Consider the following 57,671-nt stretch of genomic DNA (forward strand, 5'->3'; position numbering starts at 1 on the left):
CACGCCCAAGGCCTGGTCGAACGGCCCTCGTGGGGGTGCCGGTGTCCGGGCGGGCATGGGGAGTCGGCGAGGAAGAGGGTGACCATGCGGTTGATGTAGTGGAACGTCACCACGACGCCGCAGAGTCCCGGCGCCTGGGCGTCTGGGCGTCTGGGCGTCTGGGCGTCCGTGAACGGGAGAGGGGCAGTGCTGAGGGTTGGGCTTTGCGGGCTGTGGAGTCCGGCTGTTCTGGCCCACTCGGCGACCGGGGAGAACGTCATGTCCGGCGGCAACCATCATGCACACCACCGCCCTGGCCATGCGTCCCACCACACCCCGGCCCCCTGACACCAGGCGACTCACTCAGCCTGCTACCCCCCGCACCCCTACCCCCCGAACTCGCATGGGCCCAGGACAACCCACCCATCGCCAAAGCCCTCGCCCTCATCCTCGCCCGGCAGGAATGAACGAGACGGCTGACTTCACCAGCAGTCCCGCCAGGCGCCCGGGATCACACGCGCCCCAGGGTGTGTTTGGGTGTAATGTCGCATTTGGCCGCGCCGACTGTGCCACCCCGCCGGACGACGAAGAAGGCATTCCGTCCTGCGCGCCGCTCGGCCGGCTGAAGGATCACCGAACTCACCTTTCACATCCGCCAGGCGGAAGGGTCTGCCATGAGCAAGGTCACCACGAGCGACGGCACGAGCATCTTCTACAAGGACTGGGGTCCGCGCGACGGCCGGCCGATCGTGTTCCACCACGGCTGGCCGCTCAGCGCCGACGACTGGGACAACCAAATGCTGTTCTTCCTCGCGGAGGGCTATCGCGTGATCGCCCATGACCGTCGAGGACATGGGCGTTCCTCCCAGAGTCCGAGCGGTCACGAGATGGACACCTATGCCGCCGATGTGGCAGCGGTGACCGACGCTCTGGACCTGCGGGAAGCCGTCCACATCGGCCACTCCACCGGCGGTGGCGAGGTCGCCCGGTACGTGGCGCGCGCAAAGCCGGGACGGGTCGCCAAGGCAGTCCTGGTCGGAGCGGTGCCACCGATCATGGTGCGAACGTCGGCCAACCCCGGCGGCCTGCCCATCGAGGTGTTCGACGGCTTCCGCGCGTCCCTCGTCGCCAACCGTGCGCAGTTCTACGTGGACGTTCCCTCAGGGCCGTTCTACGGGTACAACCGGCCCGGCGCCGAGGTATCCCGGGGAGTGATCGACAACTGGTGGCGCCAGGGCATGCGGGGAGCCGCCAACGCCCACTACGAGTGCATCAAGGCGTTCTCCGAGACGGACTTCACCGAGGACCTCAAGGCGATCGACGTCCCCGTCCTGGTGGCGCACGGCACCGACGACCAGATCGTGCCCTACGACGACTCGGCGCCGCTGTCGGTCGAGCTCCTCAAGAACGGCCGGCTCAAGAGCTACGACGGTCTGCCTCACGGCATGCTCACGACGCACCCCGAGGTGCTCAACCCCGACCTGCTGGCGTTCGTCAGGGAGTAGGCAGCGTAGGCAGCGCTCCTTGGACCGTCGGCCCCCGGGCCCGGCCTGACGACCCTGGCCCGTGAGCGGAGAGCTCGCGCAGGGCGTCATGGAACTGCTCGGAGTCCAGGCCGGGCAGGACCCTCACGTCGAGGGCGAGCAGCGCCATGGCGATCGCGAAGATGCCGTCGGACAACGTGATCGCCCTGGTCCCCTTCCCCACGTCCATCCTCGCCGAGTGCGGAGCACGTGAGCCGTGGGCGGTGGTGATGTACGCCGCGACCATCTGCCTCATCGACCTGCTGCAGCTCGCCATGTTCGCGACGCTGAAGGGCCGGCACGGTGTCCACGCCGTGGGCGAGTGGCGGGACACCGCGGCAGACCTGATCGCGACGATCGCGGTGTTCGGAGCCTCCGCACCCATCGCCTTCTTCGCCCCGCAGGCAGCCATGCGGTGCTGGCTCGCCCCTTTCCCCGTCAAGGCCGCCCTCGGCCGGCAGGAACGGCTCCGGAGCGCCCGGCGGGACAGCTGAGACCCTGGGCGACGGGTACCTCGCGCTCGGCGGACGCCCCGTTACGGCGCGTCCACCAGGATCCGTCCGTCGGCCGGGGTACGTGAGGCGAGGCCGTTGGCGTAGAAGGATTCGACGCGGGACTGCTCCGTCGCGTTCGGGACCGAATTCCTGCAGCTGGTCCCGGCGCTCGAGCCCGACATCAGCTGGGAGCACGGGCCGGGCTTGGTGTCCGGCAGGCCCAGGCTGTGGCCGATCTCGTGAGCGGCGATGCGGGTCTTGTCGTGCCCCTGGGTGACCGCCTGGCTGCCCAGTTCCACCCGGGCCTGGCCGCCCGGGCGGACCGGGCCGAGTGTGGCCTGCGGCCAGCCGCTCGTGGCCACGATCTGGATCTCGGCGCGCGCGCCGGGCGCGGCCTCGACCAGCTTGACGTTGTCGACGTTCGCGTTCCACGAGGCGACCCCTGCCGCGATCGCCGCCTCCCAGCCGCCCGCGCGACTGTCGTCGTAGCGGAGTGTCACCACGGCTGCCGCGCCTTCCGTGACGTGTGGAGCCGGCGCGTGCGTGGCGCTCGCCGCCGTGACAGTGGTCAGGGTGATCGCCGCGGCGATGCCGGCCGCCTTCAGCGCTATCGAATTCAGCATTGCTGTCCCTTCACTCATGGGGGGCTCGGCTCCGGGCGGAGCCGAGAGTGCGCGGATCCGGTTGCCCGGCAACCGGCTTGGATACAGGGCCAGTTGCCGAACCTTCGGGAGCCGCAGAACCTATGCCCACTACAAGCCTTTCGCCATGCACCTGTCACTCTGGACAGGCCGGAAACTGCTGGCACGGATCGCAACGCGGCAGCACCTTCCCGTACCGGCCTGTTCACCCCTCACACGGCCATGGCCGGATGGGACCGGTCTCCCACGGGTGAGGAACGGGAACGGTACGCCCGCGGCGCGGCGGCGGCGCCGCGTGCCGACGGGCCGTTCCGTACGCTGGGTGCATGCGCATGCGCCCCACTCTGAGCTGGACCCCCACCGAGGAAGTGTCGCCGGGCACCACCGATCTGGAGCCGGTCGCCGACGCGCTGAGCAGTGGCGACGTGCTGGTGCTGAGCGGGGCGGGCATCTCCACCGAGTCGGGCATCCCCGACTACCGGGGGGAGGGCGGAAGCCTGAGCCGGCACACGCCGATGACGTACCAGGACTTCACCGCCGACGCCCAGGCCCGTCGCAGGTACTGGGCGCGCAGCCATCTCGGCTGGCGCACCTTCGGCAGCGCCCGCCCCAATGCCGGGCACCGGGCCGTGGCCTCGTTCGAACGGCACGGCATGCTCTCGGGCGTGATCACCCAGAACGTCGACGGCCTGCACCAGGCCGCCGGCAGCGAAGAGGTCGTGGAACTGCACGGAAGCCTGGACCGGGTGGTCTGTCTCTCCTGCGACAGCCTCAGCCCGCGCCGCGAGCTCGCCCGGCAGTTGGAGGAGGCCAACGAGGGCTTCGCACCCGTGGCCGCCGCGATCAACCCGGACGGCGACGCCGACCTCACCGACGAGCAGGTCGGGGACTTTCGCGTGGTGCCGTGCACCGTCTGCGGCGGCATTCTCAAACCCGACGTGGTGTTCTTCGGGGAGGCCGTGCCCGCCGAGCGGGTCGAACACTGCCGCGCACTGGTCCGCCAGGCCGCCACGGTGCTCGTCCTGGGCTCCTCACTGACCGTGATGTCCGGGCTCCGGTTCGTCCGCCAGGCGGCCCAGGCCGGACAGCCCGTGCTGATCGTCAACCGGGATGCGACCCGGGGCGACCGCCACGCCGTCACCCGCGTCGCACTCCCGCTGGGGACGGCCCTCACCACCCTGGCCGGCCGGCTGGGCGTCCCCGTCGACGACGGGTCGACCGGAACCGGGTGATGTCGACTGGAACCGGGTGATGTCGGCCAGGATTTACTCCCGATATAGATGCTTTTGAGTTGGTTTCCCGTGCACTCAGTCGGGAACTCGCAGTGAGGCGGAGCGCAAGGTTCCGCCTCGTGCAGCACCCGTCGTTCTGGAGATTTCATGTCAGAGCAGCGCAAGAATCCGTTCGCCACCGTCGATCCGTACACCGGAGAAACCCTCGCGGAGTTCCCGGCCATCGAGGGCGCGGAGGTGGACGCAGTCCTGGAGACCGCGGGCGACGCCTTCGACGCGTGGCGGAAGCGGAGCATCGAGGAACGTGCCGCGCTGGTCGGGCGCGTCGCCGGGCTGATGAAGGAGCGCAAGGAGACCTTGGCGCGCCTGATCACCCTGGAGATGGGCAAGCTGATCTCCGAAGCCCGCGGAGAGGTGGATCTCGCCGCGTCGGTCCTCGCGTACTACGCGGAGCACGGCCCCGCTTTCGCGGCCCGTGAGCCGCTCGACGTCGAGGGGGGCGAGGCGTATCTCGTCAACGAGCCGCTCGGGGTCCTGCTCGGCGTCATGCCCTGGAACTTCCCGCTCTATCAGGTGGTGCGCTTCGCGGGGCCCAACCTGGTGCTGGGCAACACCGTTCTCGTCAAGCACGCCGGGATCTGCCCCCAGTCCGCGCTCGCCCTGGAGGTGCTGTTCCGCGACGTGGGCGCGCCCGAGGGCGTCTACACGAACCTGTTCGTGAGCCACGACGAGATCTCGCGCATCATCGACAGCCCGGTGGTGAAGGGCGCCTCGCTGACCGGCAGCGAGCGGGCCGGGGCCCGGGTAGCCGAACGGGCCGGGCGCAAAGGCATGGTCTGGGTCAACCACCCGACCTCTACCCAGCCCGACCTGCCGTTCGGCGGGATCAGGCGCTCCGGCTACGGACGGGAACTCTCGAAGCTCGGCATGCAGGAGTTCGTCAACCGCAAGCTCGTGCGTGTGCTCCCGCCCGACGCCGAGCTGAGCGGCATCGCGGGCTGAGGAGCTCTCTCGGGGCAGTACCGCGCCCGATCCCCAGGGCCGCCCTCCCGCCCGGCCCGCCGTGCCCGCCGCAGGCGGACCGGCACGGCCACCCGTCCCGTACACCCCTCTCACCGCCTTCCGAGGCGTCGACACCAAGGAGTCACCGTGCCCGCAGTACCAGACATCACCCTCAACAACGGCGTGTCGATCCCCCAGCTCGGCTTCGGTACCTTCCAGATCCCTCCGAAGGAGACCCGCGAGACCACGCTGGCCGCTCTGGAGACCGGATACCGGCACATCGACACGGCGGAGATGTACGGCAACGAGAAGGAGGTCGGTCAGGCGGTCCGCGACTCCGGGCTCGACCGCGCCGACGTCTTCGTGACGAGCAAGCTGAACAACGACGCGCACCAGCACGACGAGGCGCTGCGGGCGTTCGACCGCACCATGGAGGAGCTCGGTCTCGAGTACCTGGACCTCTTCCTCATCCACTGGCCCCTACCGGGTTCGGGGGACTTCGTGGAGACCTGGAAGGCCCTGGAGAAGATCTACCGGTCCGGACGGGCCAAGGCGATCGGGGTCTCCAACTTCCAGCCGAACCACCTGCGCCGGCTCCTGGAGAGCAGCACGGTGGTGCCCGCCGTCAATCAGATCGAGGTGCATCCCTACCTCACCCAGGACGCCGTACGGGCCTTCGGCGCCGAGCACGGCATCGCCACGGAGGCCTGGTCGCCCATCGCCCAGGGCAAGGTCCTCTCGGACCCGGCGATCACCCGCATCGCCGAGCGGGTGGGCCGGTCGGCCGCGCAGGTGACGCTGCGCTGGCACCTCCAGCGCGGGGACATCGTCTTCCCCAAGTCCGTGACGAGGAAGCGGATCGAGGAGAACTTCGCGCTCTTCGACTTCGAGCTCACCGAGGGCGACATCGGTGAGATCTCCGCCCTCAACCGTGACGAGCGCACCGGGCCCGACCCGGACACGTTCAACGGCTGACCCGGGCGTCAGGTGGTTCGCGAGCCCGTCCCCGGGCAACGTTTCCGGGGGCGGGCCTTCGTACGGCCGCCGCGGGCGTGGCCGACTTCGCCCGGTGGCTCGCGACCGAGGACGAGGACGGCATCGCCCGGCTGTGCACCATGGTCGGCGCGCTCGTACCGGCCCGCGCCACCAAGAGCTCCCCGGTCTCCGAGGAGATCCTCACCGCCGCGCGAAGCGCTGACGGACGCCGGTTCGGCTCAGCGCCTCCACCACCCGCCCAACGGCCGTGATCGCACGGGGGGTGCGAATCCGCGGGGCTACGAAGCGAACTTCCGCAGGTCCGCCGCCAGCGAGCTGACGGCCGCGGGATTGCGCGGGCTCTCGACCAGATCCACATAGTCGAGGACGACGATCCGGTCGTTCTTGATCGCGGAGACGTTCGCGAGCGGCTTGTAGGACTTCAGGAACGTGCGCTTCTGCTCGGCGCCGGTGTCCCCGTAGTTGTTGATGACGATGACCTCGGGGTCGCGGTCGACCACCGTCTCCCAGCCCACCGTCGTCCAGCTGTCCTTGAGGTCCTTCATGATGTGGTCGCCGCCGGCCTTGGTGATGATGTCGTGCGGTCCGGCGTACGCGCCCGAGGTCAGCGGCTTGTCCTTCCCGTCGTCGTACAGGAAGACACGCGGGCGGTCACTCCCCTTCGGTGCCTTCGCCTGTGCGTCGGCGACCTGCTTCCGGAAGGACGCGATGAGGGTGTCCGCGCGGTCCTCGACGTCGAAGATCCTTCCGAGGTTCCGCAGGTCGGTGTAGAGCGCTTCGAGGGGCGGCATGACTCCGCGGGCCTTGCCCTGTCCGTTACGACACGATTCGCTCAGCAGGTACGAGTCGACGCCCACGCGCTCCAGCTCGGCGGGGGTGAAGCCCTCGCCCTCGTTGAAGCCGTAGTTCCAGCCGGCGAAGACCAGGTCGGCGCGGGCGTCCAGGACCAGTTCCTTGTTGATGCGCTCCTTGGAGAGCCACGTGGTCTTCTTGTAGCCGTCCTTCCACGGGACGGACGTCATGTCGCCCTTGTCGTCGGGCATCACGTATCCGGCCATGTGGTCCTCGAGTCCGAGGGCGAACATGATCTCGGTGATGCCGACGTCGTTCGTCACGACGCGCCGGGGCGCCTTCTCGTAGCTCTTCTTCTCTCCGCAGTTCTCGACGGTCACCGGGTAGTGCCGGTCCGCCTTCGCGCTGTCGTTCTTCCCGTCCGACTGCGGCGTGACGTCCGCTCCGCAGCCGGTGAGAGCCAGGGCGGCGGCGAGGACGAGGGCTGCGGGACGCAGGGGGTTCGGCATGGTGGCTGGGGCTCCTCAGAGGGTGGCGGGGCGAGGCCGGGGGAGGTCGAAGATCAACTGGAGCGCGCCTGTCTCGGGGTGGGCGACGCGGTGCGCCCGTACGCCGAAGACCTCGGCCAGGAGCTCGGTGGTCAGGACGTCGTACGGGGCTCCGGAGGCGACGATCCGGCCGCCGTCGATGACGTGGATCAGGTCGCAGTGGAGGGCCGCGAGGTTGAGGTCGTGCAGCGCGGTGAACACGGTCAGGCCGCTGCCGCGGACCAGGGCGAGGATTTCCAGCTGGTGGGCGATGTCCAGGTGGTTGGTGGGCTCGTCGAGCACCAGGACCCGGGGCTGCTGGGCGAGAGCGCGGGCTATCAGGACGCGCTGCCTCTCGCCGCCGGAGAGGGTGAGGAAACCGCGTTCGGCCAGGTGGGCCGCGCCGACCCCGTCCAGTGCCTCGACGCAGCGGCCGCGGTCCTCGTCGGTCACCCGGGCCATCGGGCCCTGGTGCGGCAGACGCCCCATCGCCACGATCTCGGCCACGGTGAAGTCGAACTCCGCGACCGCGTCCTGCGGGAGGGCGGCCAGGCGGCGGGCGCCCTCACGGCTGCTCAGGGCGTGGAAGTCGTCACCGCCGATACGGACCGTGCCGGACGAGGGGCGCAGGGCCCGGTAGACGCAGCGCAACAGCGTGGACTTCCCGCTTCCGTTGGGGCCGACCAGGCCGACGAGCTGCCCCTCCCCCGCCCCGAGGGTCGCCTCGTCCACCAGGCGTGCGCCGGCGGTCTCGACGGTCAGCGCGTCGACGTCGATCCGCATCAGATGCCTCCGAAGGTGTAGGACCTGCGGCGCATCAGCAGGATGAAGCAGGGCACGCCGATGACCGCGGTGAGTACGCCGACCGGGAGTTCGGCCGGGGCCAGCACCACGCGGGAGAGGATGTCCACCCAGACCAGCAGCACGGCTCCCGCGAGCGGTGCGACGAGCAGGACCTTCCGGTGGTCGGCGCCGACCAGCATCCGTACGGCATGCGGGACCATCAGGCCGACGAAGCCGATCGCTCCGCTCACCGCGACGACCGCCCCGGTGACGGCCGCCGAGACCAGGAAGAGCTCCTTGCGCAGCCTCCCGGGGTCGACCCCGAGGGCGGCGGCGGTCTCGTCCCCCATGGCGAGGGCGTTGAGGCGCCGGGCCGACCAGCCGAGGTGGGCGAGGCCGACGAGCACCGCTCCGGCGGCGATCGGTACGGAGGCCCAGTTGGCGCCGCTCAGGCTGCCGAGCAGCCACATCATCGCGGAGCGGGCCGCCTCGCCGCGCTCGGCCGCGAACACCATGAAGGTGGTGACGGCCGAGAAGCCGTAGTACATCGCGGTGCCCGTCAGGACGAGCCGCAGCGGGGTCAGTCCGCGTTCGGTGCGGGCGACCGCGTACACGAGCAGCATGGCGAGCAGGGCCGAGGCGAACGCCGCCGTGGACAGGGCCCAGATACCCAGCGCTCCCAGCACCCCGAAGATCAGTACGGCGTTGGCGCCGACCGCCGCGCCCGAGGAGATGCCGAGCACGAACGGGTCCGCGAGGGCGTTGCGGACCATGGCCTGGACGGCGACCCCGACGGCCGACAGCCCGGCACCGACGATCGCGGCCAACACGGCTCGCGACAGGCGCAGTTCCCAGACGATGGTGTACGCCGGCACCTCGCCGGGCCGGATGGCCCCACCGGTCAGGCCCGCCCACAGGTAGCGCAGCACCTCGGCCCAGGAGAGCCCTGAAGCCCCCAGGCCGGCCCCGCAGACGAGGGAGAGGGGAAGGGCGAGGCACAGGCCGACCAGGAGGAGCGGCAGGGGTACGCGCCGGGAGGGCGGCGACCCCCTACCGGCGCGGGACGGGCGCGCGGGCTTGGAGGGTATGCGGTCGACGGAAGTGGCCACAGGCCGGTCGCTTTCGCCTCGGGCCGTACGTCTGCGCAAGGAGGAGCAGCCCCGGACGGCGGACGCCCGCGCAGCGCCCTTCGCAGTCCACGGCGAATTGTCAGGAGCCTTCTCCGCCACGGGTGATCGGGCTTACGGAACTGGGAGTTCCGCCTACCGTTGCGGGTCAGCGCCGGACTTCGACCGGACTTCCCCCGCGGGGAAGTCGCAGCCTATCCGGTGACTGCGCCGGCTCTCGAGGGAGGGCGATCGGCGGCAACGGGGCTCGCTCGGCCGAGGCGGCGGGACCGGCCGGCGCACAGGTCTCCCCCGTCCGCGGATGGAGGGGTACGAGGGGGATGTCGGCGTCCGCGTCGGGGGCGAAGGTACCCGGCTCCATGAGCACCGGAAGCCGAGCCCCGTGCCCGTACACCTGATGGGCATGGACCAGCAGGGCGACCGGGGAGAGCGGGGCGGTCAATCCGGCTCCGCACCCCGCACAGACGACAGCGAACAACTGCCCTCCCCTGAGGCAGGGGGCATGGTCGCGGTCCGCCGGTGACCGGCCGACCCGTTTCCGTACAGCGACGTGCCGGGGCAGCGCGTCAGTCCCGGCGACGCGGCCCGGGGCCGCTGCTCCTTCCGTCGAGCGCCGTACGGCAGGATGAGGCCATGAGCGTAGTCAAGATCAATGTGCTGACCGTCCCCCAGGAACAACGCGAGACGCTGGAGAAGCGCTTCGCCTCCCGGGCCCACGCCGTCGAGAGCTCCGACGGGTTCGAGTGGTTCGAGCTCCTCCGGCCTGTCGAGGGCACGGACGATTACCTCGTCTACACGCGCTGGCGTGACGAGGCGTCCTTCCAGGCCTGGATGGAGGGTCCGATGAAGGCCGCCCACCAGGGCGGGGGCGCCGAGGGCGGCGAGCGTCCGAAGCCGGCGGCCAGTGGATCCACCGTGTGGTCCTTCGAGGTCGTGCAGCAGACCGGGCCGGCCGGCGCGTAGTGAGCTGTCGGGTGTCCTGCCCGGCCGCCGGCTGGGCAGGACACCCGACATCACCGGTCCGCGCGCCGGCCATTCCTGGCGCCGGTACCGGCCTGGTGCCGGTCCTGGCTCGGGCTCTTCCGGCCACCGGCCGCCAGCCGCCTCGCATCCGTCGCTTTCGGCGGCCTGATCCAGCACTGATACACCTCGCGTGTCCCTCCGGCCCCGCCGGAGAACCTGCTACCTGTGTCGCCCCCCGCCGGGATCCGGGTCAGCCTCAGGGCGCACGTGGTCTCCTCCCGCCGGTGGATCCCCCGCGACCGGGGCGTTCTTAAGATCATCATTGGGGGCCGGTGACCGGCCGGGAAATGATCGGTGCGTGCGTCGCCGCGCGTATGGGGAACGGACTGACGGACCGGTGGACAACAACATGACACTGCTGGATGTACTGCTGGGCGCGGTCCGTGAGGCTCCCGGGCAGGTCGTCGTCCATGTCCGTGGCGACGGCAGCGAGTTGACCGTCGCTCTGCCCGAACTCCTCGACGACGCGCTGCACGTTGCCGGCGGTCTGCGGGAGACCGGCGTCGTGCCGGGGACCTGTGTGCCGTTGCTCGCCGATCGCAGCGAGGACTTCCAGCCCATGTTCTGGGGCACGCTCGCCGCCGGTCTCGTCCCCGTACCGCTGGCTCCCGACGCCCGGCGCGTCCTGCCGGTCTGGGAGCACCTGGGCCGGCCGCCCGTCGTCGTGGACGCGGCAACCGCACCGGTGGCCGGTGAACTGGCCGGTGACGTACGCGTTCTCACGCTCGACGTGCTGCGGCAGGGGCCCATGCTGCGGGAACCCGTCGTCGCCGGGCCGGACGAGGTCGCGTTCGTGCAGTTCTCCTCGGGGAGCACAGGTGCGCCCAAGGGTGTCGAGGTGACCCATCGTGCGGTGCTGGCCAATCTGGAGCAGATGCGGAAGGCCTCGGCGCTCGGTGCCGACGACGTCGTGGTCAGCTGGATGCCGTACTTCCATGACATGGGGCTCATCGGTACCCACCTCGCCCCGCTGGCCGCCCGCTCCAAGCAGGTGAAGATCGGTCCGCTGTCGTTCGCCAAGCGGCCCCGGATCTGGTTCGAGGTGGCGGACCGGCACCGGGCCACGGTGCTCTCCGCCGCCAACTTCGCCCTGGCGCTGGCCGTTCGGCGGGTTCCGGACGAGGTCTTCGCGCGGCTGGACCTGTCGGCCGTGCGGCTGATGCTGGTGGGCGCGGAGCCGATCGCGGCCACCGTGTGGCGGGAGTTCGCCCGTAAGACCCGCCCGGCGGGGCTGGATCCGGCGGCGGCCCAGCCGGTCTACGGACTGGCGGAGGCGACGCTGGCGGTGACCTTCCCGCCGCCGGGGGAAGTGGCCGAGCCGCTGGTCCTGGACCGGGTCTCGCTGAGCCGGGGTGTGGCGGTGGACTCGGTGGTGGGCGAGGGAGCCGTCGAGCTGATGGATGTCGGGGTTCCGGTGGCGGGATGCGCCGTACGGATCGTCGACGACGGGGGCGCGGAGCTCGGGGACCGGCGGGTCGGACACATCCTGGTGAGCGGCCCACAGCTGGCCCGCGGCTACCACGGACTTCCCGGCGTGAGCGCCGATGTGTTCTCCGGCGGGTGGCTGCGTAGCGGCGATCTGGGATTCCTGCGGGACGGACGGCTGTGCGTCACGGGGCGGCACAAGGATGTGCTGTTCCTCAACGGCCGGACCTTCCACGCCCCGGACACGGAGGCGGTCGCGGCGGCGACCCCCGGGCTGCCGCCCGGTGCTCCGGCGGTGATCGGCTCGACCGATCCCGTGACCGGCGGGGAACGGGTCGTCGTGTTCGTCCCCTGGGCCCGGCCCCCGGGCGAGGCGGCGGAGGTGCTCGAACGGGTCGCCGCCCGGGTGCGCGAGGCGCTGCTCCACGACGACGTACGGGTGCTGGCGCTGCCTCCGGGGGCCTTTCCCCGTACGACGAGCGGGAAGCTGCAACGGCAGCGGTTGCGGGAGCGGTTCGAGGCGGGCGGATGGAGGCCGGGGGAGGCTGATGCCTCTTCGGCCGGCGCGGGTGCCGGGCCCGGGTCAGCGTCTCGTGTGCCTCCTGTGCCCACCCTGCCGCCCGTACCGGCCGCGCCGCCCCGGTCGCGGGCCGAGGCCGAACAGGCCGTACGGGAGGTGTGGGCGCGTGTGCTGGGCCGGGACGCGGAGTCGATCGGGCTCCACGAGCCGTTCGGGAGCCTCGGGGGGACGTCGCTCAAGGCCATGGAGGTTCTCGTGGCGCTGGAGGACGCGTTCGGTCTGACGTTGCCGCCCGCGGTGATCCGGGACCACGGCACTGTCGCCGCACTCGCCGGTCATCTTCTGGCCACCTCCCTTCCGGGGCGCCCGGTGTCCGGCCCGGCGAGTGAGCCGCTTCCAGCGGCGGCGGACGCGTCCGCGGCCGTCATCGGGATGGCGTGCCGGTTCCCGGGCGCCGACACCCCCGACGCCTTCTGGGACCTGCTCATCGACGGGCACGACGCCGTCACCCCCGTACCGGACGGGCGATGGGACGATTCCCGGGCCCGGTGGGCACCAGCCCGGAAACGCTGGGGCGCTCTGCTCGACGACCCCGCCGCCTTCGACGCCGGCTACTTCGGCATCGGCGAGGACGAGGCCCGCGCGCTCGATCCGCAGGCGCGGCTCTTCCTCGAACTCGCCCATGAGGCCCTCGAACGTGCCGGCTACGCGGGGCCCCGCCGGCGCGGGCGCCGGATCGGGGTCTTCGCGGCCGTCGGGGAGAGCGGCTACCGGGAGGTGCTGGACCGCGCCTCCGCCGACGGGTCTCCCCTGCCCGGCGTGCTCACCGGCAACCTGCCCAGCCTCATCGCCGCCCGCGTCTCGCAGTGCCTCGACCTCGACGGTCCCGCGCTCGCCGTGGACACGGCCTGCTCGTCGGGGCTGGTGGCCCTGCACCTGGCGCGGCGCAGCCTTCTGGACGGGGAGTGCGACCTCGCCGTGGTCGGCGGGGTCAACCTCCACCTGACGTCCACCGGTCACCGTCTGCTGGAGGAGGCGCAGGCCCTCTCCCCCACGGGCCGCAGCCGCGCCTTCAGTGCGGACGCCGACGGCTTCGTGCCCGGTGAGGGCGGCGCGGCGGTCGTCCTGACGCGCCTGGATGCCGCTCGCACCGCCGACGACTCCGTACTCGCGGTGGTCCGGGGCACGGCCGTCAACAACGACGGCCGTTCGATGAGCCTCATGGCCCCCAATCCGCTGCGGCAGCGCGGGGTCATCAGCCGTGCGTACGAGGCGGCCGGTGTCGATCCCGCTTCGGTGACCTATGTGGAGGCCCATGGAACGGGCACGGCCGTGGGGGACCCGATCGAGCTGCGCTCGCTCGCCCACGCGTTTCCCGTACGGGCCGGCGGCGAGCCGCGGTTGCTCGGTTCGGTGAAGACGAACATCGGGCATCTGCTCAACGCTGCCGCGCTGCCGGCCCTGGTGAAGGTCGTGCTGGCGCTGAGCCACCGCAGGCTTCCTCCGTCGTTGCACCATGCGCCTCCCTCCCCGGGCCTCGCGCCCGCCGGTTTCTCCGTGGTGACCGAGGCCCGGGACTGGACCGCTTCCGGGCCGCTCGTGGCGGGCGTCAACGCCTTCGGTTTCGGCGGCACCAACGCGCACGCCGTGCTGGAGGAGGCCCCGCCCCGCGCCCCGTACGAGGGCGCCTCGGCCGGGCCGCGTCTGCTGACGCTGTCGGCCCGCAGCGCGGAGGGGCTGCGGGAGGCGGCGGACAGGTTGGCCGCTCACCTCGACCAGCACCCGGAGCTGGACGAAGGGGATGTGTGCCTGACCGCGAGCACATCCCGGGACGACGGCCCCTACCGGCTCGCCGTCGTCGCGGACGGTGATCTGCGTGCCAGGCTCACGGCACCCGTCCCGCCCGGGGAGGGTGTCGCCCGTTCGCGGCCGCTGCTCGTCTTCCTGTTTCCCGGGCAGGGCGCGCGGTTCCCCGGGCGGGACCGGGCGCTGTACCGTACGGCGCCGGTGTTCCGGGACACCCTCGACGAGGCATCCGCGCTCCTCGGGCCGGTGTGCGGTCGGCCGTTGGTGGACTGGGGGCTGGATCCGGACGCGGGCGCCGAGGCGCAGGCCAGGACGGAGGTGGCGCAGCCGCTGCTCGTCGCCTCCGGTGTCGCGCTCGCCCGGCAGTTGCGGGAGTGGGGCGTGGAGCCCGACGCGGTCGCCGGACACAGTGTCGGGGAGATAGCCGCCGCCTGTGTCAGCGGGGTGCTGACCCTGCGGGACGCCGTACGGTTCGCGGCCGAACGCGGCCGTCTCATGGGCGCGTTCACCGAGCCCGGCGCCATGATCGCCGTACGGGGAAGTGAGGAGGCCGTCGCCGCGGTGGTGGCGGAGGCCGACGGTGACCTCGCCGTGGCCGCGTACAACGGGCCGGGGCTTCAGGTGCTCTCCGGTTCCGTCTTCGCGGTGGAGAAGGCCGTCAGTGACCTCGATGCCCAGGGCATTCCCGTACGTCGTCTGCGGGTCTCCCATGCCTTCCACTCGCCGCTCATGCGCCCGGTCGCCCAGCAGGTCGCCGACGCGGCGCGTGCGCTCACCCTCCATGAAGCGTCCGTCCCTCTGATGAGTACGGTCACCGCCGAGTGGCAGCCGGTTCTTGGGCCGGAGTACCTGCGTGAACACGCCCTGCGGCCGGTGCTGTTCGGGGCCGCCGTGGAGCGCCTGGCCGGGGAGGGGTACGACACGTTCGTGGAGGTCGGGCACGGGGTGACCCTGTCCGGCGCGGCACGCGCGGCGGCGGGCCGGGGCGAGGCCGTGCTGGTCGTCCCCGCTCTCCCTCTCGGTGCCGACGACAGCACGTCGGGCGGTGACGGGCGCCGGGCGCTGCTGGAGACCATCGGGCGGCTGTGGTCGCGTGGTGTGCCGCTGGACCGTGCCGCGCTCGACGCGGACCAGCACCGGGTTCCGCTGCCCACCTACCCCTTCCGGCGCGACCGGTACTGGGCCGATCCGCCGGTGAGCCCGCTCCTGCACCGGGTGGTGTGGGAGGAAGCCGGCTTGCCCGAAGCGCCGGCGGCGGCCGTGCGTTCCGTCCTGTTGACCGGTTCTGACGCCCCGTCCGTCAGTCGGCTGGCCCGACAGCTCTGTGCCGAGGGCATCCGGCTGCACACCGGGGGCGAGGAACCACCGGACGCCGTCGTGCTGGTGGCCGGCCCCGCGCCCGCCGAGGAGGACGCCGACGCGCTCGGCCGGGCGCAGGCGACCGCGCTGGCCGCCTTCTACGAGGCTCTCGCCCGGCTGGACGAGACCCGGGCGAGCCGGATGCTGGTGCTGACGGAGGACGTCCACACCACGGGGGCCGCGACCGAGCGGCCGCGGCCGGCCCACGCGGTGCTGGCCGGACCGCTGCTGGCTCTGCCGCAGGAGACGCCGGGCTGCTCGGCCACCGGGGTGGACCTCTGCTCGCTGGACACACCTGCCCAGCGGCTCGCCGCCGTGCTCGCCGAACTCCGGGCCGGCAGCGCCCCGGGCGGGACCACCACGGTCGCCTGGCGCGCGGGCCGCAGGCTCACCCGGGGGATCGCGCCACTGACGGCGAGGGATGTGGCGGCGTCCCCGTCGCCGCCCGACGGCACCTTCCTCATCACCGGAGGCGGCGGCGGGATCGGGGGTGCGCTCGCCAGGGACCTGGCCGGAAGGGGCCGCCCCACGCTCGTACTCGCCGGGCGCTCCCCCCAGCCGCCCGCTGGGCTCGTCGAGGAGCTCCGGGCCCTGGGCGCCACCGTGCACTACCACGTGGCCGACGTGTCGGTGGAACGGGACGTCGACGCGCTCCTCGCCCGACTCCCCCGTCTGGACGGCCTCTTCCACGCGGCCGGGGTGGTCCGCCCCGGCACACTGCGGAACAGGAGCGCGCGGGAGACGGCCGACGCCCTGGCCGCAAAGACGCGGGGCACTTGGCTGCTCTCGGCGGCCCTGCGACGGCACGGGCTCACCCCGGCGGTCTGTGTCACGTTCTCCTCGGTCTCCGCCCTGCTGCCCGGACTGGCGGGCGCGCTGGGCGACTACGCGGGTGCCAACGCCTTCCTCGACGCGTTCGCCGCGTCGGAGCGGCGGGCTGGCAGGCCCTGGCAGTCCGTGAACCTCGCCGCGTTCGCCGAAACGGGCATGGCCGCCGCCTTCGGCACCGGAGCGGGGCCGGGTTCCGCCACCGTGCGGCGCGTCGGCAGTCGGCCGGTGGCCACCGCGCCCGCGCTGGCGGCGCTCCGGACGGCGTGGGGTGTCGACGCGGCGCAGCTGCTGCTGGCGGATCTGGCGCCGGCCGAGCCCCGCATCGTTGTCTCGGGAACCGTGGCGTCGCTGCCTGTGCCGCGGGCGGCGCCCGGGGCCGTAGCGGATGCCCAGCCTCTCTCCCTGCCGACGGCCGCAGATGTCGTTACGCGTTCCTCGGGTACCGCCGCGCTGTTGCGCCGGCTCCTGGCGGCGGCGTTGCGGCTGCCCCCCGCCGAGATCCCCGACGACGCGCCGTTCCTCTCCCTCGGCCTGGACTCGCTCGCCGCCGTCGACCTCGTCCGGCAGCTGGAGCGGGACCTGGGCGCCTCCCTGCCCGCCACGCTCTTCTTCGAGTACCGGACCGTCCGCGAACTGGCCGCGCACCTCGATGCCCCGGCCGGCCCGCCACCGCCGCCCACGGCAGCCCCCTCCCCCGTCGCGGAGGGGGTGCCCTTCCCACTCACCCCCGTCCAGCTGGCCCTGCACACCAGCGGGCGGCTCCACCCGGACATCCCGGCCCACGGATACGTACGCCAGACGGTCCAGGGGCCCCTGGACAGCGAACTCCTCGGCCGCGCGCTCACCGCGCTCGCCAACCGGCACACCATGCTGCGGGTCCGCGTCGAGGACCGCACGGACGAGAACGGCGCGACCGCACCCCGGCAGTACATCGCGCCACCCACCGCCCTGTCCTCCTGGTACGAGGTGCGGGAGTGCCCCGGGGGTATCGAGGACCTCGAAAGCGCCCTGCGCAACCGGCCGTTCGATCTCTCCGCCGAGCCTCCCGTGCGTGCGGTCCTGGCCCGGGAGAGCCCGGACCTGGCCCATCTGACGCTGGTCATCCACCATGTGGCCGGCGACGGCTACAGCCTCAACGTCCTCGCCGAGGAGCTCTGGTCGCTCTACACCGCCCTCGCCGACGGGGAGGAGCCTGCAACCGAGCCGTCACTGCCCGCTCTCGGCACCGACTTCGCGCGGTACTCCACCGCTGCCGCCGAGGAGCGCTCCTCGGCGGCCGGTGCCCAGGCTCTCGCCGCCGACCTGCGCTACTGGTCGGAGCGGCTGGCCACCCGGGGCGAGGCGCTGCGGCTGCCGTACGACGGCGATCCCGACGCCCTCCCGACCGCTCCCCTGGCGACCCATGGGAGCGCCCTCGACGCGCCGCTGACCACCGCGCTGGAGAAGCGGGCCGCCGAGCACGGCGTGAGCCTGTTCCATCTGCTGCTCGCCACCCAGGTGCGCTGCCTGGGCCGGTGGAGCGGACAGCGCGAGGTCGCGGTGAACGTGGCCCGCGCCCGGCGGGACGCCCGGCTGCCGGGTCTGGACCGGCTCGTGGGGCCGCTCGCCGACACTCTCCCGCTGCTCTGCGAGAGCCACCCGGAGGAGTCGGTGTGGGAGCTGGCGGAGCGGCTCGGGCGGGTCTGGCTGGACAGTGAGCGGCATGCGGGGCCCACCAGCCTCGACCTGGCCCGGCTGCTGCCGGGCCGGCCGGCCGGGGCGGGGCCACGGACGGTGAGCCCGGCCGGGTTCAGCTTCGCCCGCTTCCCGGCCGCTCTCGATGCGCGGTGCCCGGTGACCGTACGGCCGACCGCCGCCGGGACCGGCACCCCGGCGACCCGCCTCAGCCTGCTGTGCTGGCAGGACGGCACGGTCCTGCGCTTCTCCTGGAACTTCCCCGTCCGCCTCTTCGCACCGGAGACGGTGGCGCGTCTGGACCGCGACTTCCACGATGAGCTGGCCGCGCTCGCCGACACCGGGGCCGCACATCCGGAACCGGAGTCCAGGTCGGCCACGATCGTGGAGCGGCTGCTCGACCGGTTCCGGGCCACCCCGGACGCGGTCGCCGTCGACACGGGCGCCGAGACCCTGACGTACGGGGAACTCGACCATGTCTCCCACGCCCTCGCGGCCCGCCTCCTGGCCCACGGTGTCACTCCGGGAAGCCTGGTCGGGCTCCTGACCGAGCCGGGCGCCGACGCCGTCGTCTCGGTCGTCGCCGTCCTGCGCGCCGGTGCGGGCTGGGTGCCGCTGGACTCCGGCCACCCGACCGCGCGCCTCGCGGACCAGCTCGTCCGCTCGGGTGCCCGTACGGTGCTCTGCCACGCCGCCACCCGTGCGGCGGGCGAAGCCCTCGGTGACGTCACCCTGGTCTCCGCCGACATGGCGGAACCTGTTTCGCAGGGGTCTGCCGAAGAGCCGGTCGGCCCCGTCGACGCGGAGGCGATCGCCTACGTGATCTTCACCTCCGGCTCCACCGGGCGGCCCAAGGCCGTGCCCATCACCTACCGTTCGATGGAGAACTACCTCTCCTGGGCCATCGGCACCTTCGGGTACGACGAACACGACCGTCTCGCCCAGACCGCGTCGCTCTGCTTCGACGCCTCCGTCCGCCAGCTCCTCGCCCCGCTGCTCGTCGGAGCGGCCGTGGTGACGGTGGACCGGGACCTCCTGCGCGACCCCGACCTCCTGCTGACCCACGTCGAACACACCCGGATCACCGTGTGGAGCTCCGTACCCACCCTTTGGGAGCAGCTCCTCAGCGCCTCCGAGGAGCGGGTACGGCGCGGCATGCCCCGGCCGGACCTGTCCTCCCTCCGGTGGATCCACGTAGGCGGGGAGGCCCTGTCGCCCGCCCATGTACGCCGCTGGTTCGATCTCTTCGGCAGCGGACAGCGCATCGCCAATCTGTACGGGCCGACCGAAGCGACCATCAACACGACCTGCCACATCATCGGCGCCCGGCCCGGCGACGACGTACGGCATCTGCCCATCGGCCGCCCCGTGGCCGGGACGGACGTCGAGATCGTCGGTCCGGACGGGGATGTGCGGCAGCGCGGCGAGGCCGGCGAGCTCCTCATCGCCGGGATCGGCCTCACCCCCGGGTACCTCGGTGAACCCGCCCTGACCGAAGCCGCGTTCACGAGCCGGCGGGGGCGGCGCTGGTATCGCAGCGGCGACCGGGCACGGTTTGCCGAGGGCGGCACCCTGGAGTTCCTCGGGCGTCTGGACGACCAGGTGAAGGTCCGGGGCAACCGGGTCGAGCCCGGCGAGATCGAGGCCGTGCTCCGAGCCCGTCCGGACATCAGCCAGGCCGTCGTCCTCCTCCAGGACGGCCGCCTCGTGGCGTTCGTGACCCCGAGGGCGGGGGCGCCCGCCGTGGATGCCGTGGCAATCCGGCTCCATCTCGCCGGGACGCTGCCGCCGTACATGGTTCCGTCCCGCATCACCTCTGTCGCCGCGATGCCTCTCACCGGCACGGGCAAGATCGACCGGCGTCGGCTGCTCGCCCTCCCGGCGGATGCGCGGACGGAGGGCGGCGACCAGCCGGCCGAACCCGGGGACGTCCCCCGTACGGCGCCCCTGACACCGACGGAGGTCCGGCTGGCCCGCATCTGGTCCGTGCTGCTCCAGACCGACGACGTGTGCCGTGAGGACGACTTCTTCGCGCTGGGCGGCGACTCCCTGCTCGTGCTGGATGTGTTCGCCCGGCTGGAGAAGGAGGGCGGGCCGCTCCCCCGGCCGACCGTGATCTACCGTCACCGCACCCTGGCCGCCCTCGCCGCCGCGGTGGACACGGCCGCCGCAGGCCCTGCCGATCCGCCCGTCACCGCGGTGGACCCTGCGCTCCGGGACGCGGGAACGGGCGGGGCGGGCCCCCTGCCCTTCCCTCTGACGCCCACCCAGCGGGGTTTCCTGCTGGCCGAGGCCATCGCACCGGGTGGGGCATCGTCCTGGCTCACCCGGCTGCGCCTGCGCGGCCCGCTCGACACAGCCCGGTTCCAGCTGGCGGTGGACGCCCTCGTCGTACGGCATCCCATGCTGCGCACCGTCTTCCCCGCCGGAGCACGCCCGGCCGTACAGCAGGAGCTGCCGCCGTCGCTGCGCCTGCCGGTCGACTTCGAGACCCTCACCGGACCGCACGGCATCGACGACGCGACCGCCGCCGAACGCACCCGTCGCTTCGAACCCTGGGCCTGGCCCCTACTGCGCCTGCGGGTGCTCACCCTCGCCCCCGAGGAGCACGTCCTGCTGGTGCACGCGCACCACGTCATCGGTGACGGCTACAGCGCGGCGCTCCTGATCCGGGAGCTGACGACCGTGTACGACGCGCTGTCCCGTGGCGAAAAGCCGGCCCTGGCCCCGTTGCGCAGCACGTTCCGCGACCACGCCGCCCGTCTCGCCGTACGGGCGGACGCGACCGCCACCAGCGGTGCCGACGCCGTCGCGTCGGCGGCGACGCGGGACGGGAGCCGGTGGGCGCGGCTGAGCGCGCCCTACCGGCCACCGGTACTGAGCGCCGGGGCCGACGGGAGCAGCGGTGAGGCGAACCGTCACAGGCCGTTCCTGACCCACGGGTTCACCCTCGGGGCCGACCAGGCGGAGAAGCTGCGCGGCCTCGCCTCCCGCACCGGCGCCACCCTCTACGCCCCCGTGCTGACCGCCTACTACCGGGCGCTCGTGGCCACGACCGGCCGGGAGGACCTGGTGCTCGGTCTCGCCGTCAGCGGCAGGGACCTCGCCCTGCCGGACGCGCACCGGGTGTTCGGCCCCTACACCGCGGCCCTACCCCTGCGGCCGGCCGGTCCGGACTCCGGGCGTCCTTCGGGCGCGGACTTCGAGGAGGATCTACGGCGGATCGTCGCCGAGGCGACGGCGGCGCAGGTCCATGACGGTCCGGTGCCGTCGCTGCCCGACGGGCTGCCCCTGGCCTCACAGTTCTTCTTCACCTATCTGGACTTCTCCTCTCTCGGGCCGGAGAGCGGGCGAACCCTCACGGTCGGCCGTCAGGACGGCGCCGACGAGTACACCCCGCCTCCGGTCGGTACGGATGTGTTCCTGGCGGCCGGCCTGGACTCCGGGCGACTGCGGCTCACCGTCCGGGCGTCGGCGGCGGCGTTCACGCCGCAGGCGCTGGCCGCGTTCGCGGAGGCGGTACGGGACGCGCTGACGCACGCGGCGGCCGCGCCGGTGCGGGAGCCCGCGTCGGTGCCGAAGCAGCGGCGCGCCGGGAACCGGACCCTGGCCGGCCCGAACCCGAGCGGGTCCGGCCAGGAGCCGCACATGGATGCCGCGCTCATCGGCTACCTGCCGTCCCCGGCCCACCTCGCCCGGCTGGCCCGGCTGCCGGAGGCGGCGCTGCCCCGCGAGGAGCTGCGGACCCTGCTCTTCCCGGACGGCCGCCCGCGGCTCCTCGAAACCCTGAGCACCCCGCTGGGGCGTTCGGGCTTCGTGTGCGTCCCCCTGTTCGCGGACGAACTGGCACCAGGGGCCACCCTGCTCGGGCACACCGCACACGGCGTGGAACTCGCCTCGTCGTCCGGCGCCCGGTCCGTCTCGCTCGCCGGCATGATCCCTTCGCTCACCGGCTACGGGTTCGATGTCCTGCGCGCCATCGGCACCACCGGAGCGGCCACGGCCGTGACCACCGGCCATGCGGCGACCGTCGTCTCCGTCGTCAAGACCGTCCACGCCGCGCTCGACGCCACCGGTCAGGAACTGGGTTCCCTCACCGTCGCGTTCGTGGGGCTGGGCTCCATCGGTTCCTCCGCCCTGGAGCTGCTGCTCGGCCAGGCACAGACCCCGCCAGCCCGGCTCCTGCTGTGCGACGTACCGGGCAGCGGGCCCCGCCTCAAGGAACTGGCCGAACGCCTCCGCGCACGCGGACTCGCCGACGCCGTCGACGTCACCACATCGGACGGGGGGCTGCCCGACACGGTGTACGGGGCACGCCTGATCGTCGCGGCGGTCAGCGGCGGCGGCACGCTCCTGGACGTCGACCGTCTCGAATCCGGTACGACGGTGGTCGACGACTCGTTCCCGCACTGCTTCGACACCGGGCGCGCCATCGACCGGATGGACCGGGCGAGGGACGTCCTGGTCGTGGGCGGCGGGCTGCTGGGCATCGGGACCGTCGAACGGCGGGTGGCCGACGGACTGCCGGCCGCCGCGGTGGCCGGATACCTCGCCCAGCCCTCGATCCCGGGCACCATCGCCTCCTGCCGGCTGGAGTCCCTGCTCCACGCCTCCGGAGCGGAGGTGCCCCTCGTTCGCGGCCCGGTCGGGGCGGCCACCGGCCTGGCCTACTGGGCTGCGGCGGAAGCGGGCGGGACGGAGGCGGCGCCGCTCCATCTGCTCACCCGCACCATCGACGCGGAGGTGGCCCGCCGGATCCGGCAGAGGGCATTCCCGGAATAAACGTAAGAAGTGTCTCTCCGTGCCCCTCCGGACGACAGAAGGATCCGGACGGAGGGGCTCCGGAAAGGGGAAATCGCCCTCCGGCAAGGGAAGTTCACCTTCCGGCATCCCCTGATCCAGGGAAATCCCGGCAGATTCGCCGGTCCGCACCCCCACCGTTTCCCGGAAGCAAACGTGTGGCGCCACGCCCCTGCGGTCTACGCACGTCCATCAGCCGGTAATCGCGCCTTTGAGACATTTCTCTGCCGGCCCGTTGGCTGAATACGGTGCTGCTCCGGGCGCCGCGCTCCGACCTACGCTGCCGAACCGGTGCACATCAGCACCGTTCCCGCTCTCACAACTCCCGGAGCACATATGTCACTTCCCGAGATGGCCACCTCATTCGATCTCGACGCGCTGGACCTCGGTGAGATCACCGTCACCGCGATGCGCGACACGGCGGGGATCGGCGAGTCCACGTACTCGCTGTCGTCCTCCTCCTCGACCTCGTGTCAGGGCTGCAGCGGTTGCAGCGTGCAGCCGCCGCTGCAGCTCGACACCGCGTGACACAGGAACCGTGAGGGCTTCCGCGGCACCGCCCGGCCCCGTTCCGCGGCGCGGTGCCGCGGAGGCCCGCTCGCGTGCGAAACCGGCGCGTCCGAACCACCCGCCGGGCCCTCTCCACCGCCCAGCCGACTGGAACGATGTGAAACCGTCCGTACCGGAACTCCAGATGCCCGTGGCCCCAGCTCATGAGGGGCACACGGTCCCGCTCCCCCGGATCGCCCCCGGCGCGCTGGTCCGTACGACCCTGCTGAGCCTGCCCGCCGAGCCCGCTCCCGCTGCCGCCTTCCGGGCCGCTCTGGCCGAACTGGTGGTGCTGGAGGGCCGGCTCACGGCCCTGGCCCCCGCGCTCGGTGACGCGCTGTACGCGAGCCGGGCGGACCATACGGAGGACTTCCACCGCGAGGTGGTGCTTCCGCTCCGGCGCGCCGTGCACAACGGGCGCGAACCGCGGCCCGCCCTCCTCCGCCGTCTCGACGGCCTGGCCGCCCGGGTGCCCGAACTGCGCGCCTGGCTCGACGCACGCGGGCTCAGGGAGGACGTGCTCACGGTCCTCCGGTCCGGTACGGACCCCGCCCTCGCCGCCGGGCGGTCGGTGCTCGCCGGGTTGTGCCGGGAGCCCTCGTTCCTCCGCGCCGCGTCGTTCACCAGCGCCGACCTGCTGCGGGCGGTGCTGCGGGCCGGGCACGAGCCGGCGGACCGCAGGGCGCGGAAGGAGGAGGCGGGGGTGCTGCGGCACGCGGCGCGGGCGGTCGCCCGCACGACCCCGCTGTCCGCGTTCGCGGCGGTCGGCTGGGGGGTGCTGCCGACCCCGTCGGCCGCGGACCGGGAGGGTGCCGCCTGGAACGGGGCGGATCTGCCGGTCGGTTCGTCCCGCGCTGTGGTCCGCGCCAACCGGACGCTGGTGGACACCCTGTTCGCGGCACTGGCGGCGGACCCACGCCGCCGCTCGACCCTGCCGCACCGCATGTGCAGCAGCCTGCGCGACTCCGACGGGCGGGTCGCCTTCGCCCGCTCCCGTACGGCCTTCACCGCCGCGCGCTTCCTCGCGGTGGAGGACGACGAGGTCACCCTCGGCGCGGCGGAACCACTCCGGCGGCTCGCCGCGCTGTGCGACCCCCCGGCGACGCTCGACGCGCTGGCCGAGATGCTCACGGGGGGAGGGCCCGCCGAACCTCGGCAGATCGCGGCAGCGACCGCCTTCCTCCGGCAGGTCCGCGACGCGGGGCTGCTCGTCCCGGTGGAGCCCTACGCCCCTCAGGACCCCGATCCCCTCCCCCGGCTGGCCGGCTGGTTACGGGACGCCGGCGCACCGCACGACCGCGAGCTGGCCCTCCGCATCGACGGCCTCTCCGCGGCGACCGGTGAGTTCGGCACTGCGGAACCCGGCCGCCGCGCCGCCCTGCTCGCCGCCCTCAGGGACCGCTGGGTGACACTCCTCGCCGACGTGGGCCACCCGGTGGACCCCGGCCCCGCCCGCCTCACCGTCCTCAGCGAGGACATCGTCATGCGGCAGCGGGTCCGGCTGGACGGCTTCCTCGGCGCCGCGGACCACCGGGCACTGGGCGAACTGGCCTCCCTGGCCGAGGTGTTCGACCTGGGTCCGGAGGTGCGCCGGCAGGTACGGGACAGTTTCGTCGCCCGGTACGGGCCCGGCGGGGTCTGCCCGCACGTGTGGGACTTCGGCGCCGACGCCGACGAGGCGTGGCAGCGGGCCTCGCGGGCCGCCGCCGGGAGCGCTCCCGGCACGGACTGCGACGGGTCCACCGCCGCCGGCGGCGTCCGGCAACTCGCCGCGCTCCGGGCCGATCTGGTGGAGGCCGCGCACCGGGCACACAGCGGCAGCGGCGGCGGGCCCGGTGACGACGTCGTCCTGCCGGTCGGCCTGGTGGCCGGACTCGGCTCCCGGATGCCGTCGTGGGCGACCCGGCGCCCGGTCTCGTACACCGGGTTCGTCCAGCAGGCGCCCGGCGGCGTGCTGTGCGTGAACCACGTGTACGGGGGGTGGGGGCGGTTCAGCAGCAGGTTCCTCGACTCACTGGACCCCGGGGCCGCTCGGGTGGCGGCCACCGCCGTGTCCGGCACGTTCGGCCCCGGCGCCACGGTGGCTCAGGTGCGCCCGGTCAGCGGCTTCAACGCCAACCTGCATCCCCGGTTCGTACCGGAGGAGATCGGACCGGACCGCTCGTACGCCTCCCTCGGCATGGACGACGTCGAACTCGTCCACGACCCGCGCGGTGATGAGGTACGCGTCCGGGTCAAGGCCACCGGCGCGTGGGCCGATGTGCTCTACGCGGGGGTGTTCGCCCCGCTCCTGCTGCAGCCGAGGCTCGCACCCCTGCTGATGGACCATCCGCACGGCATCACCGATTTCGGCGCCCTCATCCCCCGCCACCTCACCGCCGTGCCGGGCGGAGACCTGGTACGTACCCCGCGCCTGCGCCACCGCCACCTCGTGCTGCGCCGACGCCGGTGGGAGCTGGCGGGGCCCACGGTGGCGGTGCTGCTCGCGGAGCTCGCGGCTGAGGGTGAGGTGCCGGTGGGGACGGTGGCGCGCTGGCGGGCTCTGCTCGGCGTACCCGATCAGCTCTATCTGCATGCCGCGCCTCCGGCCCGGGGCGGGCGGGTGGACGAGGACCTCCTGAGCGCGCTCGACCGTCCTCGGCCTCAGTACGTCGATCTCGGGGACGCGCTGCATCTGCGCTGCCTGGGCAAGTGGCTGGCCCGCCACCCCGGCGGGGCGGTCCTGGAGGAGGCGCTGCCCGCACCGGCCCGGGGCGCGGCGCACGCGGCGGTGGAGCTGGTGGTGGAGACCTACCGTGCCGGGCCGCCCGGGGCCGGTGCCGGTGATGCCGGCGCCCCTGCGGCTGCCGGGCGGGCGAACCGAAGGGACGACCGATGACCGTCGATCAGACGGCGCAGAGCACGGCCACCTCCCAGGAAGGCGAGCCGGCCACGCCGGACGCGCTGGATTTGCTGGGGCGGTGGATGTTACGCCCGGGGGTCTCGGTGACCGTCCTCCCCCACGGCGTACACCTGCGGGGCTGGATCACCAGCGTCACGCTGGAGGGCGGCGCCGGGCTGCCGGTCCTGTGGGGCCGCCTGGCGGAGGCGCTCGCGGGCGACGGGGGTGCGGAGCTGGCGCGGGCGGCCTTGTCGGGTTCGCCGCTGCGGGCCGCCCTGGTCACGGTGATCGGCCAACTGCACGACCACGATCTCCTGGTCGAGCGCCCGGCCGGGGAGAAGGGCGACGCGACCGGACAGTGGCTCGGGGCGGTCGCCGACCGGCCGGCGGAAGCCGCGGGCGCCCTCATCCGCAGCCGGGCGCGGGTCCTCACCGCGCGTCCGGACGGTCCGCTCGCCCGCGCCGCCGCGCGGGCGCTGGACCGGGTCGGAGTCCGGGCGGTGACCGTGGAGACGGCGGACCAGCCGGACGGGCAGGTCCTGCTCGTCGCCGCCGGGCCGGGCGAACCCTCGCCCCTCGCGGCGGAACAGGACGCGCGGGACCGGGCGGTGGTCGTCGGCCTGCGCCCGGGCATCGGGTTCGTCACCCCCGTGGGCAGCGCCAGGCAGGCACGGGCCGACGCCGACGGGCTGGCGCACAGGTTGCGCCGACGGGAGGTTCCCGGCGGGGCCGAGCATCCGGGTCTGCCCGCCCTCCTGGCCTCCTCGGCGGCGCAGCGGCTGGTGTGCGCGGTGGCCGGGCTCCGCGACCCGTCGGCCGAGGCGGGCGATGCCCGGCTGGTCCCCGGGCTGCCGGCGGCCCTGGTCGCGGAGCGGGAGCCGTTGCGGGGTGAGTACCGCACCTGGGCGGGCCCCGTGCTCGTGGACGCCGACCGGGTCCGCACGCGTGCTGACGTACGTACGCTGGCCGAGGCCCTGGCCCGTATCCCGGTGCTCACCGACCGCCTGTCCGGTGTCCTGGATGAGCCGGACCCCGGGGCGCTGCCGCAGCTCCCGGCGGCGTCGGTCCGCTCCTCGGTGGGGGGCGAGGTTCTGGTGTCCGGTTCCGCCCGGGCGGATCTGGCCCGGCTGGAGGCGGTCTGCGAAGCGGCCGAACTCCTTCTGGGGAAGGGCGAATCGGGCCTGGAGGGGGAGGGGGGCCCGGTGGTGGGCGCGGGCGCCGTGCACGCGCGCGGGCGCGCGCTGCGGCGGGCTGGTTCGGCACGGCAGCAGGGGGCACGCTCCGGCGGCACCGCAGCTCCGTTCAGCGGGCTCGGTGGCCGTACCGCGTCCGTGCCCTGGAGCCCGGAGCCCGGACGCCATCCGCAGGCGCTGCACTGGTGGTCCGTCCTGGTCCGGCGGCTCGGGGTCGACGCGGATGTCGCGGTGTCGCACCTCCGCACGGGCCGCGGCGGGGCCGTGTTCCACGCCCATGTCCGGGGCCGTACGACGGCGGGCGGCGCGTCCGGCGTGCTCGGCACGGCCGTCGAGGCGTCGGCGGACGAGGCCGTCGCCTTCGCCGCGCTCTCCGCCGTGGTCAGGGTCCAGGCGGCCGCCGACGCCCCTGATGCCCGGCATCTGGTGACACCCAGCGGTGCGTCGGCCTCGCTCGCCCGGCCGGAGGCGACGGCCCCCTGGGAGGACGCGGGGTGGACGACGGCATGGCTGGCGGAGTCGGCCGCCCGCGAACCGGGACTCCAGGAGGCCCTGACCGCGCTGACCGGGTGGTACCCGCAGCCGTGGGAGCCGCCGGCCGACGCGCACGCCGACGTACACGCCCTGTGGTCGGCGCTGCGGCAGTGCGGCTTCTCCGTGCTGTCCGCACTGCCCGGGCACGGCACGCTCCCCACCCTCACGGAAGGATCCCGGTGACCGCCGCAGACCCGCTCCGGCACGCCCTGGCCGAGGAGATACCCGCCGCCGCCGTGCTCGATGCGGCGGGCGCCCTGCGGCTCACCGAGGGCAGCGCCGTCGTCGTCCTGGACGCCTGGAGCCTGGGGACGGCCAAGGAGCTGTCCCGGCACGCGCTGCTCCATCCGGTGACGCTCGTCCCCGTGCGGGGCGACGGGGCGCTGACGGTGGTGGGGCCGGTCCTGCGGCCCGGCGCACGGGGGTGTCTGTCGTGCGGCGAGTACCGGCGGCTGGCGACGATCGGCGGCCGGGTGCCGTGGCACAGCCCCGGACTGCGGCTGGAGGGCCGGCCGTCGCCCGCCTTCGTGGATGCCGTCGGTGTGTTGGCCACCTCTCTCCAGGAGAGCGACGGGGCGGTCGTCCATGTCGTCCACAACGGCCGGGGCACCTGGTCGACCCACCGCTTCGAGCCCGTCGGTGGGTGCGCGGTCTGCCTGCCGCTGCCGCCCGACGGTGCCGAGGCCGCCGAGGCGGCCTTCGGCCCGGCCGCGCGCCGCGCCCCGAGGCCCCCCGGCGACCCGGTGTCGCTGCGCGAGCCCAACTCCCTTACGGACGTGACGGGTCTGCGGGAGGTGCTGTTCGACGAGCGGTTCGGCCCGGTCCACCAGATCCTACGCACCGAGGAGTCCGTGTACAGCCTGACCAGCGCGTATGTGACCTATGGCCGTCATCTGCGCGACGGCGGCTACGGGCGGGGCACCGACTTCGCGAGCAGCGAGCGCATCGCCCTGTTCGAGGGGGCGGAACGCCTGGCGTCGATGAGCCCCACCGGTCACCGGACCGTCCTGCGCGCCCCGTACGCCGAACTCGGCCCCGAACGGGCGGTGGACCCGGTGCGGCTCGGACTGCCCGACCCCGCCCACCACGGTCACCGCGCCTCGGCGACCGTGCCGTACACGCCGGACCTGGAACTGGACTGGGTGCACGGCTGGTCCCTGACCCACGACCGGACGACGGCGGTACCCGAGCACGTCGCCTACTGGGACGCGAGCCCGGGCCGGCCCCGGGTGGTTTACGAGTGCTCCAACGGGTGTGGGCTGGGCAACAGCCCGGCGGAGGCGGCGCTCTACGGGCTGTTCGAGGTCGCCGAGCGGGACGCGTTCCTGATGGCGTGGTACGCGCGCACCCCGCTGCGCCGGATCACCGTGCCGGCCGAGGATGCGGAGGCGGCGCACCTCGTGGACCGTGCGGCCCTCGCCGGCTACCGGGTGGCGCTGTTCGACGCGACGAACGACTTCCAGGTGCCCGCCGTCGTCGCGGTCGCCCTGCACCGGGGCGAACCGGTGACGGCGCCCGGTGCGTTCGTCGCCGCGGGGAGCCATCACCATCCGCTTACCGCGATCCGCTCCGCGCTCGCCGAGGTGGTGACCAATGTGGTCAACGCCGTCCACCGGCACCGGGCCGAACCGGGGACGTTCGACCGGCGGCGGCTGCTCCCGATGCTGGAGCGGCCCGAGCTGGTCACGACGCTCGCGGACCACGTGGCCGTCAACACCCTTCCCGAGGCCCGCTCACGGCTGGACTTCCTCGACCCGGACGGCCCGGAGACGGACTGGCGGGACATCTGGCCCGCCGCGTCGGCACCGCACCCCCCACCGGATGTCACCGCCCTGCTGGAGCAGATCGTGACCCGGCTGGCCGGGCTCGGTCTGGAGGTCGTCGCCGTACCGCTGAGCGAGTCCGTGGTGCGCGACCGGCTCGGGCTGCACACGGCGAAGGTCGTGGTCCCGGGCTCGCTGCCGATGACGTTCGGTCATGTCAACCGGCGCACGCTCGGGCTCGACCGGCTGCTGGACGTGCCGTTCCGGCTGGGGCGCGTGGAGCGCAGGGCGCGGCACGACGAACTCGTGCTGCATCCGCATCCGTTCCCGTGAGGCGCCCCGCGCCGCTCCGCCGTACGCCCGCCGATCAGAACACCGGAACAGGAAGCCATCCCGTGACCGACGGACCCCCGGACACCTGGTTCAGCCTCCACTGCTTCCTGCGGTCGGCCCCCGAGGACGTCGACGCCTTCCTCACCGGGGACGTGGCCCCGCTCCTCGACGGGCTCGTCGCCGAGGCGGGGCCACCGGCTGGTTCTTCATCCGCTACGACAAGGGCGGGCACCATCTGCGCCTCCGGGTGCGCGGGGCGTCGCAGGCGCGGGCCGGGTTGCTGCCGAAGGTTCTCGCGCGCCGGGCCGAGCGGCTGCCGGTCGCCGATCCCTTACGCGGACAGGCCGTGGGCGGGCAGGCTGAGCACGCCGAGGTCCGCTCGGTGCCGTACGTCCCCGAGACGGAGCGCTACGGAGGGCCCGAGGCGCTGCCGGTGGCGGAAGAGGCGTTCGTCCTGTCGAGCCGGGTGGCCGTGCGGGCCGTCCGGGACGCCCCGCGCGGCAGTGCCCGGCTCGCCCTGGCCATCGATCTCGCGCATGCCACCGCTCTCGCCTGCGGCATGGACCGGCTTGCGGCGGCGCAGTGGCTGCGACGGCACGCGGCTAGCTGGCGGTGGGCGAGGGACGTCCCCCTGCTCGGCCCCCGGCACGTCCACGCCAAGGTCAACAGCGTCTACGCCCTGCAACGCGACGTTCTGGCGGGCCGGGCGCGGGCCCTGCGGCAGGCGCTGGAGGAGGGCACGGCCCCCGGCGCGCCGGCCGACTGGTACGAGGGTGTCCGCCAGGCCGACGAAGCGCTGCGCTCCGCTTCCCCGCAGCTGGGACGCCCGTATGTCTGGGCGTCCCAGCTGCACATGCTCTTCAACCGGCTGGGCCTGGCCCCCGACGAGGAGCGGGCGGTGTGCAGCCTGGCCGCACGCACACTGCTGGACCGGGGTGAGGCGGCCTCGTACTTCCCGGACGACCACACCTCGCCCGACCGGCAGTACCTGGAGCGGAGCAAGTTCCACCTCGGGCGGGAGCAGGACTCGGCGCCGCGTGACGTCCCGGCCCTCCCGGCCGTAGCGTCCGGCTCGCCGCCCGGCTCCTCGCGCGGCGCCGAACTCCCGCTCCCCGCGGGCCCGTTTCCGGAAACGGAGCTGCGGACCGTGATGAACAACCGTGTCTCCCGGCGGGGTGCGCTGACGGGGCCGCTGGACGCGGCGTCGCTCGGCACGCTGCTGTGGGGCGCGCACGCGTCCGGGCACGAGTCGGTGCACCGGTTCGCCGACGGCGGTGAACGGCTCATGCGCCACCGGCCGTATCCGAGCGCGGGCGCCCTCTACACCGCCGGCCTCCGGCTGATCGCGCTGGACGTCCAAGGGCTGGCACCGGGCACCTACCAGTGCCTGCCGGACCGCCGGGCGCTGCGGTACATCGGCCCGGCGCCCGCCCTGGACGACGTCAGGTCGTTGTCCTCGTACCTCGCGCGCGCCGACGACGACCCCGACGGCATCGTTCCCGACGCGCTCCCGGTGGTCCTGGGCCTCTACGTCGACCTGGGGCGGCTCAGGGAGCGTTACGGTCTGCGCGCGCTGCGGCTGGGGCTCCTGGAGGCGGGCCACCTGGCGCAGTCGCTCCTCCTGACCGCCACCGCGCTGCGACTGGGCACGACGCCGCTCGGCGGGTTCCGGGACGATCTGGCGCATGAGGTCTTCGGCCTCGACGACCTGGACCAGCCGCTCCAGTACGTCCTGCCGGTCGGCCGCCACCCGGCCGTACCGGTGACGGAGGATCCGCGCCCCGGCGGCTAGGCGAAGGCGCCGAGGGCGACCTTCGCGGCCCCGGCGATCAGGGCGTCCTGGGGTTCGGCGTCCTTGGTGTCGCGCCGGGAGAGAACGGCGAGGGCGATCGGGGCGGCGCCGCCCGGGGGCCACACGATGGCGATGTCGTTGCGGGTCCCGTAGCCGCCTGTGCCGGTCTTGTCGCCGACCTCCCAGCCGCGGGGCGTGCCCGCGCGGATGGTGTGGTCGCCGGTGGTGTTGCGCTTCAGCCAGTCGGTGAGCACGGCCCGCTTCTCGGCGGGGAGGGCGGACCCGAGGACGTACGCCCGCAGATCGGTGGCCAGGGCGCGGGGTGTGCTGGTGTCCCGGGGGTCGCCGGGGGTCGCGTCGCTGAGGGCGACTTCGTAGCGGTCGCAGCGGGTGACGCGGTCCCCGAGCCCGCGCAGGGCGTCCTGGAGGCCCCGGGGGCCGCCCAGTTCGCGGAAGAGGAGGTTGGCGGCGGCGTTGTCGCTGTACCGGACGGCCGCGTCGCACAGTGCCCGCAGCGTCATGCCGGTGGCGACGTGCTGTTCGGCGATGGGCGAATAGCTGACGAGGTCCCTTCTGCCGTAGCGGACGAGGCGCTCCATCTGCGGGAGGGTCTTCTTCGCCAGTACGGCCCCGGCGAGGAGGGCCTTGCAGGTGGAGGCGTAGGCGAACCGTTCGTCGGGGCGGTGGGTGATGGTCCGTCCGTCGACCGTGTCGACCGCGTACACGCCCAGCCGGGCGTCGAACGTCCGCTCCAGTTCGGCGAAGGCGCGGTCCGTACGGGGCAGGGCCGAGGCCGCAGGGCCGGGGCCGGAAGGGCTCGGTCCGCTCCTCCCGTCGGTGGCGGTGTCCGGTCCGGCCGTCGAACAGCCGGTGAGCGGGAGCAGGGCGGCACCGGCCAGCGCGGCGAGTGCGGAACGGCGTGAGACATGGGCGTGCGTACGGGAGGGCACGGCGGAAGACCTCTCTCTCGGCGGTGGTCGTGAAGCGCGGCCGCCCGGTCGCGGCCGGGCTCCGGCGCGAGGTGCGGGCCGCGTCGTCGGCCTCAGCGGAGTCAAACCCGCGGTCGGTCCGCATGTCGAATACGATCTCGGCATCAGAGTGATTCACCCGCCATATCGCCGCATGCCAGGGAGATGGAGTGCTGACGGAACGGCACCTGGAAATCTTCGTCGCGTTGGCGGAGGAGGAGCATTTCGGTGCCGCCGCCCAACGGGTCGGGATCACGCAGCCGCCTCTCTCCCAAGGACTGCGCCGGCTGGAGGCGCTGCTCGGTGTCCGACTGTTCGAGCGGGAGCGCGGGGTGTTCCTCACCGAGGAGGGCACCCTGCTGCTGCCGCACGCCCGCAGAGCTCTGGCCGCCCTGGCGGAGCTCCGTGAGACCGGTGCCCGTGAACACGCGGACGGCCGCCGTCTGCGGCTGGGGCTGGCCCCCGAGGTGCCGGCGCCGCTGGCGGCCGATGTGGCGGCGGCCCCGGTCCGGGCGGGTGACCGGGCCCGCATCAGCACGGTGACGGCTCCCACCGCGACCCTGCTCTCCGATGTCGCGTCGGGTCGCCTCGACCTCGCCGTGGTCCGGCACCCCTCCGTCCTGCACGGCCTCGCCGCCGGGCAGGTGATCCTGCTGCCGACCTGGATCCTCGCCCCGGCCCGTCCGGCGGAGTCCGGTGGTACGCCTGCGGGTGCGTCGCCACGGCGGCTGCCCGTCGCGGTACGCCCCCGGGGCGAGGCGCCCGCCGCCCATGACCTGTTCGTCGACACGCTGGCGAGCCGGGGCCGCCGGGTGGAGACGGTGGTGGTCACCGACGAGCGGGCCGGGCTGGCGCTGGTGGCGGCGGGCCAGGCCGTCCTGGTCACAGCGGACGAAGCGCTGACGGCCTCCCGGGTCGAGCGGCGGCGGGCGACGGACCCTCCGCTCCCCCTGCGGCTGCGGGTGGTCTGGAACCCCCGGCGTTCCGGTTCCGGGGATCCGGCCGGGACGGCTCAGCTGCTGGAGGACGTCCTCGCCCGTAGGGCGGCACGGTGAAGGGCCCCCGGCGCGGCGGCGGGGTGGAGCGGACCATCCGCTCCCTGTTCGACGACGCCGGCGTCCGGGGCTGGCTGCATGTGGCGGAACTGGACCGCCCCTCGGCCCGCGTGGTCGTCGACCCGGACGAGCAGGTGCCGATGGGCTCTGTCTACAAGGTCGCGCTCATGGCAGCCTTCTGCAGGCTGGCCGACGCGGGGCGGGTCGACCCACGCCGCCGGCTCACCCTGGAGGCCGCCGACCGGGTTCCCGGCCCCACGGGCCTGTCCATCCTGCGCGACCCGGTCACGATGTCGCTGCGTGACCTGGTGGTGCAGATGATGAGCGTCTCCGACAACACGGCGGCCCACGCCGTGCTGCGTACGGTCGGCGCCGAGGCCGTCGACGCGGTGTGCGCCGATCTCGGTCTGCCGCACACCCGGATCCACGGAGGGGTCGTCGGTACGTTCGACCGGCTGCTCGCCGATACGGGCGCCGGGTCCCTGGACGCGGCCATGGCCCATGTCGCGGACAACGACACCGTCGTACCACCGGACGTATACGACCCCGCCTACAAGGCGTCCTCCACACCGGCCGAGACCGCGCGGCTGCTCCGTGCCATCTGGACGGACGAGGCCGCGTCCCCCGAGGGCTGCTCCTTCATGCGCGCGGCGATGCTCACCCAGCCGTGGACGCACCGCCTGGCCTCCGGATTCCCGTACGACGAGGTGACCGTCTACGGCAAGACCGGCACGTTCGGCTCGATGCGCCACGAGGCGGGGGTGGTGGAACTGGGGGACGGCAGCGTCTACACGGCCGTGGTCTTCACCCAGGCCGCCCGCGCCGACCGGAAGCTCCCGCGAGCGGACGCCGTGATCGGCGCGGTGGCCAGGGCCGCGGTGGAGGATCTCCGCGCGGGCCAGGGTGTCTGACCGGCCGCTGGGGGTGGCGGGCCGCATCCTGGGCGCAGGACATTTGCACGATGGAGGAGGCACCTGTGGCCCTGACCCGTGGCGAGCGTGAACAGTTCCTGGCCGAACCGCATATCGCCGCGCTGGCCGTGGACGCGGCGGAGGAGGGGCGCGCCCCGCTCACCGTGCCCATCTGGTACCAGTACGCACCCGGCGGCGACATCTGGATCATGACGGGGCGCGACTCCCGCAAGGGCCGGCTGATCGCCGGGGCGGGCCGGTTCTCCCTGATGGCCGACCGGGTAGAACCGACCGTCCGCTATGTGTCCGTCGAGGGCCCCGTCGTCGCGACGCTCCCCGCCGAACGTGAGCAACTGGTGGAGCTCTCGTCCCGCTATCTGCCCGCGGAGAAGGTCGACGGCTACGTCGACTCCGCCTGGAGGGAACACGGCGAGCAGGTGGTCATCCACATGCGGCCCCAGCGCTGGCTGAGTGCGGACCTCGGCGGGTTCTGAGCCGTCGGCGGGCCCGGCGGCACGGACAGGGCCCGCCCCCCTCGGGGGGCGGGCCCTGTCCGTGCCGGATGATCAGCGGCGGCCCTGCAGGTACTGGGCGTAGAAGTAACCGTGCTCGGCCGCGATGTGCTCCCGGCTCTCCGTGGCGTGGGTGATCCCGTACGGGCCACCGAGGTTGGTGTACTCGGCGGTCCCGCGGTGCCCTTCGACGGCCCCGTAGCCGGCACCGGCCTTGCCACCCTCCCTCTCGTCGGCAACGGCGGGCGTGGCCGCCATGAGGCCGGCCGCGGCGACGGTCGCAAGAGTGACGGCGATACGACGAAGCATGGGTGCTCCCTTTCAGCAACTGCGTAACGGATGGTGCGGAGCCCAAACCATTACGCAGGAGGGTCGCGGCGACAGGGCGGACACGCACATGCCATGGGCAATACACCTGGACGGCCGCACTCCCCCTCCCGGCACCGAGCGGGCCTCCTCGCCACGGAAAAATCCCCGGTCCGCAATTGCGTACCAGGGATTTTCCCTCGTATATTTGATTCTTCTGTGCTCATGCAGAAAGGCCCCACACGGAGGCCTTATAAGAAGAACCATATCCGCCAGGGAGCCGTTTTGTCAAACCGGGAAGCCGTCGAATTGCGGGAAGAGCAGGAATTCGTCGACCGCGTTCATACGCGCGTCGACGAGCTGCGCGGGGCCACGGTCCGGCACGTCGAGGAGGCGCTGACGCCGGTCGGGACCGGACTGCAGGCCAAGCTCGAACGTGATGTGCTGGTCACGGAGCGGTCGGGGCTTCTCGCCGCGCTCAACGCGGTGGACGGCTCACTGTGTTTCGGGCGCATCGATCTTTCCGACGGCGCCGCGCACCATATCGGGCGCATCGGGATCCGTGAGGACGACACCGAGCGCACGCCTCTTCTGATCGACTGGCGAGCACCGGTCGCCCGGCCTTTCTATCTGGCCACCGGGCACGTGCCGATGGGGCTGCGGCGGCGTCGGCACATCACGTCCGAGGGGCGTACGGTCACCGAGCTCCATGACGAGATCCTGGACCTCGGGGACGACGACCGCACGGGTTTCGAGGACCGCAACGGCGACGCCGTTCTGCTGTCCGCGCTCAATTCCGCCCGCACCGGCCGTATGGGTGACATCGTGCGGACCATCCAGGCGGAGCAGGACCGCATCATCCGTGCCCCGCACCGCGGTGTCCTCGTCGTCGAGGGCGGGCCCGGCACCGGCAAGACGGCGGTCGCGCTGCACCGGGCCGCCTTCCTGCTGTACGAGCACCGCGAGGTGCTGGCCAAGCGCGCCGTGCTGATCGTGGGGCCCAACCCGGCCTTCCTGCGGTACATCGCGGAGGTGCTGCCCGCTCTCGGTGAGACCGGCGTCCTGCTCGCCACGCAGGCCGAACTCTTCCCCGGCGTCCATGCCACCGGCACGGACACGCCCCGCACGGCTGCCGTCAAGGGCGGCGCGCAGATGGCGGAGGCGCTCGCCCTCGCCGTACGCGACCGGCAGCAACTGCCCGAGCCCGGTGCACCGTTGGTCATCCCGCACGACGACGGGGACCTTGTCCTGGACTGGGAGATCGCGTACGAGGCCCGGCAGGCGGCCCGGGACACCCTGCTGCCGCACAACCTCGCGCGCCCGCACTTCGCGTTCCGGATCATCGACGCCCTCACCGCGCAGCTCACCGAGCGCATCGGCGCCGACCCGTACGGCGGGCCCAACTTCCTCGGGCCGGACGACATCGCGCAGCTCGGCAAGGCCGTCGCGATGAGCGGGGAGGTCCACGAGGCCATCGAGTCGCTGTGGCCCGAGCTCGCCCCGGAGGATTTCCTCGCCGGATACCTGGCCGAGCCCGTGTACGTGGGCGACGCGGACGCCGACGCCCTGCGGCGGGCGCCCGGCAGCGGGGCGTGGACCCCGGCGGACGTGCCCCTGCTCGACGAGGCGGCCGAGCTGCTCGGGGCCGACGACAGCGCCGTGCGGGCCGCCGCGGAGGCCGAGCGGCAGGAGCGGATCGCCTACGCGCAGGGGCTGCTGGAGCTTTCGCGGGGGTCGGAGACGTACGAGTTCGAGGACGAGGAGTCCGAGGTCCTCGCCGCCCACGACATCATCGACGCCGAGCGCATGGCCGAGCGGCACGAGGAGATCGACCACCGCAGCGCCGCCGAGCGGGCCGCCGCAGACCGCACCTGGGCGTTCGGGCACATCATCGTGGACGAGGCGCAGGAGCTGTCGCCGATGGCATGGCGCCTGCTGATGCGCCGCTCACCGACCCGTTCGCTGACCCTGGTCGGCGACCCGGCCCAGACCTCCGAGGAGGCCGGCGTCGGTTCGTGGGAGAGGATCCTTGAGCCGTACGTCGGGGACCGCTTCGAACATGTGACGCTCGGGGTCAACTACCGTACGCCCGCCGAGATCATGGAGCTGGCCGCCCGCGTCGTACGGGAGCGGAACCCCTCCTTCGTGGCGCCCGGTTCGGTGCGGTCCACCGGCGAGGAACCGTGGGTGCGGGACGCCGGTGAGGACCTGGCGGGCGCCGTGGCGAAGGCCGTCGCGGAGCTGACACCCCAGGAGGGGCGTCTCGCGGTGATCGCTCCGCGCGCACTGCACGAGGAGATCGCCGCGCCGCTGGAGGAGCTCACCGCAGGGGCCGAGCCCGACCTGACACGCCCGGTGGTGCTGCTCGACCCGCGGCAGGCCAAGGGGCTGGAGTTCGACCGTGTGCTGGTCGTGGAGCCCGCCCGGTACGGGACGAGCGACCTGTACGTGGCGCTGACCCGGGCCACCCAGCGGCTGGGCGTCATCCACCGGGAGGCGCTTCCCTCGGCACTGCGCTGATCACTGCCGCCTCTTCCCCGTTCCCCTTCCCGTCCCTCACGCCCCCCGGTCCGCACCGGGGGGCGTTTCCGTGTCCTGTCGCGCACTTCCGCGCTCAGTCTTTGCTTGATAATGCTCGAAACACGAGATTAATATGCAGCTTCGAGCATTGCATAGGGGATGGGGAGACCAGATGACGCATGTGGCACAGGAACTGGCCAGTCAGCCCGACTGCTGGCGGCGGGCGGCGGGGATGGCCGCCGGACTCGCGGGACAGCTCCCCGCGACCGGCGAGCGCATCGCCGTCGTCGGCTGCGGCACCTCGTACTTCATGGCTCAGGCCTACGCGGCCCTCCGGGAGGGCAGTGGCCAGGGCGAGACCGACGCCTTCGCCGCATCGGAGTTCCCCGTCGGCCGCCGCTACGACCGGATCGTGGCACTGAGCCGCTCCGGCACCACGACCGAAGTCCTCGGCCTGCTCACCCGGGCCCAGGGCACGCGACGGAGCGTGATCATCGGGGATCCCGACTCCCCCATGGCGACGATGGCCGACGACACAGTGGTCCTCGGCTTCGCCGACGAGCGGTCCGTCGTGCAGACGCGGTTCGCGACCTCGGCGCTGACCCTGCTCCGCGCCCATCTGGGCCTGCACACCGACGCGGTCGTGGAGGACGCCCAGGTCGCGCTCGCCGAGCCGCTGCCGGCCGGTCTGGTGGAGTGCACCCAGTTCACCTTCCTCGGGCAGGGCTGGAGCGTGGGGCTCGCCAACGAGGGGGCGCTGAAGATGCGTGAGGCGGCGCTGGCCTGGAGCGAGGCGTATCCGGCGATGGAGTACCGGCACGGCCCGATCAGCATCTCCACCCGTTCCACCGCCACCTGGATGCTCGGTGACGCACCGGCCGGGCTGTCCGACGAGGTCCACGCGACCGGCGCGCGGTGGGTGGCAGGCGGGCTCGACCCGCTGGCCGAGCTTGTCCGGGTGCAGCGGCTCGCGCTGGCGATCGCGGAGGCCCGCGGCCTCGATCCGGACCGCCCGCGCCACCTGACGCGCTCGGTCATCCTCAGCACGGCCTGACGGCCCCTCACTCCGGAGTTGCCATGCCCATCGCCGCCACCGGCGAGCTGATCGCCGACGCCGCAGCCCGGCGCGGTGCGGTCGCCGCGTTCAACGTCATCACCCTGGAGCACGCGGAAGCCATCGTGGAGGGAGCGGAGGCCGCGGGTTCGCCGGTGATCCTCCAGATCAGCGAGAACGCGGTGAAGTACCACGGGGGCCGGCTGCGCCCGCTGGCCCGGGCCGCGCACGAGAGCGCCCGGGCGGCCGCGGTTCCGGTCGCCCTCCATCTCGACCACGTCCACTCCCCCGGGCTGCTGCACCAGGCGGCGGAGTGCGGGTTCAGCTCGGCGATGTTCGACGCCGCCCGGCTGCCGTACGCGGAGAACGTGGCGGCCACCCGCGCCGCCGTCGTCTGGGCGCACGGAGCGGGCCTCTGGCTGGAGGCCGAGCTCGGGCAGGTCGGCGGCAAGAACGGGCAGGCTCCGCTGGACGCCCATGCGCCCGGCGCCCGTACGGACCCGGAGGAGGCTCTCGCCTACGTCGCCGCCACCGGGGTCGACGCGCTGGCCGTGGCGGTCGGCACCTCCCACGCCATGACCTCACGGGACGCCCGCATCGACCACGGCCTGCTGGCCCGGCTCCAAGACGCCGTGCCGGTGCCGCTGGTGCTGCACGGTTCGTCCGGTGCCTCCGACGAGGAGCTGGGCCGCGCGGTCGCCGGAGGGATCACCAAGGTCAACATCGGCACCGCGCTGAACATCGCGATGACCGGCGCGATACGGGAACGTCTCGCGCAGGACGAGCGCGGCGTCGATCCCCGTGCCTACCTGGCGCAGGGCCGGGACGCGATGGCCCGGACGGTGAGCCGGCTGATCTCCGTTCTGCCCGCGCCCTCGGCGAGAGCCGCCTAGGCTTCCTTACGGTCCCCAGGCGCGCAGCAGCGCCGTGAGGTCGCCGACCACCCTCCGGCCCGGGGCAGCGTCGACCGGTGCCGCGGAGGGCACGGCCACCACCCGGCAGCCCGCCGCCTCGGCCGCCGCGATGCCGGTGGGGCTGTCCTCGACCACCAGGCAGGCACCGGGCGGGAGGTGGAGGCGTGCCGCCGCTTCGAGGTACGGGTCCGGGTGGGGCTTGGAGCGGTCCGTCTCCCCGTCCGCCACCGTCGTACGGAACACCTCGGCGCCCAGTGTCTTGAGCACCGCGTCCACGACCCGGCGTGGGGAGGCCGAGACGAGGGCCGCCGGGATGTTGCCGTCGGCCAGCCGGTCGAGCAGGTCGGGGGCGCCGGGGCGCAGCTCGATGCCTGCCTCGACCGCTCTGAGGAACGTGTCCTCCAGGGCGGCCTCCAGGACCCGGGCGCTGACGGCCCGTGGGCTGAGCGTCGCCAGGTAGGCCGCCGTGTCGGCGCAGGTGCGGCCGAGGACTCCGGCGCCCTCCTTCTCCGTCAGGGTGTGGCCATGGGCGGCGGCGACCTCACGGGCGGCGGCGAGCCACAGGGGTTCGGTGTCCACCAGGGTGCCGTCCATGTCGAGGAGGACGGCCTGCGGCAGGGTCGGTACGACGGTGCCGTCGAGGGTCCAGTGCGAGTCGGGGGTGCGGTCGAGCGCGGCGTACACCTGGGCCGCGACGTCCTCGTGCCGGACCGGGCGCAGCGGGCGGGCGCCCGCCGGGATGTCCGGGCCGGCGCAGGCCAGCCACGCCGTGCGCTCGGCCTCGCTCGCCCCGCCGTGGCCGCCCTCGTCCCGGTGCCCGTGGTCGGTGACGACGAGGACGGTCCAGGCCTCGTCGGCGTACCTCGGGCGGGTGCGCAGGGCGGTGAGGAGGCGGCCGAGGCGGCGGTCGGCCGAGGCGATGGCCTGCTCGTACTCCGCGCCGCAGCCGAGGTGGTGGGCGGTTTCGTCGGGGGCGCCGAGGTAGACGAAGGAGGCCTCGGGGTCCTCGTGGGTCAGTACGGCGACGGCGTCGCGCACGGTCGCCTCGTCCGCGTCCTCCCAGGCCTGCGGGGTGTCGGCGGCCGGTGCGTGGTGGGTGAGCCGGGCGGGGTGGCGGAACATCGGGCCGCCGTCGGCCACCGTGACCAGGGGTTCCCAGGCCGCCGCGACATAGGTGCGGCGGCCGTCCTGGCGGGCCAGGCGGGTGGTGAAGTCCGGGAAGACGCCGAGGCGGTGGCCGCTGAAGTCGTTGGACCACACGGCGTGTTTGGTGACGCGCACACCGGTGACGATCGTCGCCCAGCACGGGCCGGACATCGTGGGGGTGGGCTCCTCGACCGTCACGGGGGCCAGGAATCCGGCCTCGGCGACCGTGTCGAGGTGCGGGGTGGGGACACGGGCGAGGGTGTCGCGGCGTACGCCGTCGATGCCGACGACGAGCACACGGCGGGCACGGGGCATGAGAGGCCTTTTCGGAGAGTGGCGTCGAGGCGGGGTCAGGCCTGCTGGTGCAGGGTGCGGGGGTCCACCGCGTGGGCGAACGGCAGTCCGTGGGCGTACCGTTCGAGCTCGTCGACCGCCGCGTCGGCCAGCCGGTGGAGCTCGCCGCCCTGGGAGCCGGCGATGTGCGGGGTGAGCAGCACGTTCGGCAGGTCGTACAACGGCGAGTCCGCGGGCAGCACTTCGGGCTCCGTGTGGTCGAGTACGGCGTCGATCCGGCCGGTGACCAGCTCCTTGACCAGTGCGTCGGTGTCGACCAGCGAACCGCGTGCCGTGTTGACGAGGGTCGCTCCGTCCCGCATCAGCGCAAGGCGTCCGGCGTCGAACAGGTGGCGGGTCTGCGGGAGTTCGGGGGCGTGGATGGTGACCACGTCGCTCTGCGCGACGAGCACGTCCAGATAGGTCAGCTCCACGCCGAGAGCCCGCGCGCTCTCCTCGTCCAGATACGGGTCGTGCACGAGGAGACGCAGGTCGAAGGGGCGCAGCAGTTCGGCGACGCGCCGGCCGATACGGGAGGCGCCGACGATCCCCACCGTACGGCGGTAGTTGCCGATGGACGGGAACTCACGCAGCAGGTTGACCCGGCTCTTCGTCTCCCGGTAGACGCGGGCGCTCTCCAGGATGTGCTTGTTGGCGAACAGGATCGCCGCGACCGTGTACTCCGCGACGGGCAGGGCGTTGGCCGTGGCGGCTGTGGAGACGGTGATGCCCCGGTCCCAGACGTCCTGGGTGATGTGGTGCTTGACCGAGCCAGCCGCGTGCACGACGGTCCGCAGGCAGGGCATGGCGCTCAGGGCGTCGGCGGTCAGGGGCGGGCATCCCCAGCCGGTGAGAAGGGCCTCGGCTTCGCGCAACGCGGCGCGCTGGGCCGGGTCGTCGGCGCCGAAGTCGGTGACCAACAGGGCGGGTTGCACGTCCGCGACCCGGGCGAGCCGCTCCAGGGCGACCGGGGGGAGGATCGCGTCGCGGGTCTCCCCGCTCATCGCCAGGACGGTACGGGGGCGGGTGCGGAGCCGGCTGGCGGTGGTGGCGGTGGGGCTCACTTGACGGCTCCTGCGGTGAGGCCCGAGCGCCAGAAGCGCTGCAGGCAGAGGAAGGCGATGATCAGCGGTACGACGGCCACCAGGGAGCCGATGATGACCAGGGGGTACAGCTCCGGCTGCTGGTAGACGTTCTGGTTCCACATGAACAGGCCCAGGTTGACGGGGTAGAGCCGCTCGTCGTTGAGCATCATCAGCGCGCCGTAGAAGTTGTTCCAGTTGGCTGTGAAGGAGAACAGGAAGATGGTCACGAAGCCGGGCGCGAGCATCGGCAGGGCGACCTTGGTGAAGGTCTTGAGCTCCCCCGCCCCGTCGACCCGGGCCGCCTCCAGGACCTCGCCCGGTACGTACCCCTCGGAGAAGACCCGGGCCAGGTAGACGCCGAACGGGTTGACGAGGCTCGGGATGAGCACGGCCCAGTAGGTGTCGACGAGGCCGAGCTCCGAGGCCATCAGGTACAGCGGGAGCTGGACGACGGTGGAGGGGATCAGGACGCCGACGAGGACGACGCCGAACAGCTCCTCCTTGCCCCGGAAGACGTACTTGTCGAAGGCGTAACCGCAGGCGACGGAGACCAGGGTGGAGAGGACGGCCGCGACCAGGGTGTAGAGGAGGCTGTTGAGCAGCCAGCGGCCGTACAGCCCGTCGTTGTACGCGAACAGGGCGTCCAGGTTGGGCAGGAGGTGGAATTCGCCGAGGCTGAACGGGTTGGTCGCGAACAGGTCGCGGTAGTTCTTGGTGGCCGCGATGAGCAGCCAGGTCAGCGGCATGAGGGTGTAGACGGCGACGACGGCCAGTACGGCGTTGACCGCGACCTTCGAGGTGAGACCTTGGGTACGCCGGGGGCGCGGGGGCGGCGACGGCCGGCGTCCGGCCCCGGTGCGGGGCGCGGGGGTGGGCGGTGCGTCGGGGGTGGCTGTCTGGGTGCTCATGAGGCCTTCCACCGGTTGCCGAGCTTGGTGACGACGAAGGACAGCAGGCCGGCGACGAGGGCGAGCAGCAGGGAGCTCGCGGCGGCCAGGCCGTAGTCGTGGCCCTTGAAGGCCGCGGTGTAGATGAACATGGTCGGCGACCAGTCCTCACCCATGGTGTTGGCCCGGAGCTGGACGAGTTTTGGGGCGTCGAAGAGCTGGATGGCGCCGACGCAGGTGAAGAGCAGGGTCAGCACGACGGTCGGCCGGATCATCGGGACCTTGACCTGGAGGGCGGTGCGCAGGGCGCCGGAGCCGTCGACGGTCGCGGCCTCCAGGACCTCGCGCGGGACCGCCTGGAGCCCGGCGTAGAAGATGATCATGTTGTAGCCGGTCCACTGCCAGGCGGAGATGTTGACGACGGAGTAGATCGCCTCGTCCTGGCCGAAGAAGTTCCAGTGCGCGCCCAGCGCGTCGAGTACGTCGGTGATCGGGCTGAGGCCCGGTGTGTAGAGGTAGAGCCAGATGAGCGAGGCGATCAGGCCTGGTACCGCGTGCGGCAGGAAGTAGGCGATCTGGAAGAAGCGGCGGGCCCGGGCCATGGCCGAGTCGACGAGCAGGGCGAGGAGGAGCGCGCCGCCGACCATGGCGGGGATGTACAGCACGCAGTAGAACGCGATGTGGCCGAAGGAGCGGAGGAACGCCTCGTTGCCGAGGGCCTCGGTGAAGTTGCCGAATCCGGCGAAGGCCCGTTCGGTGCCGCCGAATCCGAGGCCGGAGGACTCCTCGCGGAAGAGGCTCATCCAGGCCGCGTAGAACATCGGCAGCACGGTGACGGCGGTGAACAGGGCGAAGAACGGCACCATGAACAGGGCCACGGCCCGGCGCTGTCCGCGCCGCGCGCCCGGGCCACCGGGGCTTTTCGGTGCGGCGGGGCCGTCCGACGGCGGTGCGGCCCGGCGGGGTGGTGGGGTCGTGACCGGCCGGGTGAGGGGGGCTGCCACCTGGTGCTCCTTCGGCAGGATGGGCGGGAGGGGAGATGCGGGCGGCCGGGGCGGGGCGGTGGAGTCGTCTGGCTGCCGGACTCCGTCGCGCCCCGCCGGCCGGGCGCCGGGCTACTGGGCGAGCTTCAGGCCGCGGTCGGTGACCGCGCTCTCGCCCTTCGCCTGTCCGGCGCTCAGCATCCTGGTGTGGTCCCCGCCCGCGGCCATCTGTGCCGAGGTGACCTGCTGCTGCACCGGCCCCCAGGTCCAGCCGGGCACGATGGTGCCGGCGGCCTCACCGGCGAGCTGGTAGACGTCCTGGTCGCCGAAGTAGGAGCTGTCGAACTCCTTGGCCGCGGCGGCCCGCATGGCCTCGTTGGCGGGCAGGGCGCTGCTGGGGGTCTTGAGGGAGGAGAGGCGTGCGGTCATGGCCCGGGGGTCGGTGGTGACCCACTTGATGAACCGGGCCGCCGCTTCGGTGTGCTTGCTGCCCTTGGGGACGATGTAGGAGGTGCCGCCGTACATGCCGGTGCTCGGTGTGCCGTCCCAGGTCGGGAGCGGGGCTATGGCCCACTTGCCCTTGCTGTCGGGGTAGCTGACGGGGAAGTTCCCCGCGCTCCAGGCTGCGCCGATGATGGTGGCGACCTTGCCGGTGGCGCGCTCCTTGGTCTCGCCCTCGCCCCAGAGCGGGGTCTTCGAGGCGAGGCCGTCCTCGAGGAGGCCGTCCCAGTACGCGGCGACCTTCTGCGACGCCGGTTCGTCGATGTTCACCTTCCAGGCGTCGTCCTTGGTGCCGTACCACTGGGCGCCGGCCTGCCAGGCGAGACCGGAGAGCAGGGCGGGGTCGCCGCCGCCGAAGTTGGTGATGGTGAGGTTCGGGTCGCCCTGGTGGATCTTCTCCGCGGCCTTGCGGTACTCCGCCCAGGTCTTGGGGACCTCGACGTCGTACTTCTTGAAGAGGTCCTTGCGGTAGTAGAGCTGGATGGGCGTCACGTCGAAGGGGACGGCCCAGGTGGAGCCGCCGAGGTTGACCAGCGACTGCACAGCCTCGGGGAACTCCTTCTTCACCAGTTCGCCGGAGCTGGGGGTGAGGTCCTCCAGGTTGCCCTCGCTGGCGTACTCGGGGAGGGCGGAGTAGTCCATGGTGGCGATGTCGGGGGCGTTGCCGCCCTTGACCGCGTTGGAGAGCTTGGTGACGCCTTCGGGGCCCGCCGGGACGAGCGAGAACTTCACCTTGATGCCGGAGTGCGTCCTGTTGAACGCCTCGGCCGTCTCCTTGGCGCCCGCGGTGGCCGACCAGAAGGTGAGCGTGACGGGCTTGCCGTCGCCGGGGCCCGAGGCGTCCGAGCCCGAGCCGCCGCCGCAGGCGGTGGTGAGCAGGGCCAGTGAGGCGGCGGACGCCACGAGGGCGAGGCGGGTGGTGGGGTGCGTACAAGGCATGGGCCGGCTCCTACGGGACCTCGAACTGCGGGAGATGAGGCGAACGGCACACATCATTTTGCGCAGAACCGATCACCGTCAAGAGCAAATGACCAATTCAATCGAATCGATCACATGGCGGCGTGCCGACGGATCGCCCGTGCGGCGCGTCGGAGCATGCGAAAAGCCGGACCCGCAGGGCCTGTTGCCCCGGGGTACGGCTGAGCACGTCAGGTCAGGCGCCGGCGGCGGCCGCCCCGCACGAGACCCGGACGCGCAGCGTGGGCAGGATGTCGAGGTGGCGGCGGGCGGCGGGGCTCTCGTCGGCCACGCCCAGCTTGGAGAGCAGGAGCTTCGCCGCCGCCGCGCCGACCGCGTGCTTGTCCGGCGCCACGGCGGTGAGCGGCAGATCTGCCAGGCTCGCCACCTCGTCGTCGTACGCGATCACCGCGAGGTCCTCCGGCACCCGCACGCCCCGGGCCTGGAGGCGCGGGATGAGCACGATCGCGTCCGCGTCGCTGTGCACGATCGCAGCGGTGACGTCGCCGCCCGCCACCCCCTCGCACAGGTACTCCAGCGTCCGCTCGAAACGGTCGGCCTCCGAGCGTGACGGCGCGTCCTGAAGGGGCGAGGCGGTGACCTGGCTCAGCCCGAGGGCCGCCACGGCGGCCGCGTAACCGGCCCTGAGCCGGGGGGCGGTGGGGCTCTCCTGCACGGCGAGCGCGATGGACCGGTGGCCGAGCCCGGCCAGGTGCGCGACCGCCTCCGCGGCGCCGTGGGCGTGGTCCGAGCGCACCCGGTCGAGCCCCGCCACCGGGTGGCCGAGCGGGGCCCAGCGCTCCACCAGGACGACCGGGGTCTCCTGCTCGGCCGCCCACAACCCCTCGCCCGGCTGCGGGTGGCCCCGCTCCCAGCTGGGCGTCAGGAGGAGGCCGTCGGCACCGGTGGAGAGCAGGCGGCGGGCCTGGGCCTCGTCCTCGTCGGGGAGGTACCGGGAGAGCCCGATCGTCAGGCGCGCGCCCGCCGCCTCCACCGCTTCCCGGGCCCCGCGCACGACGTCCGCGTAGTAGTAGTCGGTGGTCGGGACGACCATGCCCACCACGAGCCCCTCGGCGGAGGGCACGGCGGCGGGGGCCGGCCCGGACGCCCCGGAGGGCCGGACCACCGCACCGTGCAGCCGCTCCACCAGCCCCTGGGCCGCGAGCGCCTCGACGTCACGGCGCAGGGTGACGGCTGACATGCCGAGCTCCTCGGCGAGTTCGGCGACGCGGAGGCTGCCTCGTTCGCGGACGAGCTGGAGCACCCGCTCGTGGCGCTGGTCGACGTGGAGTCGCATGGATCCCCTTGGTCTCTGGAGAAGGCTGTGACGGTGATGGTTGCGCTGGCTCACACCCCTCAACCCTATCGATCACATCCGCTCGAAACGATCCCACCGGCGGCCTTGCCTCCACCGTGGGGAAGCAAGTCACTGCGCCCGGTCCGGCGACATACACCCCTTCCGAACCGATCAACTCGATCAATTCGGCCAAAGTTCTTGAGCGGGTTGCCGTACAACTGTTAGAAAGTGCCTGCCCGCTCAGAACAGTCGGATCCAGGGATCTGGTCAGCGCTCGGCGCACCGGTTCCGCCGGAAACGAGACGCCCGACCTGGAGCTCACCCATGACTTCTGCCTGGTCCCGCCGTACGTTCCTCGCCACCTCCGCCGTGCTCACCTCAGCGGGCGGCAGCGCCCTCGTGCTGGCTGCGCCCCGCACTGCAACCGCGGCGGACGACGATCCGTACGCCGCGCTGCGCGCCACCTGGAGCACCCTGATCCTCGGCGAGGGGTTCAGTCCGACCGCCGAACCCTTCAAGACCCGGCTGGCGACGCTGGGCACCCAGGCCCGGCAGTGGCTGGACACCATGGCTCCGGCGAACGGGTCGCTGTGGCCGGACGCGGTCTACGCGGACCCCGACCCGGACACCGACCCGGAGTCGTACGGCTTCTCCGCGAGGATGGCCGACAGCTTCATCCGCCTCAACACGATGGCCCAGGCCTACCGGCAGCAGGGCACCGGCCTGACGGGGAACACCGGCCTGCGCGACGCCGTCGTCACCGGCCTCGAACACCTCAACAGCCAGGTCTACAAGGCCGGGCAGATGAGGTACGGAAACTGGTACAGCTGGCAGATCGGCGCACCCCAGGCCCTGCTGGACGTGTGCGTGCTGATGTACGACGCCCTCACCCCGGCGCAGCTCGGGCGCTACTGCGCCGCCGTCGACCACTTCGTCCCGGACTCCGCCGTGGCCTCGTACACGGGCACGAGCACCGGGGCGAACCGGGTCGATCTGTGCCGGGTGCTGGCCCTGCGCGGGGTCGTCGGCGGGACGGCCGCCAAGATCGCGCTCGCCCGGGACGCCCTCTCCCCCGTCTTCCCGCTGGTCACCAAGGGCGACGGCCTCTACGCCGACGGCTCGTTCATCCAGCACACCACCGTGCCCTACACCGGCAGCTACGGCTCGGTGATGCTCGGCGGGCTCGGGCTGCTGTTCGCGCTGCTCAAGGGGACGACGTGGGAGGTGACCGACCCGAAGCGGCAGGTGGTGTTCGACGCGGTGGAGAACGCCTGGGCGCCGTTCCTCTACAACGGGCTCGTCATGGACTCGGTCGCGGGCCGCGCGATCAGCCGCGGCGAGGTCGACGACCACCGGCGCGGCCACCCGATCCTCGCCTCGATCGTGCTGCTCGGCCGGGGCGCGTCGGCCTTTGAGAACGCCCGGTGGCGGGCGCTCGTCAAGGGCTGGGCCCAGCGCGACTACTACAGCCCGCCGCTGAGCAACCCGTCCCTCAACCTCACTGCCCTCTCCCGCCTCAAGTCCGTACTGGACGACACCTCGCTCACCCCGCTCCCCGAGCCGGAGGGTCACCGCCTCTTCCCCGACATGGCCCGGGCCACCCACCGCCGCCCGGGCTGGGCCGCCGCCCTGAGCATGGCGGACCGGCGGATCACGTACTACGAGACCGGGAACGGCGAGAATCTGCGCGGCTGGCACACCGGGTCCGGGATGCTCTACTGGTGGGGCGACACGTTCGCCAACGGCCAGTACAGCGACGCGTTCTGGCCCACAGTCGACCCGTACAGGCTCCCCGGCGCCACGGCCTCGCGCAAGCCGCTGGCCGACGGGGCGGGCGGCGACTGGGGCGTGGCGCTCCCGGATGTGAACTGGGTCGGCGGGGTCACCGACAAGAAGCGGGCGGCCGTGGGGCAGTACCTCAAGGGTCTGTCCAGCACGCTGCTGGCGAAGAAGTCGTGGTTCTTCCTGGACGACACCGTGGTCTGTCTGGGCGCCGGTATCCGCTGCCAGGACGGCGCGGCGGTGGAGACCACGGTCGACAACCGCAACCTGGGTCCGGTCGGCAACGCCCCCTTCACCGTCGACGGCTCGGTAAACCCGTCACCCGCCCGTGGTCGGCAACCCTGACCGACGCCTCCTGGGCGCATCTCGGCGGGCACGGCGGCTACGTCTTCCCGGGCGAAGCCACCGTCAAGGCGGTGCGCGAGAACCGGTCCGGGCGGTGGCGCGAGATCAACACCAACGGCTCCACGGACACGGTGACGCGCACCTACCTCACCCTCTGGGTCGACCACGGCCAGAACCCGGCGGACTCCTCGTACGCCTACCAACTGCTGCCCGGCGCCTCCGAGCAGCGGACCGCCGCCCGGGCCGCCGACCCCGGCTGGCTGCGGGTGCTCACCAACACCGATGACCAGCAAGGGATTTCGGTGCCCTCGCTCGGACTGACCGCCGTCAACTTCTGGTTCGGCGGAAGCGTCGGGCCGCTCACCGCGGACGCCCCCTGCTCCGTCATGGTCACCGAGCACACGGACGGCACGGCCACCGTCTGCGTCAGCGACCCCATGCGAATGCGGACGAGCCTGACCCTCACCTGGAACAGGGCCGTCGCCTCCGTCTTCTCGAAGCCGTCGACCGTGACGTCGGCGACCACCGAGGCGTCGCTGCGGCTGGTGTTCGGCGATCTCTCCGGTACACGCGGCGCCACGCAGACGGTGAAGGTGCGGTTGGCCTGACGGCCGGAACCGCGGGCTGGGGGTGCTGACCGCCGGTACAACGGAGCGAGGGATGCGGCCAGGACAGATGATCACCGATTGGCCCCCCGTCCTTCGGGAGCGAGCGCGAGACCCTCCGGGCCTTCTCGACCACCACCTGGCGGGCTACCAGCCCCGGTGGGGCGAGGAGGTGTCGCTCCGGATGATCATGGTGCACGTCTTCGTGGAGTACGGCCGCCACAGCGGGCACGCGGACCTGCTGCGCGAAGGGGCGGACGGGACGGTGGGCGCGTGAGGCCGTACGGAGGCGGTCGCGGGCCTGGTCGGCGGGGTGCCGGGCCGCGTCGTCGCCCGGCACCGGGCTCGTAGACTCGCCCGCATGACCCAGCAGCAGATAGCTCCGGCCCTTGTTCCCGCGTTCGCGCCCGACGGCACGCTGCGCGCGTCGATCAACCTCGGCAATCCGATCCTGGCCCAGCGGGGCCCGGCGGGCGTCGCCCCTGTGGGTGTGTCGGTCGACCTCGCGTACGAGTTCGGGCGTCGGCTCGGGGTGCCTGTCGAGCTCGTGGTCTTCGAGAAGGCGGCCGCTTCTGTGGAGGCGGTGAAGGCGGAGAAGGCGGACATCGGCTTCTTCGCCGTGGACCCCGCACGGAGCGAGGGGCTGCTGTTCACCGCTCCCTATGTACTGATCGAGGGCAGCTATCTCGTAGACGAGTCGTCCGCGCTGACCGACAACAGCGAGGTTGACGTCAAGGGGACCCGCATCTCGGTCGGCTCGGGCAGCGCCTACGACCTCTTCCTCACCCGGGCGATCGAGGACGCCGAGATCGTGCGGCTGCGGGGCGCACCTGCGGCGCTCGCCGCGCTGCGGGAGGGTGAGGTCGAAGTAGCAGCCGGGATCCGCCAGTTGCTGGAGGGCGAGGCCCGGCGCGCCCCTGGTGTACGGGTGCTGCCGGGGCGCTTCATGGTGATCCAGCAGGCCATGGGCATCCCGGCCGCCCGGGGTACGGCGGCGCAGGAGGCGCTGGCGTCCTTCGTGGAGGAGATGAAGGCGAGCGGGCTCGTCGCCGACGCGCTGGAGCGGCACGGCATCGAGGGGGCGCTCGTGGCACCGGCCGCACCTCTCCCCGTCTGACCGGCGCCTCGCCTCGGCGCGGGTCAGCTCCTCTCCGGGCCCTCCGCCTCCTCGCCGAGCAGGCGACGGGCCTTCTCCCGCAGGCGCTGCCGGTGCTCGGGGTCGGTCGCCCGGTCGGCGGCGCGGCCCAGTTCCTCGGCGCGTTCACGGGTGCGGCGGGCTCGTTCCAGCGGGGTGTCGGGCAGGTTCATGGGGGTGTCCTCCGTCGTGGTTCCTCCGTCGGCAACGGGGTGTTGCGTGCGCGGTCGGAGCCCCAGCGTCACCGGAGTCGGTCCGGCTCGCATCTCGTGCGGTCACGTACGGTGACACCTGACACGCGAGGGGCACCACCGGGCAGTGGGGCCCCTCGTCTCGCAGCCGGTCAGTCCAGCGGACCACGCAGCGCTGTGGAGTCGCTCCGCCACGCGGCGAGCAGACGCGCGGCGAGACGGTCCTCCAGGAGTCCGGTGGCCTCGATTCCGAAGGCGATGTCGGGTTCCAGGTGCGGCTCGTCGGCGAGCAGCCCCCCGATGACATCGCGGCGTACCACCTGTTCGTGCACCGCGTCGGCCTCCACGTGTTCGTCGTAGAACCGCTGGGCTGCCGGTCCCGCACCGACGCGTCTCAGTGCCGCGGCGAGCCGGCGCGAACCGGGTGAGGAGGTGACCTCGACGGCGGCGAAGTGGCCGACGAGAGCACCCCTGAGGGAGCGGTGGAGCCCGAAGAGGGACATCAGGTTGACGGTGGCGAGCACGTCCCCGGGCGCGGCGTCGAGGTAGTGCCCGTACACCGTCTCCAACGACAGGTCGCTCATCAGGTCGGCGTACAGACGGGCATGGATGTCCGCTTCCCGTCCGGCGCCGAACTCGTCGAACTCGACCGCCACCATGGCGGCCTTGGCCCGTCCGTACAGCCGCGGGATGACCCAGGCGTGCGGATCGGCTTCCTTGAGGTGGTAGAGCGAGCGCAGGGCGGCGTACTCGCGTAGCTGCCACAGCTCGCCGTCGTTCCGCAGGAAGTGGCTGACGCTGTGGCCGTCGTCGCCGACGGGCTCGACGAGCAGACCGGCCAGCGCGGCGTCCACGGTCCCGTCCGTGCGGGCGCCCGCACGGAGGGCGGCGAGGAACGGCTGCTCCAGGGAGCGGCGCAGTCCGAGCAGGGCGGGGTCCCACTCGTGCTCCTCCTCCACGTCCTCGAAGCCCTGGTAGTGCAGTTCGTACAGGACGTAGAGGGCTAGCTGGAGGTCGTCGCCGAAGGGGTCCGCGTCACCGGCCACCTGGGCCCGGAGGCCCTCGCCCGTCCGTAGAGCGGCGATGACCTCGCCCGACAGCGGTCCGCGCGGGGCGGGCAGCGGGGGGCTGCGGCGCCTCGGCTCACGGTAGGCGGGCATCAGACGGCTCCATCGGTACGGCCGGTCGCGTCGTCCGGGTGTGGTTCCGGCTTCACGCGGCGGCGGTGACTGGTGTCGCACCAGGGGTACGTACGGGTCTTGCGGCAGGTGCAGATCGCGGCGGTGAAGCGGCGGGAGGTGTACAGGGTGCCGTCGTCGCCGACCACCTCGACCGGCCCCTCCACCAGGAGCGGCCCGTCGGCACCGAGGGTGACGCGGGCGGGGCGGCCGGACCGTTCAGGGCTGCTCGGCACGGATGACCACCAGCTTCTCCTCGTCGGTGTGCTCGTCCAGGAGGCCCCGGCCTCGCAGCCACGGGAGCCGGGAGCGCAGGACGGGTCCGAACGGCACGCTCGCCGTGTCGCTGACCTCGGCCTTCAGCCCGCCTCGAGACAGGTGCCGCAGGGTCTCCTCCGTACCGGTCAGTTCGGAGTGGACCATGAGCAGGACGCCTCCCCTGCGCAGGAGGTAGGGGGCCGCTTCGCAGATGCGGTCCACCACCGCGCGCCCGTCGTGCCCCGCGTCCCAGGCGCGGGCGTTCCCGCGCCTGGGCGGCGGGCCCAGCGGCGAGGGGACGTAGGGCGGGTTGCTGAGCACCAGGTCGTAGGTCCGGCCGGGCACCGGGTCCGCCAGGTCGCCCCGGTGGACGGTCACCCGCTGCCGGGCGAGCCGGGCGTTCAGGCGGGCGGTGAGTACGGCGCGGCGGCCGACGTCGACGGCGGTCACGTGTGCGCCCCGGCGTGCGGCGGCCACCGCGAGGAGGCCGCTGCCGGTGCCGAGGTCGATCACCTCGGAGCCGGGGCGGACGGTCTCGCGGGCCAGGGCCCGCAGCAGCAGGTGGGTGTCGTGCTGGGGCGCGTAGACACCGGGCAGGGTGCGGACACCCCGCCGCCGGGAAGCAGCCGACGTGTTCACAGCAGCGGTCACGGATACCTCCTGCACGCGTCGGGCGCGTGAATCGTGGGTCATTCCACCCGTCAAGGCTCCGCCCCTTCGGTCCGGGGCGCCAATCGTGAGGTCGCACGGCGTGACCGGTCTTCGGACCCGGCCGACGTACCGAGTTCCCCTGCCCGATCCGTTCACACCTGCGAAACCCTGTCGGGTGGCAGGGCGGCGACAGGGGCCGCGGCGCGCAACAGGGCGGGGCCCCGCACACAGCCGTGCGGGGCCCCGCCCTGACAAGCGTTCCTCCTGCTTCAGCGCCTGCGCGACGCTCCGGTACGCAGGCCGGAACCGACTCCTGCAACGTGCAGGGCGAGCAGGGTCAGACCGATGAGCATGACATTCGTCGATGCGAACACCTCGTTCGTCGAGATGTCCGCCGCGTTGATCAGGAAGGCGATGAAGAACAGAACTGCCGCGGCTATACCGAGCATGGGTGATTCCCTTCCTAGTGTGGTGAGAGCCGTGTGCCCACGAATCACGGAGTTAGACAGCCGAGGGCGCGTCACAGGGGCGTGAGCGCGTGCGGCAGTGCCCCGTTCGCCATCCCGCGCGCCCTGCCGGGGGCCTCGGGGCGCGGCGAGGATGAGCCGACCGCACAAGATCCCGGCGAATCCGCGCACCCGCCCTTCGGCGGGTGGCCATGCGGTGGAAGGAATCCACGTTGCTGCTTCTCATCTCCCCCGACGGTGTCGAAGAGGCCCTCGAGTGCGCGAAGGCGGCGGAGCATCTCGACATCGTCGACGTCAAGAAGCCCGACGAGGGCTCGCTCGGCGCGAACTACCCGTGGGTCATCAGGGCGATCCGCGGAGCGGTCCCGGCGGACAAGCCGGTCTCCGCGACCGTGGGGGACGTACCGTACAAGCCTGGCACGGTGGCCCAGGCGGCGCTCGGCGCGGCCGTCTCGGGAGCCACGTACATCAAGGTCGGCCTCTACGGATGCACCACGCCCGACCAGGCCATCGAGGTCATGAGCGGGGTCGTCCGGGCCGTGAAGGACTACCGGCCGGACGCGTTCGTCGTCGCCTCGGGGTACGCCGACGCCCACCGGATCGGCTGCGTCAACCCGCTCGCGCTGCCCGACATCGCCCGCCGCTCCGGCTCCGACGCGGCGATGCTCGACACCGCGGTCAAGGACGGGACCCGGCTCTTCGACCATGTTCCGCCGGCCGCGTGCGCGGAGTTCGTCCGGCTGGCCCACGAGGCCGGTCTGCTCGCCGCCCTGGCGGGCAGCGTGAAGGCGGAGGACCTCGCGACGCTGACCAGCATCGGGACGGACATCGTGGGCGTGCGCGGGGCGGTCTGCGAGGGGGGCGACCGCAACTCCGGCAGGATCCAGCCGCGGCTGGTGGCCGCCTTCCGGGCGGAGATGGACCGGCACGCCCGGGAGCACGCGACCGCCGCGACCGCCGCGACCGCGCTCTGACCGCCGGCATGGGACACCGCGAACCCGGCGGCGAGCGCTTCGCCGTCCTCGATCCGGCGACGGGAGAGGCCTTCGGTGAGGCGCCCGACCAGCGGCCGGATGAGCTGGACGACGCCGTCGCCCGGGGCCACGAGGCGTGGCGGAGCTGGCGGTCCGACCCCGCCGCCCGGGCCACCGCCCTGCTCGCCTCGGCCGACGCCGTGGAGGCGGCCGGGGCGGAGCTCGCTCCCCTGCTCACCCGGGAACAGGGCAAGCCCCTGGCCGAGTCGTACGCGGAGATCGCCCGTACGGCGGCCCGGCTGCGCCACTTCGCCGGTATGGCCCCCGAGGTCCGGACGATCGCGGACGGAAGGCCGGTGCACAGCGAGGTCCGCTGGCGGTCGCTCGGTCCGGTCGCCGCCATCGTCCCGTGGAACTTCCCCCTCCAGCTCGCTTCGGCGAAGTTCGTGCCCGCGCTCGCGGCGGGCAACACGGTGGTGCTCAAGCCCTCCCCCTTCACACCGCTCGCCACCCGGCTGCTGGGATCCGTCCTGTCCGCCGCCCTTCCCGAGGGCGTGCTGACGATCGTCACCGGCCGCGAGCCCCTCGGCACCCTCCTGGCGTCACACCCGGGTATCCGCCATGTGACGTTCACCGGCTCCGTGCCCACCGGGCGGGCCGTCGCGGAGGCCGCGGCGCCCGGCCTCACCCGGGTCACCCTGGAACTGGGCGGCAACGACGCCGCCGTCCTGCTGGACGACGTGGACGTGGAGCGGATCGCTGACCGGCTGTTCTGGGCGGCGTTCCGCAACTGCGGGCAGGTGTGCATGGCGGTCAAGCGCGTGTACGCCCCGGCCCACCTACACTCCCAGGTGGTCGAGGCCCTCGCGGAGCGGGCGAAGACCGTCGTCGTCGGGTCCGGTCTCGACCCGGGCACGGAGCTGGGGCCCCTCAACAACGCCGCCCAGCTGGCCCGGGTGGAGCGGTGCACGGACCGGGCCCTGGCTGACGGGGCCCGTGCCGTGGCCGGTGGCCACCGGCTGGACCGGCCGGGCTACTTCTACGCCCCGACCATCCTGGCCGATGTGCCGCCCGGCAGTCCGGTGGTGACGGAGGAGCAGTTCGGCCCGGTCCTGCCGGTGCTGCCGTACAGAAGCCTCGACGAAGCCGTCGAGGCGGCCAACGCCACCCGCTTCGGGCTGGGCGGTTCGGTGTGGGGGACCGACCTGGACCGGGCCGGGGCGGTGGCCGACCGGCTGGAGTGCGGGACGGCGTGGGTCAACCACCACGCCGAACTGTCCCTCGCCCAGCCCTTCGCCGGCATCAAGGACAGCGGGGTCGGCGTCGCGGGCGGGGCGTGGGGGCTCTACGGGAACCTCAGGCCGTTCGTCGTCCACCGTCCGCGGGAGGTCTGACGATGAGATTCGGTGCGGCGGTACTGCGCTCGTACGAGGAGCCGTTCGCCGTGGAGGAGGTGGTCCTGAGCTCGGGGCCGGCCGAGGGCGAGATCCTGGTCAGGATCGCGGGGTGCGGGATGTGCCGGACCGATCTGGCCGTCCGGCGTTCGGCGGGCCGCTCACCGCTGCCGGCGGTGCTCGGCCATGAGGGGTCCGGGGTGGTGGTGGAGACGGGCGGCCCGGACACCGGCCTCGCCGCAGGCGACCATGTCGTGCTGAGCTTCGACTCCTGCGGGCACTGCCGGAGCTGTCTGGGCGCGGCCCCCGCCTACTGCGACCGGTTCGCCCCGCTCAATCTCTTCGGCGGGCGCCCGGAGAAGGCGGCCCGGTTCACCGACGCGGCCGGGGGCGCTCTGGCCCCCCGGTGGTTCGGCCAGTCCTCCTTCGCCGCGTACGCGGTGGTCCCGGCCCGCAACGCCGTACGCGTCGATCCCTCGCTGCCCCTCGCCCTGCTCGGGCCGCTCGGCTGCGGCTTCCTCACCGGGGCAGGGGCGGTCCTCAACTCCTTCGGCGCGGGCCCCGGAGACACCGTCGCGGTCTACGGCGCGGGGGCGGTGGGGCTGGCCGCGGTCATGGCGGCGACCGCTGCCGGGGCGGTGGCCGTGGCGGTCGACCGGCATCCCGAACGGCTCGCCCTCGCCGAGAAGCTGGACGCGGTCCCGGTGCACTCGGACTCCGCCGATCTACCGGACCGCGTCCGACGGCTGACGGACGGCGGCGCGCAGTACGCCCTGGACACCACGGGCTCCGCTCAGTTGATCAACGACGCGCTCCGGGCCCTGCGCCCGACCGGCCATCTCGGCCTGGTGGCAAGGCTGCACACCGCGCTGCCGCTCGAACCGGGGACCTTGGACCGGGGCCGGAAGATCTCCCACATCTGCGAGGGGGGCGCGGTGCCGGGGCTGCTCATCCCACGGCTGACCGGGCTGTGGCAGGCCGGGCGCTTCCCCTTCGACCAGCTGATCCGTACGTATCCGCTCGCCGACATCAACGAGGCCGAACGCGACTGCGAGGCGGGCCTCGTGGTCAAACCGGTCCTGATTCCGCACCAGGCGTGATCTCTACTCGCACCAAGAGGAGTGCACATGGTCGATACAGCGCACCGGAACACCGGTGTGGAGGGTGTGGCAGGAGGGGTCGGTGTGACCGCGCTTCTGGTCGCCGCGGCGCGGGCGATCGAGACGCACCGCCCCGACAGCCTGGCGCAGGACGCCTACGCGGAGCACTTCGTGCGCGCCGCACCGGCGTCCGCGGGCTGGCCGGTGCACCTGCGGGAGGTTCCGGACGGGGACACGGACCCGCTGTGGGGACGGTTCGCTCGGTACTTCGGGCTGCGGACCCGGGTCCTCGACGACTTCCTTCTGCGGTCGGTGCATACGGGGAACGTCCGCCAGGTGGTCCTTCTCGGGGCGGGTCTGGACTCGCGCGCGTTCCGGCTCGACTGGCCTCCCGGCTGTGTGATCTTCGAGATCGACCGGGGGGAGGTGCTGGCGTTCAAGCACCAGGTGCTCGGCGGACTGTCGGCCACCCCGAAGGCGGTGCGCGTGCCGCTCCCGATGGATCTGCGCGCCGACTGGGCCGGTGCGCTGCCCGGCGCCGGCTTCGACCCGGCCGCGCCGAGCGTCTGGCTGGTCGAGGGGC

General features: G+C 72.9%; 40 protein-coding genes, 3 pseudogenes and 1 riboswitch (1 of these 44 running past the window's edge). Of the genes and pseudogenes, 26 read left to right on the plus strand and 17 right to left on the minus strand.

The annotated features are described in order from the left end of the window. Positions 1-653: 653 nt before the first annotated feature. Both AMK21_RS30515 and AMK21_RS30525 read left to right on the plus strand, forming a co-directional pair. Positions 654-1,484: an alpha/beta fold hydrolase gene (locus AMK21_RS30515; protein ID WP_073882400.1), complete on the plus strand. Its 831-nt coding sequence runs from the start codon at positions 654-656 to the stop codon at positions 1,482-1,484. A 146-nt stretch (positions 1,485-1,630) separates the two neighbouring features. Continuing rightward, positions 1,631-1,996, plus strand: a complete 366-nt coding sequence (locus tag AMK21_RS30525; protein ID WP_234422085.1) for a hypothetical protein — start codon at positions 1,631-1,633, stop codon at positions 1,994-1,996. A 41-nt stretch (positions 1,997-2,037) separates the two neighbouring features. Here the strand turns inward: AMK21_RS30525 and AMK21_RS30530 are convergent, their stop codons facing one another. After that, positions 2,038-2,619 (minus strand): snapalysin family zinc-dependent metalloprotease, encoded by a 582-nt coding sequence (locus AMK21_RS30530; RefSeq protein ID WP_073882402.1) that lies wholly within the window; start codon positions 2,617-2,619, stop codon positions 2,038-2,040. Positions 2,620-2,963: 344 nt separating this feature from the next. On the opposite strand from AMK21_RS30530, the gene AMK21_RS30535 reads away from it, so the two are divergent. The 4 genes and pseudogenes from AMK21_RS30535 to AMK21_RS30550 form a co-directional block, all read left to right on the plus strand. Continuing rightward, positions 2,964-3,869 carry an NAD-dependent protein deacetylase gene (locus tag AMK21_RS30535; RefSeq protein WP_073882403.1) on the plus strand — a complete coding sequence of 302 codons (906 nt, stop codon included), beginning with the start codon at positions 2,964-2,966 and terminating at the stop codon, positions 3,867-3,869. A 147-nt stretch (positions 3,870-4,016) separates the two neighbouring features. Beyond that, positions 4,017-4,871 (plus strand): aldehyde dehydrogenase family protein, encoded by an 855-nt coding sequence (locus AMK21_RS30540; protein ID WP_073882404.1) that lies wholly within the window; start codon positions 4,017-4,019, stop codon positions 4,869-4,871. 147 nt (positions 4,872-5,018) lie between these two features. Beyond that, a complete protein-coding gene (locus tag AMK21_RS30545; RefSeq protein ID WP_073882405.1) occupies positions 5,019-5,846 on the plus strand; it encodes an aldo/keto reductase in 828 nt (275 codons plus the stop codon). A 59-nt stretch (positions 5,847-5,905) separates the two neighbouring features. Beyond that, a pseudogene (locus AMK21_RS30550) lies at positions 5,906-6,118 on the plus strand (TetR/AcrR family transcriptional regulator); the annotation flags it as partial. A 27-nt stretch (positions 6,119-6,145) separates the two neighbouring features. Here AMK21_RS30550 and AMK21_RS30555 read toward each other — a convergent pair. The 3 genes from AMK21_RS30555 to AMK21_RS30565 are packed head-to-tail and all read right to left on the minus strand — an operon-like array spanning position 6,146 to position 9,078. Further along, positions 6,146-7,168, minus strand: coding sequence for an ABC transporter substrate-binding protein (locus AMK21_RS30555; RefSeq protein ID WP_073882406.1), 1,023 nt, complete (start codon positions 7,166-7,168; stop codon positions 6,146-6,148). Between the two features lie 15 nt (positions 7,169-7,183). Then, positions 7,184-7,969: an ABC transporter ATP-binding protein gene (locus AMK21_RS30560; RefSeq protein WP_073882407.1), complete on the minus strand. Its 786-nt coding sequence runs from the start codon at positions 7,967-7,969 to the stop codon at positions 7,184-7,186. Then, positions 7,969-9,078 carry a FecCD family ABC transporter permease gene (locus AMK21_RS30565; protein WP_073882408.1) on the minus strand — a complete coding sequence of 370 codons (1,110 nt, stop codon included), beginning with the start codon at positions 9,076-9,078 and terminating at the stop codon, positions 7,969-7,971. The genes AMK21_RS30560 and AMK21_RS30565 overlap by 1 nt, the downstream gene beginning before the upstream one ends. Positions 9,079-9,177: 99 nt before the next feature. Continuing rightward, a riboswitch (cobalamin riboswitch) is annotated at positions 9,178-9,318 on the minus strand. A 411-nt stretch (positions 9,319-9,729) separates the two neighbouring features. Between AMK21_RS30565 and AMK21_RS30575 the strand changes: the two genes are divergently transcribed. The 7 genes from AMK21_RS30575 to AMK21_RS30605 all read left to right on the plus strand — a co-directional run bounded on the left by AMK21_RS30575 (position 9,730) and on the right by AMK21_RS30605 (position 31,579). After that, positions 9,730-10,059, plus strand: a complete 330-nt coding sequence (locus AMK21_RS30575; protein ID WP_073882410.1) for an antibiotic biosynthesis monooxygenase family protein — start codon at positions 9,730-9,732, stop codon at positions 10,057-10,059. A 409-nt stretch (positions 10,060-10,468) separates the two neighbouring features. Next, a complete protein-coding gene (locus tag AMK21_RS30580) occupies positions 10,469-22,516 on the plus strand; it encodes a hybrid non-ribosomal peptide synthetase/type I polyketide synthase (RefSeq protein ID WP_073882480.1) in 12,048 nt (4,015 codons plus the stop codon). A gap of 369 nt (positions 22,517-22,885) precedes the next feature. Continuing rightward, positions 22,886-23,062 (plus strand): thiazolylpeptide-type bacteriocin, encoded by a 177-nt coding sequence (locus AMK21_RS30585; RefSeq protein ID WP_225994999.1) that lies wholly within the window; start codon positions 22,886-22,888, stop codon positions 23,060-23,062. 166 nt (positions 23,063-23,228) lie between these two features. Then, the gene (locus AMK21_RS30590; protein ID WP_234422082.1) at positions 23,229-25,961 is read left to right on the plus strand and encodes a lantibiotic dehydratase; all 2,733 of its coding nucleotides are present in this window, start codon (positions 23,229-23,231) and stop codon (positions 25,959-25,961) included. After that, positions 25,958-27,874 (plus strand): hypothetical protein, encoded by a 1,917-nt coding sequence (locus AMK21_RS30595; RefSeq protein ID WP_073882412.1) that lies wholly within the window; start codon positions 25,958-25,960, stop codon positions 27,872-27,874. Before AMK21_RS30590 ends, AMK21_RS30595 begins: the two co-directional genes overlap by 4 nt. Next, a complete protein-coding gene (locus AMK21_RS30600; RefSeq protein ID WP_073882413.1) occupies positions 27,871-29,787 on the plus strand; it encodes a TOMM precursor leader peptide-binding protein in 1,917 nt (638 codons plus the stop codon). Before AMK21_RS30595 ends, AMK21_RS30600 begins: the two co-directional genes overlap by 4 nt. Further along, positions 29,669-31,579, plus strand: a complete 1,911-nt coding sequence (locus tag AMK21_RS30605) for a thiopeptide-type bacteriocin biosynthesis protein (RefSeq protein WP_234422083.1) — start codon at positions 29,669-29,671, stop codon at positions 31,577-31,579. The genes AMK21_RS30600 and AMK21_RS30605 overlap by 119 nt, the downstream gene beginning before the upstream one ends. On the opposite strand, the gene bla is transcribed toward AMK21_RS30605, so the two are convergent. Further along, the gene (bla, locus tag AMK21_RS30610) at positions 31,576-32,529 is read right to left on the minus strand and encodes a class A beta-lactamase (RefSeq protein ID WP_107430014.1); all 954 of its coding nucleotides are present in this window, start codon (positions 32,527-32,529) and stop codon (positions 31,576-31,578) included. The two genes, AMK21_RS30605 and bla, sit on opposite strands and share 4 nt — an antisense overlap. A 188-nt stretch (positions 32,530-32,717) precedes the next feature. Between bla and AMK21_RS30615 the strand changes: the two genes are divergently transcribed. From AMK21_RS30615 to AMK21_RS30625, 3 genes are all read left to right on the plus strand, one after another. Continuing rightward, positions 32,718-33,602: a LysR family transcriptional regulator gene (locus AMK21_RS30615; protein WP_073882414.1), complete on the plus strand. Its 885-nt coding sequence runs from the start codon at positions 32,718-32,720 to the stop codon at positions 33,600-33,602. Next, complete coding sequence (locus AMK21_RS30620) at positions 33,599-34,513, plus strand: serine hydrolase (protein WP_073882415.1); 915 nt, start codon at positions 33,599-33,601, stop codon at positions 34,511-34,513. Before AMK21_RS30615 ends, AMK21_RS30620 begins: the two co-directional genes overlap by 4 nt. Before the next feature lie 65 nt (positions 34,514-34,578). Continuing rightward, complete coding sequence (locus AMK21_RS30625; RefSeq protein WP_073882416.1) at positions 34,579-35,007, plus strand: pyridoxamine 5'-phosphate oxidase family protein; 429 nt, start codon at positions 34,579-34,581, stop codon at positions 35,005-35,007. Between the two features lie 72 nt (positions 35,008-35,079). On the opposite strand, the gene AMK21_RS30630 is transcribed toward AMK21_RS30625, so the two are convergent. Then, positions 35,080-35,334, minus strand: coding sequence for a hypothetical protein (locus tag AMK21_RS30630; RefSeq protein ID WP_073882417.1), 255 nt, complete (start codon positions 35,332-35,334; stop codon positions 35,080-35,082). A 306-nt stretch (positions 35,335-35,640) separates the two neighbouring features. On the opposite strand from AMK21_RS30630, the gene AMK21_RS30635 reads away from it, so the two are divergent. From AMK21_RS30635 to AMK21_RS30645, 3 genes are all read left to right on the plus strand, one after another. Then, positions 35,641-37,851, plus strand: coding sequence for a HelD family protein (locus AMK21_RS30635; protein WP_199863312.1), 2,211 nt, complete (start codon positions 35,641-35,643; stop codon positions 37,849-37,851). Between the two features lie 172 nt (positions 37,852-38,023). After that, entirely contained in the window at positions 38,024-38,905 is an 882-nt protein-coding gene (locus AMK21_RS30640; RefSeq protein ID WP_073882419.1) for an SIS domain-containing protein, read from the plus strand. Positions 38,906-38,928: 23 nt separating this feature from the next. Then, positions 38,929-39,798 carry a class II fructose-bisphosphate aldolase gene (locus tag AMK21_RS30645; protein WP_073882420.1) on the plus strand — a complete coding sequence of 290 codons (870 nt, stop codon included), beginning with the start codon at positions 38,929-38,931 and terminating at the stop codon, positions 39,796-39,798. Between the two features lie 6 nt (positions 39,799-39,804). Here AMK21_RS30645 and AMK21_RS30650 read toward each other — a convergent pair whose 3' ends face one another. From AMK21_RS30650 to AMK21_RS30675, 6 genes are all read right to left on the minus strand, one after another. Continuing rightward, entirely contained in the window at positions 39,805-41,280 is a 1,476-nt protein-coding gene (locus AMK21_RS30650) for an HAD-IA family hydrolase (protein ID WP_073882421.1), read from the minus strand. A 35-nt stretch (positions 41,281-41,315) separates the two neighbouring features. Beyond that, positions 41,316-42,302 (minus strand): hydroxyacid dehydrogenase, encoded by a 987-nt coding sequence (locus AMK21_RS30655; protein WP_073882482.1) that lies wholly within the window; start codon positions 42,300-42,302, stop codon positions 41,316-41,318. 56 nt (positions 42,303-42,358) lie between these two features. Then, positions 42,359-43,291 carry a carbohydrate ABC transporter permease gene (locus AMK21_RS30660; RefSeq protein ID WP_073882422.1) on the minus strand — a complete coding sequence of 311 codons (933 nt, stop codon included), beginning with the start codon at positions 43,289-43,291 and terminating at the stop codon, positions 42,359-42,361. Continuing rightward, positions 43,288-44,274, minus strand: coding sequence for a carbohydrate ABC transporter permease (locus tag AMK21_RS30665; RefSeq protein ID WP_374198587.1), 987 nt, complete (start codon positions 44,272-44,274; stop codon positions 43,288-43,290). The genes AMK21_RS30660 and AMK21_RS30665 overlap by 4 nt, the downstream gene beginning before the upstream one ends. Before the next feature lie 111 nt (positions 44,275-44,385). Continuing rightward, entirely contained in the window at positions 44,386-45,693 is a 1,308-nt protein-coding gene (locus tag AMK21_RS30670) for an ABC transporter substrate-binding protein (RefSeq protein ID WP_073882423.1), read from the minus strand. A 214-nt stretch (positions 45,694-45,907) separates the two neighbouring features. Continuing rightward, entirely contained in the window at positions 45,908-47,008 is a 1,101-nt protein-coding gene (locus tag AMK21_RS30675) for a substrate-binding domain-containing protein (protein ID WP_073882424.1), read from the minus strand. A 324-nt stretch (positions 47,009-47,332) separates the two neighbouring features. On the opposite strand from AMK21_RS30675, the pseudogene AMK21_RS30680 reads away from it, so the two are divergent. The 3 genes and pseudogenes from AMK21_RS30680 to AMK21_RS30690 all read left to right on the plus strand — a co-directional run bounded on the left by AMK21_RS30680 (position 47,333) and on the right by AMK21_RS30690 (position 50,857). Beyond that, positions 47,333-49,743 (plus strand): annotated as a pseudogene (locus tag AMK21_RS30680) (polysaccharide lyase 8 family protein). 136 nt (positions 49,744-49,879) lie between these two features. After that, positions 49,880-50,017, plus strand: a pseudogene (locus AMK21_RS30685) (DUF664 domain-containing protein); the annotation flags it as partial. 84 nt (positions 50,018-50,101) lie between these two features. Continuing rightward, the gene (locus AMK21_RS30690) at positions 50,102-50,857 is read left to right on the plus strand and encodes a transporter substrate-binding domain-containing protein (protein ID WP_073882425.1); all 756 of its coding nucleotides are present in this window, start codon (positions 50,102-50,104) and stop codon (positions 50,855-50,857) included. Positions 50,858-50,880: 23 nt separating this feature from the next. Here AMK21_RS30690 and AMK21_RS35580 read toward each other — a convergent pair whose 3' ends face one another. The 5 genes from AMK21_RS35580 to AMK21_RS30710 form a co-directional block, all read right to left on the minus strand. Further along, the gene (locus AMK21_RS35580; protein WP_199863311.1) at positions 50,881-51,048 is read right to left on the minus strand and encodes a DUF6381 family protein; all 168 of its coding nucleotides are present in this window, start codon (positions 51,046-51,048) and stop codon (positions 50,881-50,883) included. A 170-nt stretch (positions 51,049-51,218) separates the two neighbouring features. Continuing rightward, complete coding sequence (locus AMK21_RS30695) at positions 51,219-52,226, minus strand: iron-containing redox enzyme family protein (RefSeq protein WP_073882426.1); 1,008 nt, start codon at positions 52,224-52,226, stop codon at positions 51,219-51,221. Next, a complete protein-coding gene (locus tag AMK21_RS30700; protein ID WP_073882427.1) occupies positions 52,226-52,480 on the minus strand; it encodes a CDGSH iron-sulfur domain-containing protein in 255 nt (84 codons plus the stop codon). Before AMK21_RS30700 ends, AMK21_RS30695 begins: the two co-directional genes overlap by 1 nt. Continuing rightward, positions 52,464-53,195, minus strand: coding sequence for a HemK2/MTQ2 family protein methyltransferase (locus AMK21_RS30705; RefSeq protein ID WP_079181279.1), 732 nt, complete (start codon positions 53,193-53,195; stop codon positions 52,464-52,466). The genes AMK21_RS30700 and AMK21_RS30705 overlap by 17 nt, the downstream gene beginning before the upstream one ends. A gap of 227 nt (positions 53,196-53,422) precedes the next feature. Next, positions 53,423-53,602 carry a hypothetical protein gene (locus AMK21_RS30710; RefSeq protein WP_073882429.1) on the minus strand — a complete coding sequence of 60 codons (180 nt, stop codon included), beginning with the start codon at positions 53,600-53,602 and terminating at the stop codon, positions 53,423-53,425. Between the two features lie 230 nt (positions 53,603-53,832). Between AMK21_RS30710 and AMK21_RS30715 the strand changes: the two genes are divergently transcribed. The 4 genes in view from AMK21_RS30715 to AMK21_RS30730 are tightly spaced (at most 27 nt apart) and all read left to right on the plus strand, a layout consistent with a single transcriptional unit that may run on beyond the window. Beyond that, entirely contained in the window at positions 53,833-54,594 is a 762-nt protein-coding gene (locus AMK21_RS30715) for a (5-formylfuran-3-yl)methyl phosphate synthase (RefSeq protein WP_073882430.1), read from the plus strand. 8 nt (positions 54,595-54,602) lie between these two features. Further along, entirely contained in the window at positions 54,603-55,988 is a 1,386-nt protein-coding gene (locus AMK21_RS30720) for an aldehyde dehydrogenase family protein (protein ID WP_073882431.1), read from the plus strand. Between the two features lie 2 nt (positions 55,989-55,990). Then, positions 55,991-57,088 carry an NAD(P)-dependent alcohol dehydrogenase gene (locus AMK21_RS30725; protein ID WP_073882432.1) on the plus strand — a complete coding sequence of 366 codons (1,098 nt, stop codon included), beginning with the start codon at positions 55,991-55,993 and terminating at the stop codon, positions 57,086-57,088. A gap of 27 nt (positions 57,089-57,115) precedes the next feature. Beyond that, a protein-coding gene (locus AMK21_RS30730; protein WP_073882433.1) for a class I SAM-dependent methyltransferase crosses the window boundary here: on the plus strand, positions 57,116-57,671 show its 5' portion. Its footprint extends 356 nt past the window's final position; 556 of the gene's 912 nt are visible here — the first part of the coding sequence; its start codon is at positions 57,116-57,118; its stop codon lies off the right edge, out of view.

This window comes from Streptomyces sp. CB00316 (assembly GCF_001905595.1).
GTDB lineage: Bacteria > Actinomycetota > Actinomycetes > Streptomycetales > Streptomycetaceae > Streptomyces.

Excerpts from the sequence above, each read along its gene's own strand:
- AMK21_RS30655 (WP_073882482.1), bottom strand. The coding sequence starts at position 42,302 with ATGAGCGGGGAGACCCGCGACGCGATCCTCCCCCCGGTCGCCCTGGAG.
- AMK21_RS30530 (WP_073882402.1), bottom strand. The coding sequence starts at position 2,619 with ATGCTGAATTCGATAGCGCTGAAGGCGGCCGGCATCGCCGCGGCGATC.
- AMK21_RS30605 (WP_234422083.1), top strand. The coding sequence starts at position 29,669 with ATGTCAACCGGCGCACGCTCGGGCTCGACCGGCTGCTGGACGTGCCGT.
- AMK21_RS30640 (WP_073882419.1), top strand. The coding sequence starts at position 38,024 with ATGACGCATGTGGCACAGGAACTGGCCAGTCAGCCCGACTGCTGGCGG.
- AMK21_RS30555 (WP_073882406.1), bottom strand. The coding sequence starts at position 7,168 with ATGCCGAACCCCCTGCGTCCCGCAGCCCTCGTCCTCGCCGCCGCCCTG.
- AMK21_RS30630 (WP_073882417.1), bottom strand. The coding sequence starts at position 35,334 with ATGCTTCGTCGTATCGCCGTCACTCTTGCGACCGTCGCCGCGGCCGGC.
- AMK21_RS30575 (WP_073882410.1), top strand. The coding sequence starts at position 9,730 with ATGAGCGTAGTCAAGATCAATGTGCTGACCGTCCCCCAGGAACAACGC.
- AMK21_RS30515 (WP_073882400.1), top strand. The coding sequence starts at position 654 with ATGAGCAAGGTCACCACGAGCGACGGCACGAGCATCTTCTACAAGGAC.
- AMK21_RS30725 (WP_073882432.1), top strand. The coding sequence starts at position 55,991 with ATGAGATTCGGTGCGGCGGTACTGCGCTCGTACGAGGAGCCGTTCGCC.
- AMK21_RS30660 (WP_073882422.1), bottom strand. The coding sequence starts at position 43,291 with ATGAGCACCCAGACAGCCACCCCCGACGCACCGCCCACCCCCGCGCCC.
- AMK21_RS30595 (WP_073882412.1), top strand. The coding sequence starts at position 25,958 with ATGACCGTCGATCAGACGGCGCAGAGCACGGCCACCTCCCAGGAAGGC.
- AMK21_RS30590 (WP_234422082.1), top strand. The coding sequence starts at position 23,229 with ATGCCCGTGGCCCCAGCTCATGAGGGGCACACGGTCCCGCTCCCCCGG.
- AMK21_RS30675 (WP_073882424.1), bottom strand. The coding sequence starts at position 47,008 with ATGCGACTCCACGTCGACCAGCGCCACGAGCGGGTGCTCCAGCTCGTC.
- AMK21_RS30690 (WP_073882425.1), top strand. The coding sequence starts at position 50,102 with ATGACCCAGCAGCAGATAGCTCCGGCCCTTGTTCCCGCGTTCGCGCCC.
- AMK21_RS30720 (WP_073882431.1), top strand. The coding sequence starts at position 54,603 with ATGGGACACCGCGAACCCGGCGGCGAGCGCTTCGCCGTCCTCGATCCG.
- AMK21_RS30540 (WP_073882404.1), top strand. The coding sequence starts at position 4,017 with ATGTCAGAGCAGCGCAAGAATCCGTTCGCCACCGTCGATCCGTACACC.
- AMK21_RS35580 (WP_199863311.1), bottom strand. The coding sequence starts at position 51,048 with ATGAACCTGCCCGACACCCCGCTGGAACGAGCCCGCCGCACCCGTGAA.
- AMK21_RS30710 (WP_073882429.1), bottom strand. The coding sequence starts at position 53,602 with ATGCTCGGTATAGCCGCGGCAGTTCTGTTCTTCATCGCCTTCCTGATC.
- AMK21_RS30670 (WP_073882423.1), bottom strand. The coding sequence starts at position 45,693 with ATGCCTTGTACGCACCCCACCACCCGCCTCGCCCTCGTGGCGTCCGCC.
- AMK21_RS30650 (WP_073882421.1), bottom strand. The coding sequence starts at position 41,280 with ATGCCCCGTGCCCGCCGTGTGCTCGTCGTCGGCATCGACGGCGTACGC.
- AMK21_RS30580 (WP_073882480.1), top strand. The coding sequence starts at position 10,469 with ATGACACTGCTGGATGTACTGCTGGGCGCGGTCCGTGAGGCTCCCGGG.
- AMK21_RS30695 (WP_073882426.1), bottom strand. The coding sequence starts at position 52,226 with ATGCCCGCCTACCGTGAGCCGAGGCGCCGCAGCCCCCCGCTGCCCGCC.
- AMK21_RS30525 (WP_234422085.1), top strand. The coding sequence starts at position 1,631 with ATGGCGATCGCGAAGATGCCGTCGGACAACGTGATCGCCCTGGTCCCC.
- AMK21_RS30645 (WP_073882420.1), top strand. The coding sequence starts at position 38,929 with ATGCCCATCGCCGCCACCGGCGAGCTGATCGCCGACGCCGCAGCCCGG.
- AMK21_RS30705 (WP_079181279.1), bottom strand. The coding sequence starts at position 53,195 with ATGACCCACGATTCACGCGCCCGACGCGTGCAGGAGGTATCCGTGACC.
- AMK21_RS30560 (WP_073882407.1), bottom strand. The coding sequence starts at position 7,969 with ATGCGGATCGACGTCGACGCGCTGACCGTCGAGACCGCCGGCGCACGC.
- AMK21_RS30535 (WP_073882403.1), top strand. The coding sequence starts at position 2,964 with ATGCGCATGCGCCCCACTCTGAGCTGGACCCCCACCGAGGAAGTGTCG.
- AMK21_RS30585 (WP_225994999.1), top strand. The coding sequence starts at position 22,886 with ATGGCCACCTCATTCGATCTCGACGCGCTGGACCTCGGTGAGATCACC.